The sequence below is a fragment of the Arthrobacter sp. Z4-13 genome (assembly GCF_054792705.1).
In genome coordinates, this window is sequence record NZ_CP096459.1 from 1,366,946 (window position 1) to 1,424,616 (window position 57,671).

Consider the following 57,671-nt stretch of genomic DNA (forward strand, 5'->3'; position numbering starts at 1 on the left):
GGCTCCTGAAGACCATTACCCCGGCCCTGGACCGGCCGGTGAAAGTAGCCTTGGTCAAAGGCCGGTCCAACTACGTCTGCGTCCATAAACTCGAAGGCGGGTTTCCCTCCGAAGAGCCCGCAGAGGGCCAGCTGTTTTCGCTCGGCGAGGACACCAGCGTCCCGCACTTTGCTGCGTCTGTGGGCGGCCCGGCCTCCCAGCTGGGCAAGGAAGTGGTCCGCCTGCGGGAATGGGCCGAAAAAACCACCACCGGGGACCGCGACGAGCTCCTGCCCGGCGTCACCGACCGGGCCTGGCGGCAGGTCTCCGTCACGTCGATGGAATGCTTGGGCGCCCAGAAGTGTCCCATGGCAGCGGAGTGCTTCAGTGAGCTTGCGCGGCAAGACGCCGCCGAAGCCGATGTTGTGGTGACCAACCACGCCATGCTCGCCGTCAGCGCCTTTGAGGGCCTGGCTGTGCTGCCGGAGTACGACGTCGTTGTGGTTGACGAGGCCCACGAACTGCAGGACAGGGTTACCGGCGCTGTCTCCGGACAGCTCTCGGTGGCCATGGTCCACGCTGCGGCCGCCGGCGCCCGCAAGCACACCGCCATCACCGTGGATGCGTTGAACGCGGCCGCTGCCAACCTTGAAATTGCCCTCGCGGGAGTTCCCAACGGGCTGCTCCCCAATGGACTCAACGATGAGCAGCTGGACTGCGTGGACCAGTTGCGTGAGGCCTGCCGGGCCGCGCTTTCAGACTCCAAGGGGGACAGCAGCACCACTGCCGACGGCGGGCGGCAACTCGCGCGCTCCCGGCTGATGCTCATCCTGGAACTTTGCGAACGGCTCCTCGCCGCCCGCGAGAACCGGGAAGTGGTGTGGTTCTCCCGCGCCAGTTCCTTTGACCCCCAGCAGGGGTACTCCCAGCCCGACGAGACAGCGCCCGCGCTGATCAATATTGCTCCGCTCTCGGTAGCGGGGCGATTGCGGGAGGGATTGTTCGCGGGACACACCGTGGTATTGACTTCCGCCACCCTGGCAATCGGGTCGGCCTTTGAGCCCGCCGCAGGCGGACTCGGGCTGGTGGGCGAGGGTGCGCCCAGCTGGACCGGTGTTGATGTCGGATCGCCCTTTGACTATCCCAAGCAGGGCATCCTGTACGTGGCCGGGCACCTTCCCAAGCCCGGCCGTGGAGTGTCCCCCGAATCACTGGCCGAACTGGAGGCCCTGGTCAGGGCTTCGAACGGCGGGGCACTGTGCCTGTTTTCGTCCCGGCGCGCGGCAGAAGAAGCGGCCGAGGCGCTGCGGCCAAAGCTGGGAATGACCATCCTGTGCCAGGGCGACTCCACCATGACGGCCCTGGTGAAGCAGTTCGCCGACGAACCGGACACCTGCCTGTTCGGCACGATGTCCCTGTGGCAGGGCGTGGACGTTCCCGGCGGGTCCTGCCGCCTGGTGGTGATCGACCGGATTCCTTTCCCCCGGCCCGACGATCCCCTGATGACCGCCCGGTCCCGGGCGGTGGCGCAGGCCGGAGGCAACGGCTTTATGTCAGTCTCGGCCACCCACGCTGCGATCCGGCTCGCACAGGGTGCGGGACGGCTGATCCGGTCAACCGGGGACAAAGGTGTGGTGGCGGTGCTGGATTCCCGGCTGGCCACCGAACGCTACGCCGGGTTCCTGCGCGGTGCCCTGCCGCCATTCTGGTCCACGACGGACAGGAAGACGGCCATCGCGGCGCTGGAGAGGCTGGCCAAGGAAAAGGTTTGAGCGTGCCGCTCCGGAAGGCCTGGGCGCGGACGCCAGGGCCCGGCCGCCAGGGCCCGGACGCTTGGGCTCGTCCTAGAGCGAGCGGAGCACCGACACAACTTTGCCCATGATGGTGGCGTGGTCGCCAAGGATGGGCTCGTACTGGGTGTTCTGGGGAAGCAGCCAGGTATGGCCGTCGCGCTGGCGGAAGGTTTTTACGGTGGCCTCATCATCCAGCAGCGCCGCAACGATATCTCCGTTGGCCGCGTCCGCCTGACGGCGGACCACCACCCAGTCGCCGTCACAAATAGCGGCGTCCACCATGGAATCACCGGCAACCTTGAGCATAAACAGTTCCCCCTGGCCCACCAGCTGGCGGGGGAGCGGCAGCACGTCCTCCACCACCTGATCAGCCAGGATGGGACCACCGGCAGCGATCCGGCCCACGAGGGGAACCATGGCAGTGTCCATAGCCGTGGGAAGCACGGTGACGCTGCCGCTGCCGCCCGGCAGGAGAGGAGCCGGCTCAACTGCCTGCTTGGGCGAACCGCCATCCAGGGTGAGCGGCATCAGCACCTCCATGGCACGCGGCCGCTTGGGGTCGCGCCGGAGGTAACCAAGCTTTTCCAGTTGCGAAAGCTGGTGGGTCACGCTGGACAGACTCGCCAGGCCGACGGTGTCCCCGATCTCCCGCATCGACGGAGGATACCCATTGTCAACGACCGAGCGCTGGATGGTCTCGAGGATTTTCTTCTGCCGTGGCGTCAGGCCCTTGGCGCTCTTCTTCGGTTGGGAGGTTGCCCTGCCCCCGGCGGCTGCTGCTGCCATATTCGCCCAATGCCTTTCGGTTGCCCCGGACTTTTGTAGCCCGGACCTGAAGTTCACGCCGTAATTGTCAGACCCTGCTGATCAACTTCCGAGTGGTTGTTCTTTTCTTCAAAGCTAGGCCAGCCGCATTGCTTTTTCAAACATTTGTTCTAGCGAGTCTCGACATTGTTCGTTGATAGGTGCTAAAACTGTAAAAGCAAAGTTCGAACATTTGTTCTACTCTGAGCGCAGGCATTCGAAGACCCGGACCAAGGGTTTTAGAAGCCGGCGGGTGTGGAGGTGGACATCGGGCAGCACAAAACGGTCCAGGAGGGCTACGTCATGTCAGCAACATCTGCTTCGCAGGATTCATTTTCGGTGCATCACCTCATGTCCGGGCCGGACCAGCGGCCGGCGGAGCGTCGTACGCCCCTCCCGCCCCTGCGTCTGACCCGGCGTGGGAAGATCGTCCTGATCGGAATTCCCCTGGTCCTGCTGGCGGCCCTGCTGCTCTCCCTGGCCGGTTTCTTCAACGCTCCGGCAAGGGCCTCCGATTCGGCAGCGGACTTGTCCTTTACGCCAGCCGTTACCGTTACCGTGCAGCCAGGGGAGTCCCTGTGGGCCATTGCCGGAAGCGTCGCCCCGGAGCGGGACGCACGGGACGTTGTGGCGGACATCGTCCAGCTCAACAACCTGACCGCCGGCTCGGTTCTGCCGGGGCAGCAGCTGTACGTTCCCACCCGGTAGCAGCCGGAGTCGCTGTTGAAACGCTCCCGCCGAAAATGCTGCTGGGAATGTCGGCGATGAAAACCCCGCCCGCGGGAAAAGCGGGCCGCGGGAGAGCCGCGCTGGAATCGGCTGCGAAACGACACCCACGAAAGTGTGCTGAAGGCCCGCAGGGGGACATGCTCAGCGCGAACAAGAGGCTGTCATATTTTCCGGTGCCCGGCCCGGGCACTAAACTGTTCAGGTGAATGACCAGCTAGAGCGCCTTAACCGGCTACCCCTCCGCAGCAACCTCCGTGGGCTCACCCCTTACGGCGCGCCCCAGCTGGATGTCCCCATCCTCCTTAACGTCAACGAGAACACTCACGGTGTCCCGGCAGATGTGCAGGCGGCCATCAGTGCGGCAGTGACAGAAGCCGCGGCCGGCCTTAACCGCTACCCGGACAGGGAATTCACCGAACTGCGGAAGGCGCTGGCGGAGTACCTGGGGCATGGGCTCGATGAGTCAAACGTGTGGGCGGCCAACGGCTCCAACGAAGTGCTCCAGCAGATTCTCCAGGCATTCGGCGGCCCTGGCCGTACGGCTCTCGGCTTTCCGCCCACCTACTCCATGTACCCGCTGCTGGCCAGCGGCACGGACACCGAATACATTGTGGGTGAACGGGCTGACGGCTACGGCCTGAGTGCAGAATCCGCGGCCCTGCAGGTGAAGAAGCTGCAGCCCAGCATCGTATTCCTCTGCTCGCCGAACAACCCCACCGGAACGGGCCTGGGCCTCGACGTAGTTGAAGCTGTGTATGAGGCCGGCGAAGCGAGCCAGACAATCGTCATTGTTGATGAGGCGTACCACGAGTTTGCGCATGACGGAACGCCCAGCGCCCTGACCCTCCTGCCCGGCAGGGAGCGCCTGATCGTCTCGCGGACCATGAGCAAGGCCTTTGCCCTGGCCGGAGCGCGCCTCGGTTATATGGCTGCGGCTCCGGAGGTTACGGATGCACTGCGGCTGGTGCGCCTGCCTTACCACCTGTCCGCCATAACGCAGGCCGCTGCCCTCGCCGCCCTCCAGCACCGTGAAGCGCTGATGGCCGATGTTGAAGACATCAAAAGGCAGCGCGACCGGATTGTGGCTGAGCTGATCCGGATGGGCCTCAAGCCCGCCGCCTCCGACTCCAACTATGTTTTCTTCGGCGGACTGGAAAATCCCCACCAGGTCTGGCAGGAACTCCTCGACACCGGTGTCCTGATCCGCGACGTCGGGATCCCCGGCCATCTTCGGGTGACCGCAGGCACTGAGACGGAAACCACAGCGTTCCTGACCTCCCTGGAAAGCATCCTTGCCGGCCAGTCCAGGCTTCCGGCCTAGACTTGAGGCAGCGGCGCTCGACGCCCTGAACCACTCCTTCTTCCCAAAGGACACTTGACCATGAGTTCCACCGGATCCAATGCGGCCGTGGCCCGGACTGCGCGCATGGAGCGTGCCACGAGCGAATCCTCCGTGCTCGTGGAGATCAACCTTGACGGTACCGGCATCTCGGACATCGACACCTCGGTGCCCTTTTACGACCACATGCTGACAGCGCTCTGCAAGCACTCGCTGATCGACCTGACGGTGAAAGCCACCGGGGACATCCACATCGATGTCCACCACACCGTGGAGGACGTTGCCATCACGTTCGGAGAGGTGCTGCGCACGGCCTTGGGAAACAAGGCAGGAATCCGCCGCTTCGGCGAAGCCACCGTACCCTTGGACGAGGCACTGGCCCACGCGGTGGTTGACGTGTCCGGCCGCCCTTACCTGGTCCACGGGGGCGAGCCCGCAGGTCAGGAGTACCACCTGATCGGCGGTCACTTCACCGGTTCGCTCACCCGCCACGTGTTTGAGGCGATAACCCTGCACGCCGGGATCTGCCTCCACATGAACGTCATCGCCGGACGGGACCCGCACCACATCGTCGAGGCCCAGTTCAAGGCGTTCGCACGGGCCCTTCGCGCCGCCGTCGAATCCGATCCGCGTGTTGAGGGCATTCCCTCCACCAAGGGTGCGCTGTGAGTGGCCAGGTGCTGCGGGACGGCGCCATCATCGATCCATCGGCTTCACAAAAGCTGCCGTCGCCCGAGGGGAAGCCCACGGTAACCGTCCTGGATTACGGCTCAGGTAACGTCCGCTCAGCAGTGCGTGCGCTCGAACGCGCAGGTGCGGAGGTGATCCTCAGCTCCAAGCCCGAGGACGTCCTGAACGCCGACGGCCTGGTGGTTCCGGGGGTTGGCGCTTTCGAAACCGTGATGCGTGAGCTAAAGGCCGTGGACGGCATCCGCCTCATCGGCCGCCGCATCGCCGGCGGCCGCCCCGTCCTGGGTATCTGCGTTGGCCTTCAGGTGCTTTTCGAGGCCGGAGTGGAACACGGCACGGAAGCTGAAGGCATCGGCGAATGGCCCGGCAAGGTTGAACTCCTTCCAGCGGAAGTTGTTCCGCACATGGGCTGGAACACCGTCAAGGTTCCCGAAGGGTCAAAGCTGTTCTCCGGGGTGGAAAACGAGCGGTTCTACTTTGTGCACTCCTACGGCGTGCAGGACTGGAACTTTGACGTGGTCCAGCCGCGGATGGCCGCACCCCTCGTCACCTGGTCCGAGCACGGTGCACCGTTCATCGCCGCCGTTGAGAACGGGCCGCTGTGCGCCACCCAGTTCCACCCGGAAAAGTCCGGCGATGCCGGTGCCCGGCTCCTGCGCAACTGGGTGGAAGCTCTGCGCAAACCTTCCGTGGAAGGTAAGCCGGGCGAAACCGGCCAAACGCCTCCAAACAGCGATTCCTGAATGTCGTCTTCCGTTATCCTGATGGCCCTCGCCGGCCTGTTGATTGGCGGCGCGCTGTCCTTCCGGCAGCAGCATAAGCCCCTCTGGACGCAGGTCTCGTTCTACGTCCTGGCGGGCATGGCGCTGCTGGCCGCCTACCTGCTGACACTGCCCGCCACCTAGCTGCTGAAATAACCAAAGGCCGGCCAGCTGTCCGCCGCACTTCCTGCCCCCTAACACTGAGGATTACGATGAACTCCGCTACCGACCTGCCGGTCCTTGAACTGCTTCCCGCCGTCGACGTCGTCAACGGCCAGGCCGTCCGCCTGGTCCAGGGTGAGGCAGGCAGTGAAACCAGTTACGGGACCCCGCTGGAGGCGGCCCTGAACTGGCAGCAGCAGGGTGCGGAGTGGGTCCACCTGGTGGACCTGGACGCGGCCTTTGGCCGTGGTTCCAACGCAGAGCTCCTCCAGGAAGTTGTTGGCCGGCTGGACATCAAGGTTGAACTTTCCGGCGGCCTCCGGGATGACGCCTCGCTCGAGGCAGCACTGGACCTGGGCGTGGCCCGTGTCAACCTCGGCACGGCAGCGCTCGAGAACCCGGAATGGACCCGCAGGGCCATCGAACGCTTCGGGGACAAAATCGCCGTCGGGCTCGATGTCCGCGGAACCACCCTGGCTGGCCGTGGTTGGACCAAGGAAGGCGGCGACCTCTGGGACGTCCTGGGCCGGCTCGAAGAGGCAGGCTGCGCGCGGTACGTGGTCACAGATGTGACCAAGGACGGCACCCTGCAGGGACCCAATGTGGAACTGCTCCGCCAGATGGTGGAAAAGACCGGCAAGCCCGTGGTGGCGTCGGGCGGCATTTCCAGCCTGGATGACCTCAAGGTGCTGCGTTCCCTGGTGCCCCTCGGTGTAGAGGGCGCCATCGTGGGCAAAGCTTTGTACGCCGGCGCCTTCACGTTGCCCGAAGCCCTCGACGTCGCCGGCCGCCGCTAGCAGCGGGCAGCCTACGTCCAGAAACGCCATGGCCAGCAACGAACCCGGTTCCCCTCAGCAGCGCCACCTCCCCGGCCACATCGCCGCTGCCCTGGCGGGGGCCGGTGGTGCCGCTGATTCTGCCGGGCAGCCGTGGGCCGGGCGAAGCCTTGCCGGGGACCATGCCAGGATCCATAACTTCGAGGATGACGACGGAACGGCCGACGCCGGCTACCTCGCCGCCGTCGCGGCCCTGCAGGCAGGGCACGGGGACGAAGCTGGTGTCATCAACTCGCTGGCCACCGCCCGCGTCTTCATCCCGATTGTTGCCCAGCTGGCCGAAGAAGCGGAAGGGCAGGGCGGCCTGCAGGCCGACAAGCAGGCGGATATGGCCCTTGTGACCCTCAAGGCAGCCGATGGCAGGACCGCCATGCCCGCCTTCACCTCTGCCGCAGCCCTGGCCGCCTGGCATCCGGAGGCGCGGCCGGTGGCCGTCTACGCTGCCCGGGCTGCCCTCTCCGCTGTGTCCGAAGGCGCCGAACTCCTGGTTCTGGACCCGGGGGCGGACGTGACATTTGTGGTGCGGAGGCCGGCCATGTGGGCGCTGGCCCAGCAGCACGACTGGATCCCGTCCTACGCCGACCACGAACTGGCAAACGCGATGAGCCAAGTGGCAGAACGCTTCCCGGCGGTCAGGAGCCTGGACCTCCTGCCGGGCAGGGGAGTGGCTGCCCGCACCGCTGACGGATCAGTCCTTTCCGGCGGCGGCGCCGGGCCTGAGCTGCAGGTGGTGCTGTATTTGGCGGACGGGCTCGACGCCGGAGGGGTGCAGCAGCTGGTTGCCGGACTGCAGGCAGAGTGGTCCCGGAATGTATTGTTTGGTGAGCGGGTCGACTCCATCGAAATCAAACTGCGGCGCGCTGTCCACTAGCTGCTGCCAGGAGGGGGATCCCCGGCCGGCTGCGGCAGACCGAAGGATCCTTTCGTGAATTTCGCTCTCTACCGGGAGTTGCTGGCCGTCCAGCCCATCAGGCGGTTGCTTGTGGTGGGCATGATTGCCCGTATCCCGCACTCGGCAGCCGGAGTGCTGCTGACCCTTCACATTGTGCTCTCCCTCGGCCAGGGGTACGCCGCTGCGGGTGCAGCTGCTGCCGTCATGACCATCGGGATTGCCCTGGGTGCTCCATGGCGCGGCCGGCGGGTGGACACGGTGGGCCTTCGCAAGGCGTTGATCCCCTCGGTGGTGTCCGAGACTGTGATCTGGTCGATCGTGCCGCACGTCTCCTACCAGTGGCTGCTTCCCCTGGTGTTTGTGGGCGGACTGCTTACGCTGCCCATCTTCAGCGTGGTGCGCCAGTCCCTCGGCGTGCTGGCCGACGGCGAACAGCGCCGCACCGCTTTCGCCCTGGACGCAATCACCACCGAAGTGGTCTTTATGATCGGCCCTGCGGCGGGCGCCATCGTGGCCACCAGCGGCTTCAGCGTGGCGGGGCTCACCACCGTGGGCGTCTGCACCTCCTTGGCCGGCCTGTTCCTGATGTGGTTCAACCCGCCCACGCGCACCGCGGCGTCCGCAGACGACGGCGACGGCGAGGCGGACCAGCAGCGTGCGGCCGAGGCGGCCGTGGTCTCGACAGCCCCGGCCCACCTGCAGGAAGCAGCCGCGGACCTGGCCCCGGCTGCGGCCCACAATGCCCGCCGCACCGGGCTGAAGGAGAAGGTTGCGGGCAGCTTCACCTGGTTCACCGCGACAGTGGCCGCACTCTTCGCCGTTGCCGCCGGCGCGGGAATGGTCCTCAGTGGGACCGACGTGGGGATTGTCGCGGCACTCGAAACGGGTGGCCGCCAGGCGGAAATTGGAATCGTCTTCCTCTTTTGGTGCGCAGCTTCCGTCGTGGGCGGGCTCATCTACGGTGCCATGCACCGGCCCGTCTCACCCATTGTTCTGCTCCTCGGCATGGCAGCCCTGACCATCCCCATGGGATTCGCCCATGACACCTGGACGCTGGCCCTGGTTGCCATCCTTCCCGGGCTCCTGTGCGCTCCGGTACTCTCGTCAGCCTCCGAGAAGGTTGCGGACCTGGTGGATGAGGCGAGGCGCGGCGAGGCGATGGGCTGGTACGGCTCCGCCCTCACCGCCGGTGTTGCATTCGGTGCGCCGCTGGCGGGAGTGTTCATCGACCAGGTGGGGCCGTCCGGGGGCTTTGTCTCAGTGGGCGCTGCAGGCGTAGCGCTGTGCCTCATCGGGCTGGTTCTGCAGCGGCGCCGCCGCAGGCTTGCGGCCTGACTGGCCGCTTGCCGCGGAGTTTTCGGACAGAGACAGATACGACGGCTTCAGGATCGTTCAGGTCCCCGTATCCCTCTGCCCAAAAACCCGGGGGAGGGGTGGGACAACTGCCTGGATTACGACGACGGCGGGCCGGCCTGGGGAGGTCGGCCCGCCGTCGCGAACTGCTCAGTTTGTCTTACAGCGTCAGTTGACCGCGCCGGTGTACTTCTCGCCCGGGCCCTTGCCCGGGGCGTCGGGGATCAGCGACTCCTCGCGGAAGGCCAGCTGAAGCGAACGCAGGCCGTCGCGCAATGGGCCTGCGTGCTGGGAACCGATCTCCGGGGCGGCTGCGGTAACCAGGCCGGCCAGGGCGGTGATCAGTTTCCGGGCCTCGTCCAGGTCCTTCAGCTCCTCGGCGTTGTCTTCCGCCGCGAGGCCAAGCTTGACCGCAGCGGCACTCATCAGGTGAACAGCTGCGGTGGTGATGACCTCGATAGCCGGCACTTCGGAAATGTCGCGGATCTGCTGGGAGACATCGGAACCGTCGTCCGCAGGCTCGAAAACGTATGAATTACTGTCTGGGGTGCTCATACTGGTAAGCTTGACACAGACCGACTGGATGTCGTTATTTCAGAGATTGTTCCCACGATCAAGGTTCCCACCGGCGCTTCACTGCGTTGACGGGAATTTTTTCTGTAAGATGGCATGCAGTTTGCAAGCGGAGTTCTCTCCCACCCGCGTCAGCCGCTGTTCCACAGAATTTTTGGAACGCAAGGTTGCCGGGTACTGGTTGGCATCGGAACCGGCACGTGCCGGAACCATGTGTGCAGTCCCTTGAGTGGGACGGGCACAGCCAATCTTCGAGGCCTTCGATTGCTCCGGCAATTGGGGGCCTTCTCTATTTGCCGGGATCCCACAACAACACAGGAGCTTTAACATTAGCGAGCCAAGAATCAATGAGCGTATCCGCGTCCCCGAGGTGCGGCTGGTCGGCCCTGCAGGTGAACAGGTAGGAATCGTCCGTATTGAGGATGCCCTGCGTCTGGCCGCCGAGTCCGACCTTGATCTCGTTGAAGTTGCACCTCAGGCGAAGCCTCCGGTGTGCAAGCTGATGGACTTTGGCAAGTACAAGTACGAGGCCGCGGTCAAGGCACGTGAAGCACGGAAGAACCAGACGAACACGGTTCTGAAGGAAATCCGCTTCCGCCTGAAGATCGACACCCACGACTACGAGACCAAGCGCGGGCATGCACTGCGCTTCCTCGGCGCCGGGGACAAGGTCAAAGCCATGATCCAGTTCCGCGGCCGCGAACAGCAGCGTCCGGAAATGGGCATCCGGCTTCTGCAGCGTTTTGCCGACGACGTTTCTGAAGTGGGTGTGGTTGAGTCCAGCCCGCGCATCGATGGCCGCAACATGGTCATGGTGGTTGGACCGCTGAAGAACAAGGCTGAGGCCAAAGCTGAAGCACGCCGCGCTACGCAGCGCGCTGAAGCCAAAGCGGAGAATGAAGCCAAGGCTTCCGGCCGCATCGACGTCTCCGGCGACGACCAGGCACCGCTGACGCAGTCCCTCGCGGACCTGCTTCCCGAGGGATTCACCGTCTCGACGGAACCCGAAGCAGAGGCTGCTGCTCCCGAGCAGGAGGCTCCCGCCGTCGAACCTGCCGCAGTAGTTGCACCTGCAAAGGAGGCCGCTCCCAAGCAGGAAGCCCCCAAGCAGGATGCTGCCCCGAAGCAGGAAGCCCCCAAGCAGGAAGCCCCCAAGCAGGCCGCCCCGAAGCAGGAAGCCCCCAAGGCTCCCGCGCCGAAGGTTGCTGCTCCTGCACCCAAGGCTGCTGCACCGGCCCCCAAGCCGGCTGCGGAGAAGCCCGAAGTTGCCAAGCCGGCAGCCGCCGCGCCGAAGCCCGCAGCAGTCCCGATGCCGAAGCCAGTGGCCCGGCCGGCTGCACCGAAGCCTGCTGCACGCCCTGCCCCCAAGGCAGTGCCGAAGCCGGCTGGCAAGAAGACCACTTAGTCCACAGCTGCCGGAGGTCGCCCTCCGGCAGTCAGCAACCAGCACGCCGCCCCCAGGGGCAGCTGCGCGATAGAACTGCAGGCCCAGCCTGCGGACACGTAAGGAGATCGGTTCCCATGCCGAAGATGAAAACCCACAGTGGTGCTAAGAAGCGCTTCAAGCTGACCGGCAGCGGCAAGCTGCGCCGCCAGCAGGCCAACCGCCGCCACTACCTCGAGCACAAGTCCTCCAGGCTGACCCGCCGCCTCGCCGGCGACAAGATCGTCTTCAAGGGCGACGCCAAGGTCATCCGGAAGATGCTCGGCATCTAGTTTCCAAGTTTTTTGACTGACCACCACCTGGTGTAAGTCACCTACCAAAAAGCCTTCTCAGGCCGCCGGGAATTCCGGCAGTAGATGCTTGGGAGCAGAATTTTCGAAGGAGTACGCACGTGGCACGTGTGAAGAGGGCGGTCAACGCCCACAAGAAGCGCCGGGTTATCCTTGAACGCGCAAAGGGCTACCGTGGACAGCGTTCACGCCTGTACCGCAAGGCAAAAGAGCAGCTGCTGCACTCGTTTGTGTACAGCTACGGCGACCGCAAGAAGAAGAAGGGCGACTTCCGCCGCCTGTGGATCCAGCGCATCAACGCTGCTTCCCGCGCCAACGGCCTCACCTACAACCGTCTCATCCAGGGCCTGAAGGCCGCTGAGGTTGAGGTTGACCGCCGTATGCTGGCCGAACTGGCCGTCTCCGACGCCAACGCCTTCGCCGCGCTGGTCCAGGTTGCCAAGGACTCGCTGCCTGCCGACACCTCCGCCAAGAAGGTTGTTGCCTAGCAACTGTCGGTTCCCCACTGGGGCAGTTCAGGAACTCGTGGCCCTAGCCACTAAAGTTTCCTATATGAACGAAACCGGGCGCCCGCAGGATTTTCCACTCTCCAACCCCCGAGCAGATCGGGTAAGGGATGTGGCAAAACTTGCAGGGCGCCCGGCCCGTTTAAAGCGCGGCCAGTTCCTGGCTGAGGGTCCACAGGCAGTCCGCGAAGCGCTAAAGCTCCACCAGCAGCGCCTCGCCGCCGGGGTCCCCGGATTGGTCACTGAAGTGTTCGCAAGCGCTGCCTGCCTGGACCGGTATCCGGAGTTCGAGGAGCTGTCCGAAGGGACGAACGCCCGGCTTGCCACCGACGACGTTTTGGCCGCCATGGCAGATACCGTCAACCCCCAGGGCATCATCGCCGTGTGCCGCTTCCTGGACGTCACGCTCGAAGAAGTGCTCGACGCCGGTCCCCGCCTGATCGCCGTCCTGTGCCAGGTCCGTGATCCAGGCAATGCCGGAACCGTACTGCGCGCGGCAGACTCCGCCGGAGCCGACGCAGTGGTGCTCACTGGCTCCAGCGTTGACATTTATAATCCCAAGGCCGTCCGCTCCACAGCGGGATCCCTGTTCCACCTTCCCGTTGTACTGGGGGCGGACGTCAGCGACCTCGCTGCGGCATGCCGCACCCGCGGCATTGGCATCTTGGCGGCGGATGGCTACGGCACCCTCAACCTTGATGCTTTGCAGGACGAGAACGCCCGGCGCCGGCTAACGGGTGATGGCACTGCCTCAGAGTACGACCTGGAAAATCCGACCGCCTGGCTGTTCGGCAATGAAGCCCAGGGGCTGTCCCAGGAGGAGCTCGACCTGGCTGACCACAGAGTGGCGGTGCCGGTTTACGGTGCTGCCGAAAGCCTCAACCTTGGAACTGCAGCCACGGTCTGCCTTTACGCCAGTGCCCGTTCGCAACACCTGCCGGCCAACCTTTCGTCATAGCGATCCCTGGAATACGTGCAGCGGGGGCTTGGAGTCTGTCGCAACCAGATCCTGCTGCTGGTAGGCGGCAAGAAGGCACAACGGGCCGCCAGTGAGGAGCATCCTTTCGGTTACGGCCGGGAGCGCTCCGCTCGTCGACGGGGGAGCAGATCGCCAGGGAGATCGACAGCGCCGAAGCGCGCATCCGCGCCGCAGTCCCCATAGCCCGTGTCATCTACTGGAGCCCGACCTGCACCGGGCCGCTGCCGGTGACGCCGACGCGGCCGGCAGCTGTGGCGCTGCAGCACTGAGATAACCACAAGCCGGGAAGCCGTTGGCGCCCTCCCGAACAGGGATCAGGCCGCCAGCGGTTTTTTGCGTTCCAGTACTCCGCTGGCTACCGCAACGCCCAGTCCCAGGACTGCCAGGCATGCGCCCACCAGGGCGGGGGCCACGTAACCCCATCCCCAGGCGATGACCAGGCCGCCCAGGAAAGCGCCCAGGGCGTTGGCCACGTTCAGGGCGGCGTGGTTCAACGATGACGCCAGGGACGGCGCATCGGGGGAGGCGTCCAGCAGGCGGGTTTGCAGCGCCGGTATAAGCATGGACCCGGCGGCGCCCACCACGAAGACCATCACCAGCGCTGACCAGGGCCAATGAGCGGCGATGGCGTACACCACCAGGGCTACCGCGATGGCAGGCAGCACGCTGTATAGGGTGCCCATGACGGATCTGTCGGCGATCCTGCCGCCTATGACGTTGCCGGCCACCATGCCCAGGCCGTAGAGGGCAACCACCAGTGGAATCAGCGTGGACGGAAGGCCAGCCACCTGCGTCATGGTGTGGGAGATATATGTGTACGTGGCAAAGAAACCGCCAAAGCCCACGATGCCGATCAGGATGGCAAGCCACACCTGGAGCCGTTTCAGCGCCCCGAGCTCGCGACGGATGCTCGCGTCCGGATGGGCCTCGTGGAAGGGAACAAACCGCCAGATCAGCATCAGGGTCAGGACTCCGAGGAAGCCGACAAGGATAAAGAGCAACCGCCAGCCGTAGGCCTGTCCCACCCAGGTTGCCGCCGGTACGCCAATGACGTTTGAAATGCTCAGGCCTGCCATCACCATGGAGATGGCCCAGCCACGGCGGGTAGGCGGAACAAGTGACGCGGCGATGACCGCGGCAACGCCAAAGAATGCTCCGTGCGGCAGCCCGGCCGCGAAGCGTGAAACCAGCATGGATCCGTAGTCGGGGGCCAGGAAGGACGCGAGGTTGGCGATGGTAAAGAACAGCATGAGGCCGAGCGCCAGGTTCTTGCGGGGAAGCTTGGCGCCGACGGCGGCAAGCAACGGTGCGCCGACCACCACTCCCAGCGCGTAGGCGGAAATGAGGTGCCCGGCTTCGGGGGTGCTGATGCCAAGGCCCTGCTCCACTTCCTTGAGCAGGCCCATCATGGTGAACTCGGTGACCCCAATTCCCACCCCGCCCATGGCGAGGGCGACGATGGCCATGGCGACGTTGGGGAAGGGAGTGCTTTTTGCCGTGGGTGACTGTAGGACGCTGCTCATGTGCCTGCTTTTCGAAGTGCTGGAGAGTCAAGGTAGGGCTGCAGCCACGGCAGTGGGGCTGGATTAAGCCTGGACCACCGGGAAAACCCCTGGCGGGACGCAGGTATTCCCGCGACGTGTAAAGAGTGCCGGGGTCCTTCCATTGTCCCCCATAGAATGGGGCGGTGACTGGACTGATACAGGTGGTGGGCGGTGCCTTGGTTGACCGCATCCACGAACCTTCCATGCTGCTCGTGGCCCGCCGCAGTGCGCCGGAAAAGCTCGCCGGCCTCTGGGAGTTCCCGGGCGGCAAAGTGGAACCTGACGAGGAACCGGAGGCTGCGCTCTGCCGCGAGCTGACCGAGGAACTGGGAATCAGCGTTCGGCTGGGTGCAGAAATTCCAGCGGACGCCCCGAACGGCTGGCCCCTGAATGACCGGGCCAGTATGCGGGTGTGGTTCGCGGAAATCGCCGAGGGTGAGCCGCAGCCCCTCGAGGACCACGATGAAATCCGGTGGGTATCACTGGACAACCACCACGAGGTCCTTGGCCTGCCGTGGATTCCAGCCGATTTCCCCATTGTGCGGGCTCTGCTGGCGGCACTGGCCTTACCGGCAGAAGGAGCCCGCTCCTAGAAGAGCGTCGCTTGTCCCGCTGGCCCTGACGGGCTGGACGCCGGGCTGAATTCCGTGTGGCCCAATGCTGGCTGCAGCGTTCCCGCAGGTGACAGAGCAGGGATGACGCCGGCCGGGTACTCTGCTTCCTCACCGCGGGGATCGTCCAGGTCGCGGTGGCTGAAGCCGGACGAGTGGGAAAAACCGTGCCTTGCCTTGAAGTAGCGGACTTTCCCGGCGAGCCAGGTGCGGTATTCCTTTGACGCGTAGGAGCCGGTTCCGTAAAGGCGCCGGTAGCGCCCCGCGAGGCCGGGATGGTTTGCGGCGATCCACTTCATGAACCATTCCCTGGTCCCGGGCTTCAGGTACAGCGCACCGGCGGTTACCCCCGTGGCTCCGGCGGAAGCGAGCGAGGCAAAGAGCGAATCCAGGGCTTCATCGCTGTCCGAAAGCCACGGCAGGATGGGCATGGCCATCACCCCGCAGGGGAGCCCGGCCTCACGAAGCCTGGACACAAGCTTAAGCCGTGCCCGCGGCCCGGGCGTGCCCGGCTCCACGGACTCGGACAGCGCTTCGTCGGTCATGGCAAGTGAGATGCCGAGGCCAACCGGCACCTGGCTGGCTGCGCTCTTCAGCAGGGGGATGTCCCTGGCCAGCAGTGTTCCCTTGGTGAGGATGGACAGGGGAGTGCCGGACTCAGCAAGGGCATTGATGATCCCGGGCATGAGCTGGTAACGGCCCTCGGCGCGCTGGTAGGGGTCCGTGTTGGTGCCCAGGGCCACCTGCTGGCGGGTCCAGGACGGTTTGGCCAGCTCCTTCCGAAGGACCTCGGCCGCGTTGACTTTCACCACCACCTGGCTGTCGAAATCCAGCCCGGCGTCGAAATCAAGGTAGGTGTGGGTCTTCCTCGCGAAGCAGTACACACAGGCGTGGCTGCAGCCCCGGTAGGGGTTGATGGTCCACTCAAAAGGCATCCGTGAACCGGCTGGAACCTTGTTGAGCACAGATTTGGAGTTGACCTCGTGGAAGGTGATTCCAGCGAAATCGGGTGTGGTCACAGACCTGACCAGGCCGGCGAGCGGAAGCAGTGCGGGCGGTGCGCCGGCCGCATCAGTTTCTGCCGGCGGCGGCATCAGTGCTTGGGCATCCCATCTCATAGCTCCTATTCGAATCTATGTTCGAATCGAAGTCAAGCATGCACGGCCGAAAGGGCCCGGATTTGCTGGCCTACGCGCCGGCCCGGAGCTCCCAGACCACGCTGATTGCCGCGGTCACCACTGAATCTCCTGCCTCCACGGCGACGGATTCCACAGACGCCGCCCGCTGCATCCGGGCCACCGGCACCGGATTGTTGACCGGGATGTTGTCCGCTAGGGAAAGCACCCGCCCCAAACGGGCCGAGGCAAGCTGGGCGTACTGCTGTGCTGTACGCAATGCGTCCAGCCAGGCAGCCTCCCGTGCACGCGCCCGTACCGCGGCATCGTCGCTGAAGGTGAGCTCCAGGCCGTTCAGCCGGACGTCGTTGCCGCCCGCATCAACGGCGTCAGAAATTGCGGCGGAGGCGGAACCGAGGGCCCGCAACCTTACGGTGAGAGTGCTGGCTGCAACGTACCCGGTGACACGTTGTCCTTCGCCTTCCCTCCACACGAGGTCCGCCCGCACGTTGAGGCCAGTGGTGCGGATGTCGGCTCCCTCTACTCCCTGCCGGCGGAACGCCGACGCAACGGCTTCGGAGCTGGTGCCCGCCCGGGAGTAGGCAGCCTCCACGGAGTCGGCCCGGCACTCCACGCCGATCGACACCACCAAGAGGTCAGGGGCAGCCTCCGCCGAACCGGTAGCGGTGACACTGACAGTGCCGGACCCATTGCCACCGGACCCAGCGCCAATGGACCCAGTGCCGCCGGGGTTATCCCCGCCAGGCCCGACGCCGGCGCCTGCTTCATCACGCCCGGGTTCCGTGTCCATGGGTCACGCCTCCACTTCAGATGGGCGCCGAGGCCGGCGGCGGTCCAGGGGCGCAGGATATCCGCCGGCTGCCAGCCCCGCGCTGCGTTCAAAGACATTGCCGGTGCCCGGATTGCCGGTACGGATCAAGGACCAGCCTGCGGCGAGAAAGTAAAGCGGGAGGAAAGGAATGCCGAGGCACCAGGCGTATTGGGAACAGTGTTTTTCCTCGTGTCCCAGCAGCGCCGGGCGGGAGAGCAGGTCAGCGGCAGTGCAGCGGCACAGGACCACGTTTCCGAGGGTGAACGCGCCGGCGAACGGCAGGCGCCACCGGTATCCCGCTGCGATAATCAGGCCCCGCGGGCCCCTGCTGACTTTCGTCCGCGCCGCGGCGGCCACGGCGAGGCCCAGGACTGTGCTGCCGTTGATTGCATTGGCGGCCAGCCGCAACCGCTGGTGGACAGTCAGGTGCAGGCGGGGTGCCGAAACCAGCCGTGGTGTCATGAGGACATGGTAGCCGGGGGGTTCAATTAGACTGGAAGGCAGTGGCCGCCGGATTTCCCGGTATGCCCTGACCTGGTCATTGAATGAACCGATATTCGCACGTGAATTAAGGTCCTTCATCCATGACCTGCCAGTGACGGACGCGCCGCCGGGAAACCGTGCAGGCTGCCCTGTTCACCGGCAGCCACGACTCGTAGCTAAGAACAGTAGATGACTGAAACTTTGCCGGGCGCCGCCATTCCGAACCCCACGGATGAAGCCGCCATCACTGCCGCTGTAGACCAGGCCGTCGCCGCCATCGCCGACGCCGCCACCCTTGATGAGCTGAAGGCGGTGAGGCTCGCCCATACCGGCGAGAAGTCGCCGCTCAGCCTCGCCAACCGCGAAATCGGGAAGCTGCCCAAGGACCAGAAGGCCGTTGCCGGGAAGCTGATGGGCGCGTCCCGCGGACGCGTCAACAAGGCGCTCGCGGACCGCACGGCAGAGCTGGAAGCGGAAAACGACGCCCGGATCCTCCTCGAGGAGACCGTTGACGTCACGGCCGCCCCCCGCCGTCGTCGTGCCGGTGCCCGGCACCCCCTATCCACCCTCCAGGACCGCGTGGCGGATATCTTCGTAGGCATGGGCTGGGAGATCGCGGAGGGGCCGGAAGTCGAATCGGAATGGTTCAACTTCGATGCCCTGAACTTCAAGCCGGACCACCCGGCCCGCGAGATGCAGGACACCTTCTTTGTGGAACCGCCTGAGGCCCACCTCCTGATGCGCACCCACACCTCCCCGGTGCAGGTCCGCTCCATGCTGGAACGTGAGCTGCCCATCTACGTCCTTTGCCCCGGCAAGGTGTTCCGCACGGACGAGCTGGACGCCACGCACACTCCGGTGTTCCACCAGTTCGAGGGCCTGGCCATCGACAGGAACCTCAGCATGGCTGACTTGCGCGGCACGCTTGAGCACTTTGCCCGGCAGATGTTCGGCGACGAAGCCCAGATCCGGCTGCGCCCCAACTACTTCCCGTTCACCGAGCCGTCCGCCGAGCTGGACATCTTCCACCCCGGCGCCAAGGGTGGCCCGCGGTGGATCGAATGGGGAGGCTGCGGCATGGTCAACCCCAACGTGCTCCGCGCCGCAGGCATCGACCCGGACATTTATTCAGGTTTTGCCTTTGGCATGGGCATCGAGCGCACCCTGATGTTCCGCAATGAGGTGGGGGACATGCGCGACATGATCGAAGGCGATGTACGTTTCAGCGAGCACTTCGGGATGGAGATCTAACAGTGCGTATCCCAATTTCCTGGCTGCGTGAATTCGCAGAGGTACCGGCCGGAGCAACGGCCGAAGACGTTATGGCTGAACTGGTCAAGGTGGGTTTTGAAGAAGAGGACGTCCACCGCCCCACGGACACCCTCCAGGGCCCTATCGTGGTGGGCCAGGTCCTGAGCCTGGTCAAGGAACCGCAGACCAACGGCAAAACCATCAACTGGTGCCAGGTCCGTGTTGTCCCCGAGGGCCAGGAGCAGACCCTCACGGGCAAGGGCATCGACCCGTCCGGCGTGCAGGGCATCATCTGCGGGGCCCACAACTTCGTTGAGGGCGACAAGGTGGTGGTCACGCTTCCGGGCGCAGTACTGCCGGGGGATTTCCACATCTCCGCCCGCAAGACCTATGGCCACCTCTCTGCCGGCATGATCGCCTCAGTCCGCGAACTTGGCATTGGCGAGGACCACGACGGCATCCTGGTCCTGTCCCGCATCGGGCTGGACCCCGAAATCGGCACCGACGCCATGGAGCTCCTGGGCCTCTACGACCAGGCGGCGGAAATCAACGTCACCCCGGACCGCGGCTACGCCTTCTCCATCCGCGGTGTGGCACGCGAGTATGCGCACGCCACCGGGACCGCCTTCACCGATCCCGCTTCCCGCGTTAAGGCTCCCGCCGCGCCCGCTGGCGGCTACGGCGTCAAAATCAACGACGACGCCCCGATCTACGGCAAGCCGGGCTGCGACCGGTTCGTGGCCCGCACCGTCCGGGGCGTGGATGCCGCCAGGCCCACTCCGCCGTGGATGTCCTCCCGGCTACGGCTGGCCGGCATCCGCTCCATCTCCCTGCCGGTGGACATCTCCAACTACGTGATGCTGGAACTTGGCCAGCCCACCCACTGCTACGACCTGGACAAACTGTCCGGGGACATCGTGGTGCGCCGGGCCCTGGCGGGCGAGAAGATCATCACCCTTGATGACAAGGAACGGGCGCTCGACGCCGAGGACCTCCTGATCACCGACGCCTCCGGGCCGATTGGCATCGCAGGCGTCATGGGCGGGGCGGCCACTGAGGTGGGCGATTCGACGTCGAACATCCTGGTTGAAGCCGCGCACTTCGATGAGGTTTCCATCGGCCGCTCCCGCCGCCGGCACAAGCTGCCGTCCGAAGCTTCCAAGCGCTTTGAGCGCGGCGTGGACTGGCAGGTGGCCGGCATCGCTGCCCAGCGGGTGGTCGATCTCCTGGTGGAGCTGGCAGGCGGCACGGCCGACGAAGCAGGAACCGACGTCGGAACCGCCCCGGACTCCGTCACGATCGAGCTGCCGGCAGCCTTTGCTGCAGCCCGGATCGGCATTGATTTCACCGAAGAGCAGATCGTTACCTCCCTTGAGGACCTTGGCGCTGCCGTGGTGAAGAACGACGGCGGGTGGAGCGTTACTGCCCCGAGCTGGCGGCATGACCTGGAGACCAAGGAGGATCTCTCCGAGGAGGTCGCGCGCCTGGTGGGTTACGACCAGATTCCCGCCACGTTGCCGGTGGCGCCTCCGGGGCGCGGCCTGACACGCGTGCAGCAGCAGCGCCGCCGCCTGATCCAGGCACTGGCTGACGCGGGGCTCACCGAAGTGCTGTCTTACCCCTTCGTGTCCAAGGCCGCCAATGACACCTTCGGGGTGGCAGAACAGGGAGCAGGCCGGACCGCGGTCAAGTTGGCAAACCCAATCAGCGAGGAACAGGGCTTCCTGCGGACCTCGATCCTGCCGGGGCTCATTGAGGTGGCTAAACGCAACCACTCACGCGGCTTCCGCGACCTGGCACTCTTCGAGTCGGGCCTGGTGTTCCTGCCGGCTGAGCGGATGGGCACGGACTCGATCCCGCCCCTCGGCATCAAGCCAACCGATGAGGTGCTGGACGGACTGTACGACGGCGTCCCCGCCCAACCTTTCCACCTTGGTGTGGTCCTTACCGGTCACGATTCCCCTGCCGCGGCGGCACATGCGCCACGGGTGTGGGACTGGGCGGACGCCTTGGACATTGCCCGGCTTGCCGGGGACGTCCTGGGCGTGGAAGTAGTGGTCAGCCAAGGCAGCCACCAGGCATTCCATCCGGGCCGCGCGGCGCAGTTGTCCCTGCGCTCGGGGGAGGTGGTGGGTTACGCCGGAGAGCTGCACCCCAAGCTCCTTGCCGCTTCGGACATGCCCGCCCGCTCGGTTGCCCTGGAGCTCAACGCGGACGCGCTGTTCAGCGCTGCTGCGGACGTCATTGTGGCGCGCCCCATCTCCGGGTTCCCGGTGGCCACCCAGGACGTGGCCCTTGTGGTTCCTGCCGGCGTTCCCGCAGATGAGGTCCTGGCCGCACTCCGCGAAGGTGCCGGCGAATTGCTGGAGGATGTAGCGCTGTTCGATGTCTACGCCGGCAAGGGAATCGAAGAGGGCAAGAAGTCCCTGGCCTTCGGACTCCGGTTCCGTGCCGCCGACCGTACCCTCACGGCCGACGAAGCATCAGCTGCCCGCGAAGGGGCAGTTGCCCTGGCGGCCGCGCGCTTCGGCGCGGTCCAGCGCTAGGCCGGCAGTAGCCCGGTCCCATGGAGTCCAGGCTGGTCCTGCGGGCAGTGGATATTTCTGCCGATATTCACTGTCTGCAGGCAGGCCGCGGTGTCGACGGGCGGCCCGCGCCCGGGCACGCAGAGGCGCTTCGGGCAGCAGCGATGGAGCGGGGTGTAGCCGCACGCTTCCTGGCCGGCAGGGCAGCCCTGCGCAGTTTTGCCGGCAGCCTCCTCGGCATCCCGGCCGCCCAGCTGCAGGCGGCATACTCCTGTCCGCAATGCGGGTCCGGACCCGACGTTTCCCACGGCCGCCCCGGCTTCACGTATCACGGCCAACCGCTGCCCCTGCTGCTGAGCATGTCCCGGGCCGGAGACTGGGTTCTTCTGGCGGGGCTCACATCCCCCATGGCAGGGGAGCGGCTGGGTGTTGACGTGGAAAATCCCGAACGGCTTGGCTTCGAGGACTTTGATGATGTGGCACTGGCTGCGGCGGAAAAGCCCGCCGTTGCCGGACTCCAGGGAGCCGCGCTGCTCCGCGAACGGGCGCGGCTGTGGACCCGGAAAGAAGCCTGGCTCAAAATGACCGGCGATGGACTCCGGACGGACCCCCGGGAAGTGGCGGTCCTGGAGAGGCCGGGGTTGACGGACCTACCGCCTTCCGCCACCGGACTGCCGGCGTCGCTCGTTGCTGCCGTAGCGGTGGGCCGGCTGCGTTAGCCTGGCCGGGTTCGGCTAGGCAGGCAGCGGCGGAAGCGCCAGTTCAAAGAGCCAGGGGTGGAGCACCGCCTCGGCGTCGATGCCCGCCACGCGGTTCGCCAGCAGCACGAAGTCTGCCGTTGAGACCGATCCGTGGCGGTGGGTCCTGGTCCATTCCTGCAGCAGCGTGAAGAAGGCAAGATCCCCGCACTGCAGTCGGAGCGCATGCAGTGCCAGCGCGCCGCGCTTGTAGACGCGGTCGTCAAACATCAGCGCCGGCCCTGGATCCCCGATCAGCAGGTCCTGTTCCGCAGCGGACAACCCCCGCCAGGCTGACGCCGCCCGCTGGTGGGCGCCCATGACGCCGGCTTCCTCTGACCAGATCCACTCCGCGTAGCAGGCGAAGCCCTCGTGAAGCCAGATGTCGTGCCAGGCTGCCACGGTCAGGGAGTTGCCAAACCACTGGTGCGAGAGCTCATGGGCGATAAGCCGCTGGGACTCCCATTCCGGGCCGAGGTGGTTCCTGCCCAGGATCGACAGCGATTGGGCCTCCAACGGGATCTCCAGAACGTCATCAGTGACCACCACGGTGTAACCCGGGAAGGGGTAGGGGCCGAAGCGCCGCACGAACGCCGCCATCATGTCATGCTGCCGGTCCAGCCCGGCTTCCGCCGCATGAGCCAAGGCCGGGGGGACGGCAACGGTCTGCACCACGCCGCCGGCAGAACCGTCGTCGAGTACCAGGACGTCATACCTGCCGATCTGTACAGTTGCCAGGTACGTGGCCATCGGCTCTTGTTGCTCGTAGGTCCAGGTCTCCCTGCTGGACCCGCGCGTATGGGCGACCAGCACCCCGTTGCAGACGGCCCGGTAGTCCGCGTCTGTGGTGACCGAGATGCGGTAGCCGGCCTTGTCCCGGGGGTGGTCGTTGCAGGGGAACCAGGACGGGGCGCCGTTGGGCTGTCCTGCCACAAGCACGCCGTCGGTCAGTTCTTCCCAGCCCACTTCGCCCCACAGGCCGCGGTGGGGAGCAGGATTGCCCCCATAACGGACATCCACGGTGAAACCCTCGCCGGGAACCAGGGCTGTTTCCAGATGCACCACCAGTTGCTCTGCCCGCTGGGAAAAGCGGCGCACGCGGCGGCCGTTAAACTGCACTTTGACTGCCCGAAGCCCCACCAGGTCAAGCACCACAGCGGAAGCCGCGCGGTTGGCCACCGCGTGGAGCAGCGCCCTGCCGTTCAGCCGGTTGCTTGCAAGCCTGTAATCCAGCTCCAGTTCGTAGCGGGACACGCTGTAGGCGTCGGTGCCGTGGTGCGCCACATAGGGGTCAGACCACGGGGCGGGTCCGGGCTCGCGGGTGGAGGTTCCGCGGACTGATTCTGGCGAGCTCATAAGGGGAGTGGCCTTAACTAACTACTGTTGGTGGACGGCGGCGGTGTTGCTGAAGGTGTTGCCAGGGCGCTTCATTTCACCCGCGGCAGGGCCGGCCCGGCCCAGGGGCTGACGGGGTTGCCCATCCAGTAGGTCGCAGCCGGTACTGTTTCCCCGCGCATCACCAGCGACGCGGGGCCAACTGTTCCACCGGAGCCGATCCGTGCCTGCGGGAGGATGACACCATGCGGCCCCATCGTTGCGCCGTCTTCGAGCGTAACAGGGCCGATGCTCATGATGCGGTCGTGGAACAGGTGGGTCTGCACCACGCAGCCCCGGTTGACGGTGGAGTTCGCGCCCAGGGAAACGAGATCGGCCTCCGGCAGCCAGTAGCTTTCGCACCACGTCCCGGGTCCGATTTTGGCACCGAGGGCACGCAGCCACCAGACAAGGGCGGGCGTGCCGGTGGCGGCGCGGGCGAACCAGGGTGCGCTGACCATCTCAATGAAGGTGTCCACCACTTCGTTGCGCCAGATGAATGAACTCCACAGGGGGTGTTCACCGGCCTTGATCCGGCCTATGAGCAGCCATTTGGCCGCCACGGCACTGCCTGCTGCCACTGCCCCTGCCAGGAGCATCACCAAACCGCCGAGCACAGCAGCCACGGCATAACCGTTGGCCGAGGCCAGCCAGTCAAAGGCCAGCAGGACGCCGGCGGCCAGTCCAACCGTCAGCACCACGGGAATGAACCGGCAGGCTTCCCACAGCGCCCGGACGATTTTGAGCCGGCGCGGCGGCTGGTAGGTGAGTGAGTTGTCTGACGCGATAGCAGTGCGGCGCAACCGGACGGGAGGGCTTCCCAGCCAGGACGTTCCGGACTTGGCTTTCGACGGCGTTGCCGAGAGCACGGCCACCAGTGAGTTCTTCGGAACGTTGCGGCCCGCTCCGGTCATTCCCGAGTTGCCGAGGAATGACCGCTTGCCGATCTTGGCCGGTGCGATCCGCAGCCAGCCTCCCCCGAGCTCGTAGGAGGCCACCATCGTGTCATCGGCGAGGAATGCACCCTCGCCCACTGTGGTCATCTTGGGCAGCAGCAACACGGTGGATGCTTCTACGTTCTTGCCGATCTTTGCTCCCAGCAGGCGGAGCCAGACAGGTGTGAAGAGGCTGGCATAGATGGGAAACAGCAGGTCCCGGGCCAGGTCCAGGACGCGTTCCGTAGCCCAGACCTGCCAACCGATCCGGCTCCGGACACGGTAGTAGCCTTCGCGCAGGCCCAGCCCCAGCAGGCGGGTGGTTCCCAGGATCAGGAGCAGGTTGGCGGCGAACCAGGCGAGGGCGGCGAGAGGCAAGGAAGCCAGCAGGGGAAGCCAGGCCGCCGACAGGGAACTGTTGCCCCTGATGAACAGGAAAACCACCAGGCAGGCAGCTCCTGCGGAAAGGTAGGGAATCATGGCCAGCAGGGTGCTGGCGGCGGCGAAGGCCGTAAACCAGAGCCTGGCCAGTAACGAACTGGTGACGGGCTGGGCCGGCCAGTGATGTTTCGCTTTTCCGCGGCGTTCTGCCGGGGAGCCGGCCACAACCTGGCCTGTCTTGACCTTGCCGAGGACTGCCGAACCGGGCTCCACCTGCCCGCCGGCTCCGATGCTGGCACCGGGCATCAGGGTGCTTCGGGCGCCCACCGTTGCCCCTGCGCCGATGCGGATGGCTCCAATGTGCACGTTGTCACCGTCAATCCACCACCCCGAAAGGTCCACTTCGGGCTCCACGTTCGCTCCGGCGCCCAGCGAGAGAAAGCCGGTGACCGGCGGCAGCGAGTGCAGGTGCACGTTACTGCCGATTTTCGCGCCCAGGGCCCGCGCGTAGTAGGGAACCCAGGGTGCGCTGGCCAGGCTTACCGCTCCCGCAAGGTCCTGGATCTGCTCAGCCAGCCACAGCCGCAGATGGACTTTCCCGGACCTGGGGTAGGTTCCCGACTCAACCTTCCGGAGCAGGAGACGGGCCGCGGCAACCGACAGGCCCATGCGTCCGGCAGGACTGACGAACACCAGCCAGGACGCAGCCACCCACCACCAGGAAACCGTTACCGCGCCGCTGAAACCGGCCAGCCCGGCAAGGAGGTTATTGCCTGCCATCAGGTAGGTCAGCCACCGCATGCCGACGAGAATGTGCAGCGGTATGCCCATCAGCGTTTGGAATACCTGGGACTTGCGGGCGGTGGGCCGGACGTCGCGCGCCTTGGCGGGACCGGCCACGCTTCCTTCCGGCACGGACTGGCGGGCCGTATCGATCAGGGCCCCGACGCGCGGCGTGGCGTAGATGTCCGCCACAGTGATGGTGGGGTAGCGGACCCGGAGCGCGGAAACGAGTTGGGCTGCGGCAAGGGAGCCACCGCCGGCGGCGAAAAAGTCTGCGTCGAGGCTGGTTGCCTTGATCCCGAGGACGGCGCCCCACTGTTCGACGATCCACTGTGCCCCCTCGGGGAGGTTCAGCGGGGCTTTGTCTGCGTCACCGGCGCCGGCGCCGGCAAGGGGCCACGGCAGGGCGTGCCGGTCCACTTTGCCGCTGGTCTTGGTTGGCAAGGAGTCGACGACGGCCAGTAGCGGAACCAGAGCCGCGGGAAGGCTGGCAGCAAGGAGATGGCGCGCAGCGGTCAGGTCCGGCTTCACAGCCCCGGCGGGCGCAAGGTACCCCACCAGGATATGGTTCCCGGCCGCCGTCGTCCGGACGGCGGCCGCAGCGCCGGCGATGCCGGGCAGCGCCTGCAGCGCTGCATCCACTTCACCGAGTTCAATGCGGCGTCCACCCAGCTTGACCTGCTCGTCGGCGCGGCCCATAAAGACGAGTCCCTCGGCTTCATAGCGGACAAGGTCGCCCGAGCGGTAGGCGCGCTGCCAACCGAGAGTCGGAAAGGGCGCATACTTTTCGGCATCCTTGGCCTCGTCCAGGTAACGGGCCAGCCCTACCCCGCCGATGATGAGTTCGCCAACAGCTCCTTCCGGGACCGGAACGCCGTCGCCGTCCACCACCGCCAAATCCCAGCCGTCCAGGGGAAGCCCGATCCGCACCGGCCCGGGACCGCCCAGGGGTGCAGCACAGGCCACCACGGTGGCCTCGGTGGGGCCGTAGGTATTCCAGACTTCCCGGCCGTCAACGGCCAGCCGCTCAGCAAGTTCCGGCGGGCAGGCCTCTCCGCCGAAAATCAGCAGCCGGACGTTTTCGAGTGCTTCGGCGGGCCAGAGGGCGGCAAGGGTGGGGACTGTGGACACAACAGTGATGCCGTGGCTGATGAGCCAGGGGCCGAGGTCCATGCCGGTGCGTACCAGGGCCCGCGGAGCGGGAACCAGGCAGGCGCCGTGGCGCCAGGCCAGCCACATCTCCTCGCAGGAGGCGTCAAAGGCAACTGACAGCCCTGCCAGCACCCGGTCCGAAGTTCCGATGGGCTCCGCCGCCAGGAATATCCGGGCTTCGGCATCCACGAAGGCGGCCGCAGAGCGGTGCTGCACTGCAACGCCCTTGGGGGTTCCCGTGGAGCCGGAGGTGAAGATGACCCAGGCGTCGTCATCTGCCTCCGCTGTCCGGGGTTCCGGGAACGGCGAGGGCCTGGTGCCGTTCAACGTCACTCCGCTTTCCGTGACGACGGCGGCGACGCCGGCTTCACCGAAAACCAGCCGGGCCCGTTCCTCGGGATCATCCGCGTCCACAGGAACATAGGCAGCCCCAATGAGCATGATGGCCAGGATGGAGATGTACAGCCTGTTGGTGCCGGAGGGGATGCGGACGCCGATCTTGTCCCCGGCGCCGAGCCCGGCCAGGTGCATCTCCCGGCCGGCCGAGCGGACGGCCGCCAGCAGTTGGGCATAGCTCAAGGACTCCCGGCCATCATCGAGGGCGGAGGCATCCGGGTGACGTTCCGCCGTGTCCTGGAGGATGTCAACCAGCGTCCTTGCCGGGGGAGTGGCGGCAGACCCGGCCAGCTGCGGCTGGTAGCGGGGCCCGGGTCCGGGGAAGCCGTCGGTTGCAAGGATGCTGCTTTGTTGCTCGGTCACCAATGCAGTGTGCTGGGAGAAGGTGAACGGAAAGTGTCTTGGTTTGCCGGCTGTCCATCCGTTATTCGGAAGCTGTTCAATGCGTGTTGGGCAAACGTGTCCCGGAACTGCGCCTGCATCCCTGGACTGCTCCTATGGAATCAGGACAACCTTGCCGGTGGTGCGGCGCCCTTCAAGGTCGCGGTGCGCCTGGGCGGCCTCCGCCAGCGGATACTGGGCGCCAATCCGGACTTTGAGGCTGCCGCCGGCCGCGGCGGCGAAAATCTCGTCCGACCGCCAGCGCCGTTCCTCCACATCCTGCAGGTAGTGGGCCATGGTGGGTCTGGTCAGGAAAAGCGAGCCGCCTGCGTTCAGGCGCTGCGGGTCCACCGGCGGGACGGGGCCTGAAGCTGCGCCGAAGAGGGCCAGCATGCCCCGAACGTGCAGGGCGCTGAGGGAACCGTCAAAAGTGTCCTTGCCCACGCCGTCATACACAACGTCAACGCCCTTGCCGTCGGTGAGGTCCCGCACGGCCTCGCCAAAGCCGTCGTACCGCAGGACGTGATCCGCCCCGGCGCCGAGCGCGAGGGCTTCCTTCTCGTCCGTGGATACCGTGGTGATGACCCGCGCGCCCTTGGCCTTGAGGAGCTGAATGAGCAGCAGTCCCACCCCGCCTGCGCCGGCGTGCAGCAGGACGTTGTGGCCGGCTTCAACCTTGAAGGTGGAATTCACGAGGTAATGGGCGGTCAGGCCCTGCAGGGGGAGGGCGGCTGCGGTGGCATCGTCCAGTCCTTCCGGCACGGGCAAGGCTTTATCCTGGTCCACCAGGGCGTAGCCGGCGTAGCAGTCGGCGCCCTCAGCAGTGGCTATCCTGTCCCCCTCCGCGAATTCGGTGACCCCTGCCCCAAGACCCACCACCGTTCCCGCTGCTTCAGAGCCCGGGGTGAAGGGATACTGGACCTTGTACACGCCGCTGCGCTTGTAGGTGTCGATGAAGTTCACGCCGGCTGCCGCTACCTGGATCAGCAGTTGCCCGGGGCCGGGAACGGGCAGCTCAACCGGAACGTAGGACAGGACTTCGGGTCCACCGGCTTGCCTGGCGACAATGGCGTGCGTCATGGGTTTCCTTCCGCGGGCGGGACTCTCCCGGCCCGGTTCACCCATCCTAGGCGTCAGGGTTGGAGGGCGGGCGGCGGTAGTTTGCGCGTCGTGCACCGGAAAGGTGTCTCTGTGCATAAATATCGGAGATAGTGAATACTTTTACTGTAAGGTGGAAACCATGACTATTACTGTTGCAGTCTCAGGCGCCAGCGGTTACGCCGGCGGAGAGGTGCTCCGCCTCCTTGCGGGTCACCCGGATGTGACCATTGGAGCAATCACGGCGCACAGTAACGCGGGTTCGCGCCTGGGCGCGCTGCAGCCCCACCTGCACGGACTTGCCGGCCGGATCCTTGAGGACACCACCGTGGACAACCTCTCCGGCCACGACGTCGTCTTCCTCGCGCTGCCGCACGGCGCCTCCGCCGACATTGCCGCCCAGCTTCCGGAAGGAACGGTGGTGATCGACGCCGGCGCCGACCACCGCCTGCAGGACCCGGCAGCGTGGGAGAAATTTTACGGCTCAGCCCACGCCGGCACCTGGCCCTACGGCCTGCCCGAACTGCCGGGACAGCGTGAAGCCCTCAAGGGCGCAAGCCGCATCGCCGTGCCCGGCTGCTACCCGACGTCGGCCCTGCTCGCCCTGGCGCCCGGGTTCGCCGCCCAGCTCCTCCAGCCCGACGACGTCGTGATCGTTTCCGCCTCCGGCACCTCAGGTGCGGGCAAGGCAGCGAAGGTCAACCTGATCGGCGCCGAGGTCATGGGCTCCATGAGCCCCTACGGCGTTGGCGGCGGCCACCGCCACACCCCCGAGATTGAGCAGGGTCTGTCCAATGCGGCAGGGGAGCAGGTAACAGTTTCCTTCACGCCCACCCTTGCACCCATGAGCCGGGGGATCCTCACCACGGCCACGGCAAAAGTGAAGCCGGGAACCACTGCCGAACAGCTGCGCCAGGCGTGGGCCGAGGCCTACGACGACGAGCCGTTTGTGCACCTCCTCCCGGAGGGCCAGTGGCCGGCCACCAAGTCCGTCCAGGGATCCAACCACGCCGCCATGCAGCTGGCCTTTGACCCCCACACCGGCCGGGTGATTGTGACCTGCGCCATCGACAACCTCACCAAGGGGACCGCCGGCGGCGCCGTCCAGTCCATGAACATCGCACTCGGCCTGGCGGAAACCGCCGGCCTTGACCTGCAGGGAGTAGCCCCGTGACCATTACCGCACCCCGCGGCTTTCGCGCCGCCGGCGTTACCGCCGGGCTTAAGGCCTCCGGCAACCCGGACCTTGCCCTGGTGGTTAACGATGGGCCCACCAAGTCTGCAGCCGCCGTATTCACCAGCAACCGGGTGGCTGCCGCCCCTGTCCATTGGTCCCGCCAGGTGGTTTCGGACGGCCGGGTGGACGCCGTGGTCCTGAACTCCGGCGGAGCGAATGCCTGCACCGGACCCACCGGCTTCCAGAACACCCACAGCACCGCCGAAAAAGTGGCCGAAGTGCTCGGCATCTCGGCCGCCGATGTTTTTGTCTGCTCCACGGGCCTGATCGGCGAGCAGTTGCCCATGGACAAGATCCTTCCGGGCGTGGAGGCCGCCGCCGCTGCCCTCAGCACTGATGGCGGACCTGCCGCCGGCACCGCCATCATGACCACCGACTCGATTCCCAAGGCGGCGCTGTTTATCGGCACCGACGCAGACGGCCAGGAATTCACCATCGGCGGCATCGCCAAGGGCGCCGGCATGCTGGCGCCCGGCCTCGCCACCATGCTGGTGGTCCTCACCACGGACGCCACCGTGGAAACGGAAATGCTCGACCTAGTCCTCCGCGACTCCACCCGCGTCACCTTTGACCGGGCGGACTCCGACGGCTGCATGTCCACCAATGACACGGTGGTCCTGCTGGCCTCCGGTGCCTCCGGCGCCGTGCCCTCCGCCGAAGCCTTCGGGGCCGGCCTCACCCAGGTGTGCGCCGAACTCGCCCGCAAGCTGATCGGTGACGCAGAAGGTGCCAGCCACGACATCGCCATCCGCACCTTCAATGCCGCCAGCGAGGCCGACGCCGAAACCGTCAGCCGCTCCGTTGCCCGCTCCAACCTCTTCAAGGCAGCCATCTTCGGCAAGGACCCGAACTGGGGCCGGGTGCTCTCCGCCGTCGGCACCACCGACGCGGCGTTCGAGCCGGACCAGCTCAACGTGGCCATCAACGGAATCCAGATCTGCCGCAACGGCAGCATCGGTGATGACCGCAGCCTGGTGGACCTGGAGCCTCGCGAGGTTCTGGTGGAGATCGACCTGCAGGCCGGTGACGCAGAGGCCACCATCTGGACGAACGATCTTACCCACGACTACGTGCACGAGAACAGCGCCTACTCCAGCTAGGAGCCCCCGCGCCCCGGCAAAAACCGTTGTGGAAAGTGACAGCATGAACACCCAGACGCGTGAAACCACCAGCATGTCCGACGCCCAGGACAAGGCAGCCACCCTGATTGAGGCCCTGCCTTGGATCCAGCGGTTCGCGGGCACCATCATGGTGATCAAATACGGCGGGAACGCCATGGTCAACGACGACCTCCGGCGCGCCTTCGCGGAGGACATCGTGTTCCTCCACCACGTAGGCATCCACCCGGTGGTGGTCCACGGCGGCGGCCCGCAGATCAACTCGATGCTGGGCCGGCTTGGCATCGAGTCCGAATTCAAGGGCGGCCTCCGCGTTACCACCCCTGAAGCCATGGACGTGGTCCGGATGGTCCTCACCGGCCAGGTGGGACGCGAACTGGTGGGACTGATCAATTCCCACGGTCCCTACGCGGTGGGCATGTCCGGAGAAGATGGCGGCCTGCTGCGCGCGGTCCGGACGGGGACCGTGGTGGACGGCCAAGAAGTGGACCTTGGGCTGGTAGGCGAGGTGGTGGGCGTCGACCCCGCCGGCATCGTGGACATCCTTGAGGCCGGCCGGATCCCCGTGATCTCCACGGTTGCCCCGGAGATCGTGGACGGCGGAGACGGCGTGCCCGGCACGGCGCGTTTCCAGCCCACCGGCCAGGTCCTCAACGTCAACGCGGATACCGCGGCGGCAGCGGTCGCCTCGGCACTGGGCGCCTCAAAGCTGGTCATCCTGACCGACGTCGAAGGCCTGTATGCGAACTGGCCGGACAAGTCCTCGCTGATCTCCTCCGTCACGGCCTCGGAGCTTCGGGACATGCTGCCCAGCCTCGAATCGGGCATGATCCCCAAGATGGCCGCCTGCCTCAAGGCCATTGATGAGGGAGTGGAGCGGGCGCACATTGTGGACGGGCGCCTGCCCCACTCCATGCTGCTGGAAACATTCACGACGGCGGGCATCGGCACCCAGGTAGTCCCGGACGAGGAGATCAACGGATGAACACCATGGAGAATCTCGACAAGCTCGATCACCGGAGCCCGGTGACAGAACTGGTGGAGACCACAGGCCACGCCGGATCCGAATGGCTGGCCCGCTACTCCACCTCACTGATGGGCGTGTTCGGCACTCCGCAGCGGGTCCTGGTCCGCGGCGCCGGCTGCCTTGTGTGGGATGCTGACGGGAAGGAATACCTCGACCTGCTCGGCGGCATCGCCGTGAACGCGCTGGGGCACGCCCACCCGTTTGTCACGTCCGTGATCTCCAGCCAGCTCGCCACGCTGGGCCACGTCTCCAACTTCTTCACCAGTCCCACCCAGATTGCGCTGGCCGAAAAGCTCCTGGCCCTCACCAGCGCGCCTGCCGGTTCCAAGGTGTTCTTCACCAACTCCGGCACCGAGGCCAACGAAGCCGCTTTTAAGCTGGCCCGCCGCAATGGTGATCCTGCCGGCACGGGCCCCCGGACCAAAATCATCGCCCTCGAAGGTGCCTTCCACGGCCGGACCATGGGTGCGCTGGCACTGACTGCCAAGGAGGCGTACCGCGCACCGTTTGAACCCTTGCCCGGCGGCGTGGTGCACATTCCGTTCGGCGACATCGCGGCCCTCGAAGCCGCAGTGGACGAAACGGTTGCGGCAGTCTTCCTCGAGCCCATCCAGGGTGAAGCCGGCGTCCGTCCTCTGCCGGCCGGGTACCTCCGGGCAGCACGGGAACTGACCACCAAAGCGGGCGCCCTGCTGATCCTCGACGAGGTGCAAACCGGCATCGGCCGCACAGGCAAATGGCTGGCCAGCGAGGACGCAGGCATCGTGCCGGACGCTGTCACCCTGGCAAAGGGCCTGGGCGGCGGCTTCCCGATCGGCGCGCTCATCACCTTCGGTGGCGAAACGTCGTCGTTGCTGTCCGCCGGCCAGCACGGCACCACCTTCGGCGGCAACCCGGTGGCGACAGCGGCTGCCCTTGCTACGATCCATGCCATCGAAAGCCAGGACGTCCTGGCCAACGTGGCAAAAGTCGGGGAACATCTGCGCTCCGCACTGGCGGCCATCCCGGGCGTCACCGAAGTCCGTGGCGAGGGCCTGCTCATCGGCTGTGACCTGGACGCGGACGTCGCCCCGGCAGTGGTGCAGGCGGGCCTCGACGCCGGCTTCATCGTCAACAGCCCGGGGCCCCGCACCATCCGCCTGGCGCCGCCGCTGGTCCTCAGCATCGCCCAGGCAGACTCCTTTCTCGCCGCCTTTCCGGCCATTCTCCAGACAGCTAAGGACGCCCAGTGACAACAGCCACCAGCGCTACCCGGCACTTCCTCAAGGACACGGACCTCAGCCCAGCCGAACAGGCCGAGGTCCTGGACCTCGCCGTCCGCATGAAGGCCGCGCCCTACAGCGTCCAGCCCTTTGCCGCGGACGGCAACGGCCGCAAGACCGTGGCCGTCATTTTCGACAAGACCTCTACCCGGACCCGGGTCTCGTTCGCAACGGGCATCGCCGATATGGGCGGCAACGCCCTCATCATCAACCCGGGTGAGGCCCAAATCGGCCACAAGGAATCCGTGGAGGACACCGCCAAGGTCCTGGAGCGCATGGTGTCCACCATCGTGTGGCGCACGGGTCCGCATGCAGGCCTGGTGGCCATGGCGGAAAACTCCAGCGTTCCCGTGATCAATGCGTTGTGCGACGACTACCACCCGTGCCAGTTGCTTGCTGACCTGCTGGCGGTGAAGGAGCACAAGGGCGACCTCAAGGGCCTCACCATGACCTACCTTGGGGACGCGGCCAACAACATGGCCAATTCCTACCTGCTGGCAGGCGTGACGGCCGGCATGCACGTCCGCATCGCCGGTCCCGAGGGCTACCTTCCTGCCGAGGCAATCGTGGCTGAAGCCGAGGAGCGCGCTGCCCAGACCGGCGGCTCGGTACTGGTCACCACCGACGCCGGGGCCGCACTGAAGGGTGCCGATGTGGTCGCAACAGACACCTGGGTGTCCATGGGCCAGGAAGCCGAGAAGGAAGCCCGGCTGCGGCTGTTCCGCGAGTACACGGTGGACGAGGCGGCCATGGCGCACGCGGCGGAAGACGCCGTCGTGCTTCACTGCCTGCCCGCCTACCGCGGCTATGAGATTTCGGCGGGCGTCATTGACGGGCCGCAGTCCATCGTCTGGGACGAGGCCGAAAACAGGCTGCACGCTCAGAAAGCCTTGATGGCCTGGCTGATGCACCGCTCGGGCCTGGCATTCGTCGATGGCCTTTCCCCCATTGAAGGCACCGGGGAGAGCACTTTCTAGTGTCCGTCCAGCCGGCGTCGCCGGGCTCCAGCCCCGCCACCAAAACAGCCCGCCAGGCGCGCATCATTGCCATCCTGACGGGGGAGTCCGTGCGTTCGCAGGCGGAGCTGGCAGCTTTGCTGGCGGACGACGGCGTCCAGGTCACCCAGGCGACGCTGTCCCGGGACCTCGTGGAACTCGGCGCGGTCCGGGTCCGCGGCAGGGAGGGCGTGCTGGTGTACGCCGTTCCCGGCGAGGGCGGCGAGCGGGCCGCCAAAAGCGGGATGAGCCAGGAGATCCTGGACGCCCGGCTGGCGCGGCTGTGCAGCGAACTCCTGGTCACGGCGGAGGCCTCGGCAAACATCGCCGTGCTCCGCACCCCGCCGGGCGCGGCCAACTTCCTGGCGCTGGCGATCGACCACTCGGTGATGCCGTCCATCCTGGGGACCATCGCCGGGGACGACACCGTGCTGCTGGTCTCCCGCGACCCGAACGGCGGCCAGGACCTCGCGGCCAGGTTCCTGCAACTGGCTGAAGAAGCCGGGCAATAAGCTTGAAGACAACATCTACAACCCCAATCACAAGGAGCATTTCAAGTGACTGAACGTATTGTGCTCGCCTACTCGGGCGGCCTGGACACCTCAGTAGCCATTGGCTGGATCGGTGAAGCTACCGGTGCCGAGGTCATCGCCGTGGCGGTTGACGTCGGACAGGGCGGCGAGTCCCTGGAAACCATCCGCCAGCGTGCCCTGGGCTGCGGCGCGGTCGAAGCCTACGTGGCAGACGCCTCCGACGAGTTCGCCAACGAGTACTGCATGCCCACGCTGAAGGCCAATGGCCTCTACCAGGGCCACTACCCGCTGGTTTCCGCCATCTCCCGCCCGGTCATCGTCAAGCACCTGGTTAAGGCCGCCCGCGAATTCGGCGCCACCACTGTTGCGCACGGCTGCACCGGCAAGGGCAACGACCAGGTCCGCTTCGAAGTTGGCATCCAGACCCTCGGCCCGGACCTGAAGTGCATCGCCCCCGTCCGCGACCTCGCCCTCACCCGCGACAAGGCCATCGCCTTCGCCGAGGAAAAGGGCCTGCCGATCGAGACCACCAAGAAGAACCCGTACTCCATCGACCAGAACGTCTGGGGCCGCGCGGTGGAAACCGGCTACCTTGAGGACATTTGGAACGCCCCCACCAAGGACATCTACGACTACACGGCCACCCCGGAGTTCCCGCCGGCGCCGGACGAGGTCACCATCAGCTTCGAGGCCGGCGTTCCGGTAGCGATCGACGGCGTGAAGGTCACCCCGCTGCAGGCCATCAAGGAACTCAACCGCCGTGCCGGTGCGCAGGGTGTGGGCCGGATCGACGTCGTCGAAGACCGCCTGGTGGGCATCAAATCCCGCGAAATTTACGAAGCCCCGGGTGCCATGGCCCTGATCACCGCCCACAAGCACCTCGAGGACATCACTGTTGAGCGCGAGCAGGCCCGCTTCAAGGCCACTGTTGGCCAGCGCTGGGCAGAGCTCGTGTACGACGGACAGTGGTTCTCCCCGCTCAAGCGCTCCCTGGACGCCTTCATCGAGGACACCCAGAAGTACGTCTCCGGCGACATCCGGATGACCCTGCACGGTGGCCAGGCGATCGTCAACGGCCGCCGCTCCGACACCTCGCTCTACGACTTCTCGCTGGCCACCTACGACACCGGCGACACGTTCGACCAGTCCCAGGCCAAGGGCTTCATCGAGCTCTGGGGCATGTCCGCCAAGGTTGCCTCCGGCCGCGACATCCGGGTCGCAGGAAAGTAAGAACCGGTGGTTGAGCAAAAAGCTGAAATGGGCCCGCGCGCGCAGGGGTCCCCGGCCGAGCGCAGCGAGGTTGGGGTCCGCTCGGGGACGAACACAGGCGCACTGTGGGGCGGCCGGTTCGCCGGCGGCCCCGCGGATGCCCTGGCGGCGCTGAGCAAGTCCACACACTTCGACTGGCGGCTGGCCCGTTATGACATTGCCGGTTCCAAGGCCCACGCCCGGGTGCTGCACAAGGCCGGGCTGCTGGACGACGCCGAGCTGGAAGGCATGCTGGCGGCCCTCACCCGGCTTGATGAGGACGTTGCTTCCGGGGCCTACGTGCCGGCCGAATCCGACGAGGACGTGCACGGCTCGCTTGAGCGGGGCCTGATCGAGCGTGCCGGAACGCAGCTGGGCGGCAAGCTCCGCGCGGGCCGTTCCCGCAACGACCAGGTGGCCACACTGGGGCGCATGTTTCTGCGCGACCACGCCAGGATCATCGCCCGCGGCGTGCTCGCCACGGTGGATGCCCTCGTTGAGCAGGCGAAGGCCCACCACGGTGTGGCCATGCCGGGCCGGACCCACCTGCAGCATGCCCAGCCGGTACTGCTCAGCCACCATTTGCTGGCGCACGCCTGGGCCCTGCTGCGCGACGTTCAGCGGCTCCAGGACTGGGACAAGCGCGCCGGCGTCTCGCCTTACGGTTCGGGTGCCCTCGCCGGATCCTCGCTGGGGCTGGACCCCGAAGCCGTTGCCGCGGACCTGGGTTTCTTCTCCGCGTCCCACAACTCGATCGACGGCACCGCTTCCCGCGATGTTTTCGCCGAATTCGCCTGGGTGTGCTCGATGATAGGCGTGGACCTTTCGCGGATCTCCGAGGAAGTCATCCTGTGGGCCACCAAGGAGTTCTCCTTCGTCACGCTGCACGACTCCTACTCCACGGGATCGTCCATCATGCCGCAGAAGAAGAACCCGGACGTGGCGGAGTTGGCCCGCGGCAAGGCAGGCCGCCTAATCGGCAACCTGACCGGGCTCCTGGCCACACTCAAGGGCCTGCCGCTGGCGTACAACCGGGACCTGCAGGAGGACAAGGAACCGGTGTTCGACGCCGCCGACACCCTGGAGCTCCTGCTCCCGGCCGTCTCCGGCATGATCGCCACCCTGACGTTCAACACCGGGCGGATGGAATCGCTGGCACCGCAGGGCTTCGCGCTGGCTACTGACATCGCTGAGTGGTTGGTCCGCCAGGGCGTTCCGTTCCGCGAGGCGCACGAGCTCTCCGGTGCGGCCGTCAAGCAGGCGGAGTCCCGCGGCGTGGAGCTTTGGGACCTTACGGACGAGGAATACGCCGCCATCTCCGGGCACCTGACGCCGGAGGTCCGCACGGTCCTGTCCACGGAGGGTTCGCTCAACAGCCGCAACTCCCAGGGCGGAACCGCACCCGCCGCCGTCGAACGCCAGATGGTTGCGCTGCAAGCCGAGCTGGCCGGCGTACGCGAATACGCAGCGTAGAACCCCCGCGAGATGGCACTTCGCAGCATTGTTCTCTTTGAGAACTGCCGCGAAGTGCCATCTCGCGGCGTTTAAAGTGGTCTCATGAGCGACTCCTTCCGCAGGCAACTCCGTGCGCTTCCCGACTTCCCGGCCAACCTGCCCCGTTTCGACCCGGCCACCGCCCCCGCGGATCCCGCAGACCTTTTTCGGCAGTGGCTGGACGAGGCCCTCGCCGCGGGAGAGCGCCAGCCGCATGCTTGCAGCCTGGCCACGGTTGACGGCGCCGGGCAGCCGTCGTCGAGGATGCTGATCCTGAAGAACATTGACGACGACGGCTGGCACTTCGCCACGGCCCGCACCTCGCGCAAAGGCAGGGAGCTCAGCGCCAACCCCCAAGCCGCCCTCAACTTCTACTGGCCGTCGCTCGGCAGGCAGGTCCGGGTGGCCGGGTCCGTGGTGGAGCTGTCCGCCGATGCGTCCGCGCAGGACTGGGCCGAGCGGCCCCGGGCGGACGGCAGCGAGAACCCCGACTGGCAGCTGTACGCCATCCAGCCTTCTGAGATCGAGTTTTGGCAGGCGAGCCACGACCGCTCCCATATCCGCCATAGGTTTGGCCCGAACGGCGTTCTTCCCGGCTAGGATGAGCGCCATGACAGCTCCCGCACCCGAAGTCCTGCTCGCCGGGCTCCATAAAGCCGCCAAAGACGTTGCCTCCGATGTTGCCAAGCTCGATGATGAGGACTTACGGACTCCGTCCGCCCTGCCCGGCTGGACGCGGGGCCATGTCCTGGCACACCTGACCGGGATCTCCAACGCGATGGCCCGGCAGCTCGAGTACGCCGCCCGTGGCGACGCCGTCGAGCTGTACGACGGCGGCATGGACGGCCGGAACAGGGCGATAGACATGGCTGCCGGCCACGACGCCGCCACACACCGGGCCGACCTCACGGCAGCACTGCAGCGCGCGGTCAAAACCTTCGATGCGCTGCCCGGCATCAAGGATTCGTCGGCCAACCGCACCGGCTGGTACGCACCCATCACCTACCGCGGTGGAGTGGTCCTGGACGGAGGCCTGGCGCTGTGGCGGGAACTCGTCATCCATAACTCGGACCTGCTGACGGGCAGGGGACCGGAAACGTGGAGCAGGGAGTTCTGCGGCCACCTGTTCGATTTCCTCGCAGCCCGCGTCCCGCCCGACGACAAACTGGTGCTGCAGCCCCTCGGCCTCCCGCCGCTGAGTATCGGCAGCGGCAACAGGTCCACCGTGGTCGGCGGGATGATCACGGATATTGCGGCCTGGCTGGCCGGGCGTGAACCTACCTTGGGCAGCCTGAGGGCATCAGCCGCGGCCGATGGTGTGGACTTGCCGGCCCTGCTGCCGTGGCCTGCGGGAACGCCGGCCCCCAGCTAGCCGTTCCGGCCCCGGCACCTTCCGCGAAGTGGCAGTTCAGGGCGATCCTGTTTCGCAACATCACCATGAGCTGCCATCTCGCGGAGGATTATGGCAGCGTGCTCAGGCGGCTTCGCGCGCCAGCAGGCTCTGCTTGATGGGCAGTCCCCAGCGAAATCCGCCCAGTGAACCGTCGGTCCGGATGACGCGGTGGCAGGGGACGAACAGGGCTGCCGCATTGAAGGCGCAGGCGCTGGCCGCCGCCCGGACAGCCTTTGGATTGCCAGCAAGCCCGGCGTACTCGGTGTACGTCACGGGAGAGCCCGGCCGGACCAGCCGCAGCACGTCCCAGGCGTGGACCCGGAACGGCCCGGACATCTGCCGCACTGGGACCTGCATCGCCGGTGCCGGATCCCCGGCGTAGAACGCTTCGACTGCAGCCGAAATCCCACCCAGGTCGCTGACCAGTTCAAGGGTGGCGGGCCGCAGGGACGGATGGATCTGCCCGGTCAGGTCGCCGGGCTTTTCGGTCCAGCCGCTGGAGAGGACCACGCCATCCTGGGCAAGGATGGTAAACGGGCCGTCCGGAGTGGACATCTGAAGCAACTGGGCCTTCATCGGTTCGCTTTCTCTACTGTGCTGGTGCCTGCTGTGGCAAGGTCCCTTGATGTGCCCTTACGTGAACCGGCTGCGGAGTGGGCGGCTGCCCGCCACAGGTGCATGGTTGCGTAAGAGCGCCAGGGGCTGACTTCGCGGAAGTCCGGGCTCGCGGTCCCTGCGGCCGAAACATCCGGGCCGGGATCCGCCGGGCGGTCCAGGGCCTTTATGCCGTTCCGCACTGCGGCGTCATTGGCCAGGAATACGTCCGGGGCGCCAAGGATACGCATCGCGAGATAGCCGACAGTCCAGGGTCCCACACCGGCCAGCGGGAGCAACTTCCCACCCAGGCTGGCCAGGTTGTCGCCATAGCCGAAGTCGAGAGTACCCTCCGCCAGCGCAGAAGCCGCCGCACGGAGGGCATCGCTGCGTTTCCGGGGGCCGCGCAGGAGGGCGCAGCCGTCCGCGGCAATTTCCCCAGGAGTGGGAAACATCCGGTCGAGACCCTCGCCGGGGCTACGGCTTGAACTTCCGACGGCGGCCAGCTGGGTGAGGGCTGTCCGCGCCGCAGCCACGGTGATCTGCTGGCCGATCATGGCCCTGATCAGCATTTCGGTGGGGTCGAGCGCCCCGGGCATCCTGATTCCCGGGGTGCCGGCCACGGCGGCCGCCAACCTGCTGTCCGCCGTGAGGGCGCTGTCGATTGCCACCGGGTCCGCATCCAGGTCGAATAACCGCCGGACGCGGCTTAGCAGCGCCGGCAGGTCACGAAGGTCCACCGCGCCGATGGTGAGGGTCAGTGGCCGGCCGGGCGCGCCGGCGTCGTACTCAATTTTGAAGCGCGCATCCCCATGGGAAAGCCGAAGCGTGCGGGCGTAGGAGGTTGCTGTTCCTGCTTCGATCCCCGGAATGGCCCGCACCGCCAGGAAAGTGAAGACGCCGGGGTCGAACGGCTTCCGGTAGGGGAGGCTGAGGGTCAGGGCGGTAGAGCCGGCGGCGGCTTTTGGATGCCTGGCGGAGCGGAGGGCGGTAGGGGTCATATCGAAGACTTCCACCATGGTTTCGTTGAACTGGCGCACGCTGCTGAAGCCGGCCGCGAAGGCGACGTCAGCGAGCTTCATCGACGTGGAGACCAGCAGCGTGCGCGCCGTCTGTGCCCGGCCGGCACGCGCAAGCGAGAGGGGACCGGCGCCCAGCTCCTGGCTGAGGATGCGGTTCAGTTGGCGGGAGGAATAGCCCAGGCGGGCGGCCAGGCCATCGACGCCGTCCCGGTTCACCACCCCGTCATTGATCAGGCGCATGGCGCGCCCCGCAATGTCCTGGCGCACGTTCCAGGCAGGCGTCCCCGGAACCGCCTCGGGGAGGCAGCGCTTGCAGGCCCGGTAACCGGCGTCATGGGCTGCGGCTGATGTCTCATAGAAGGTGACATTCGCCGCCTTCGGAGTCCTGGCGGGGCATGACGGGCGGCAATAAATGCCCGTGGTCCGGACAGCGGTGAAGAACTGCCCGTCGAACCGGGTGTCCCGGGCGTCTATCGCCCGGTAGCGCTGCCAGAAGTCCATTCCCCCATCCTGCCAGCAGCGCAGGCGCCGAGCTAGCGGAAATCGGACATGGCCGTCCGCCCTTCGAGGCGTTGCGGCCCGGCTCCTTCGCAGTAGTTGGATAGAGTCTGGCCATGAGCAGAAGTCCCTTTCCGGCCCGGGAACCGCTGCGTGAATTCCTGTCCGGCGATGCCCGCGAACTCGCACCGATGCTGTTGGGAGCTGTCCTCACGCATGATTCGCGGGAGGGCCGGGTGTCCGTCCGGCTTACCGAAGTTGAGGCCTACCTTGGGCCTGAGGATTCCCTGCATCCCGATCCGGGATCGCACACGTATCGCGGCCCCACTCCCCGGAATGCACCCATGTTCGGCCCCGCCGGGCACCTGTACGTCTACTTCACCTATGGGATGCACCACTGCACGAACATCGTGTGCGGTCCGGCCGGCGTCGCCTCCGCCCTGCTGCTGCGCGCGGGGGAGATCGTGGAGGGCCTCGAGCTTGCACAGCACCGCCGGCCTACCTCAAAAAATCCGGCTGACCTCGCAAGCGGCCCCGCCCGGCTCGCCAAAGCCCTGGGCCTGACAACCGCCTACAGCGGCCGTGACGCCTTGGTGCCTCCCTTTGGGCTGGTACTCCCGGACCGGCCGGTTGCGGAGGTCAGCTCAGGTCCAAGAGTGGGGGTTTCCGGCGTGGGCGGATCCGGGCAGTACGCCTGGCGGTTCTGGGCCACGGGGGATCCCACGGTCTCGACGTACAAGGCGGCTAAACCAAGAACGTCCCAGTTTCGCAAGCGTTAACGGAAATGGTTGTAGAATGGTAGGTCTGTCTTTTGCGATAGGGGAACGTTAGATGCTCGACGCCGATTTGGCCCACGAACGGGACTATGTTGCCGGCCTGTATGCCCGGCTGGAGGAGTTGCGCGAGGAAAAGCGCAAGCAGCTCGCGCAGGTCCGCCGGGCAGGGGGCGTGGGCACCATGCAGAACGTTTCCGAGCGTGACGCTTTCGCCGCTCTGTACGAGGACCGCCTGGCGCAGCTGGATGCCGTTGACGACCGGCTGGTCTTCGGCCGCCTGGACCTGGACTCCGGGGAAGCGCAGTACATCGGCCGTATCGGCCTCACCACCGAGGACCTGCAACGGCTCATGGTTGACTGGCGCGCGCCCGAAGCCGGGCACTTTTACCAGGCCACCGCCTTTGACCGGCAGGGCGTACGGCGCCGCCGCCACCTGATCCTGCAGGGCCGCGAGGTCAAGGCCATCGAGGACGATGTGCTGGACGCGGACATGCTGGCAGACGACGAATCCCTGCAGGGTGAGGGCGCCCTGCTCGCCGCCCTCAACTCCAAGCGCACCGGCCGGATGTCGGACATCGTCAGCACCATCCAGTCCGAACAGGACCGCATCATCCGGTCCTCCATCTCCGGCGCCGTGGTGGTCCAGGGCGGGCCGGGTACCGGCAAGACCGCCGTGGCACTGCACCGCGCCGCCTACCTGCTGTACACCCACCGCGACCGCCTCAAGTCCGCCGGCGTGCTGCTGGTAGGCCCGTCGTCGTCGTTTATGAAATACATCGAAAGGGTGTTGCCCTCCTTGGGCGAGACCGGCGTCGTTATGGCCAGCGTGGGCCGCCTGATGCCCGGCATCAATGCCGTGCCGGAACCGCACGCCGATGTAGCGGCCATCAAGGGCCGCCTCGACATGGCCACCGTGGTGGCCAACGCCGTCTCCAACCGCCAGCGGATTCCTGCCGAAGACCGGATCCTGGAAGTGGACGGCCGCAAGCTAGTGCTGACGCCCCGCCAGGTGCGCCGCGCCCGTGAACGCGCCCGTTCCACCGGCAAGCCGCACAATGAGGCGAGGGTAACGTTCGTCAAGATCCTGCTGCGCGAACTGACCGAACAGATGACCGAGCTCGTGGAAGCCGGCAATATCGGCAACAACGCGGACCGCTCCTACTTGGCGGAGGATGTCCGCACTGCGCGTGACGTGCGGATTGCCCTCAACTTGTGCTGGATGCCCATGACACCCGAAAAGCTGATCTCGGAGCTCTTCAGCAAGCCGGCTGTGCTGGAATTCTGCACCCCCCACCTGTCTCCGGCTGAGCGCGCCCTGTTGCAGCGCCCGGCCGATGCCCCCTGGACCGAATCCGATGTACCGCTGTTGGATGAGGCCGCTGAGCTGCTGGGCGAACTGGACCCGGCCGCAGGGCGTGGACTGGCGCAGCAGGAGCACGACCGCGCCCGTGACCTTGCCAACGCCAAGCAGACCCTGGTCAACATGGAGGCCGCAGGGGTGGATCCGTTGATGTCCGCCGAGGAGTTGGCCGAGCAGAACCAGGAACAGGAAGCGCGGCTGACCGCTGCCGAGCGCGCCACGAGCGACCGCACGTGGGCCTTTGGCCACATCGTGGTGGACGAGGCGCAGGAGCTGTCGCCCATGCAGTGGCGCCTGCTGGTCCGCCGTTGCCCGCTGAAGTCCTTCACAATTGTTGGAGACATCGCGCAGACGAGCTCAGTGGCCGGCGCCAATTCATGGCAGGGCGCGCTGGCCCCGATGTTCGGTGACCGCTGGCAGCTGGAGGAGCTGACGGTCAACTACCGCACACCGTCCCAGATCGCCGAGGCGGCGGTCCGGATGGCCAATGCCGCAGGACTCGTCGTCTCCGCCCCCAAGGCCGTCCGGGAGGGACGCTGGTCGCCCGTCATTGACGAAGTGGACCAGGGCCAGGTGGTCAGCCGTCTGGTGGAGGTCCTGCCGGAGGAACTGGAAGCGCTCGACGGCGGCCTGCTGGCTGTCATCGCGGACGGTCACCTTTTGCCGGAGGCCATGGCCGCCCTGCGCGCGGCGTACGGCCGCCGCATCGGCACCGGCGCCGGCGGTTATGAACAGGACATCGTGGTGATCAGCCCCCGCGAGGCCAAGGGCCTGGAGTTCGACGGCGTGGTGGTGCTGGAGCCCGGCATGATGCTCAACCATGAGCACGGCAAAGTGGGGGACCTCTACGTAGCCATGACGCGCGCAACGCAGCGGCTGCGGCTGATTGCCGCCGAGGCTGTGCCTGCGGGCATCAAGCGCTGAGCTTCTTCGGTTCAGGCCGTCCGTTCCGGTCAGGCGCCGGTGGCGTTATCCGGCGCCTGAGCGGGGTAATACTGCTAACTTAGAAGGCGTGTCAGAACTCAACAGCCTCGAATCGCAGCAGAACGACCCCTCTTTTGCCAACGTCTGGCAGGAACTGAAGTGGCGTGGCCTGGTCCACGTCTCCACCGACGAAGCAGAGCTGGAAAAGCTCCTCGCCGGCGGACCGGTCACGTACTATTGCGGCTTCGATCCCACTGCGCCGAGCCTCCACCTGGGCAACCTGGTCCAGTTGCTCGTCATGCGGCGGCTGCAGCTGGCCGGTCACAAGCCCCTCGGGCTCGTGGGCGGTTCCACCGGCATGATCGGTGATCCCCGCCCCACGGCCGAACGTACCCTGAACACCAAGGACACGGTTGCCGAATGGGTGGGATACCTCCAGGCGCAGGTCCGCAGGTTCCTTAGCTTCGAGGGCGGCAACGCAGCTCAGATGGTCAACAACCTGGACTGGACGGCGCCGCTGAGCGCGATTGACTTCCTGCGGGAGGTGGGCAAGCACTTCCGCGTGGGGACCATGCTGCGCAAGGACGCTGTCGCGTCGCGGCTGAACTCCGACGAAGGCATCAGCTACACCGAGTTCAGCTACCAGATCCTGCAGGGTATGGACTACCTCCAGCTGTTCCGAGACTACGGCTGCATGCTCCAGACGGGCGGCTCGGACCAGTGGGGAAACCTCACCAGCGGAACCGAGCTGATCCGTAAGGTGGAAGGCAAGAGTGTCCATGCCCTGGGTACACCGCTGATTACCAATTCGGACGGCACCAAGTTCGGTAAGAGCGAGGGCAACGCCATTTGGCTGGACGCCGGCATGTGCAGCCCGTACGCCTTTTACCAGTTCTGGCTCAACACTGCAGATGCTGACGTTGTGGACCGGTTGAAGGTGTTCACCTTCCTGACCCGCGCCGAGATCGAAGAGATTGCCAAGGCAGTGGCCGAGCGTCCGTTTGCCCGTGAGGGCCAGCGGAAGCTTGCTTTCGAAGTGACGTCCCTTGTCCACGGGGTGGAGGCCACCGAAAAAGTGATCGCTGCTTCGGCGGCGCTCTTTGGGAACGGCGACTTGTCCGCGTTGGACAAGCCCACGCTTCAGGCAGCCACGTCCGAGCTTCCTTCAGCCACGGTGCAGGTGGACGCACTGGGAATTGTGGACCTGCTGGTTGCCTCGGGGCTATCGGAAAGCAAATCGGCTGCCCGCCGCACTGTTGGCGAAGGCGGCGCTTACGTCAACAACGAGAAGGTATCCGATCCGGAAGCGGTGATTTCGGAGTCCGAACTGCTGCACGGGCAGTACCTGCTCCTGCGCCGCGGCAAGAAGAACCTGGCCACGGTGGAAGTACTGGTTCCCTAGCCTCTTCCGGTCCTGCTCCAGACCCCTTACACGCTCCTCCGCAGCCGATTTGCACGGCCGCAGGGGGGCGTGTATTGTTTTCTGAGTCGCCGCCGCTGAAGCGGAAAAATAGCGACCGACCCCCCAACAAAAACTGAAGCAACTTCACCATGTGCGAGAGCACCGGTCGAAGAAATGCTGCAATTAATGCTGGGCGGATTCATTCACCGAGTGAATTCCGGGAAAACAACCGGATTTGCAAAGTGAAAATGAATGAAATAAGATTGAAACATCGCAGCGAAGAAATACGAAATAGCAATTCACTAAATGAATTGTTTCGGGAATATTCGAATGTGTCTGTTGTTTGAGAACTCAATAGTGTGCCAAGTTTGTTGATACCGATTTGTTTTATGAATTGGTTGGATTTGCCGGGCTGCCCGCCCCTGTGGGTGGTCTGGTTTTTACAGCTGGTTTCAAATTTTGTGCAGCTTTTTGGTCCCGTTTTCCCGGGGCTGGGGGTTGTGTCTGTTTTTGTTTTACTTCAACGGAGAGTTTGATCCTGGCTCAGGATGAACGCTGGCGGCGTGCTTAACACATGCAAGTCGAACGATGAAGCCAGCTTGCTGGTGGATTAGTGGCGAACGGGTGAGTAACACGTGAGTAACCTGCCCTTAACTCTGGGATAAGCCTGGGAAACTGGGTCTAATACCGGATATGACTCCTCATCGCATGGTGGGGGGTGGAAAGCTTTTTGTGGTTTTGGATGGACTCGCGGCCTATCAGCTTGTTGGTGAGGTAATGGCTCACCAAGGCGACGACGGGTAGCCGGCCTGAGAGGGTGACCGGCCACACTGGGACTGAGACACGGCCCAGACTCCTACGGGAGGCAGCAGTGGGGAATATTGCACAATGGGCGCAAGCCTGATGCAGCGACGCCGCGTGAGGGATGACGGCCTTCGGGTTGTAAACCTCTTTCAGTAGGGAAGAAGCGAAAGTGACGGTACCTGCAGAAGAAGCGCCGGCTAACTACGTGCCAGCAGCCGCGGTAATACGTAGGGCGCAAGCGTTATCCGGAATTATTGGGCGTAAAGAGCTCGTAGGCGGTTTGTCGCGTCTGCCGTGAAAGTCCGGGGCTCAACTCCGGATCTGCGGTGGGTACGGGCAGACTAGAGTGATGTAGGGGAGACTGGAATTCCTGGTGTAGCGGTGAAATGCGCAGATATCAGGAGGAACACCGATGGCGAAGGCAGGTCTCTGGGCATTAACTGACGCTGAGGAGCGAAAGCATGGGGAGCGAACAGGATTAGATACCCTGGTAGTCCATGCCGTAAACGTTGGGCACTAGGTGTGGGGGACATTCCACGTTTTCCGCGCCGTAGCTAACGCATTAAGTGCCCCGCCTGGGGAGTACGGCCGCAAGGCTAAAACTCAAAGGAATTGACGGGGGCCCGCACAAGCGGCGGAGCATGCGGATTAATTCGATGCAACGCGAAGAACCTTACCAAGGCTTGACATGAACCGGAAAGACCTGGAAACAGGTGCCCCGCTTGCGGTCGGTTTACAGGTGGTGCATGGTTGTCGTCAGCTCGTGTCGTGAGATGTTGGGTTAAGTCCCGCAACGAGCGCAACCCTCGTTCTATGTTGCCAGCACGTGATGGTGGGGACTCATAGGAGACTGCCGGGGTCAACTCGGAGGAAGGTGGGGACGACGTCAAATCATCATGCCCCTTATGTCTTGGGCTTCACGCATGCTACAATGGCCGGTACAAAGGGTTGCGATACTGTGAGGTGGAGCTAATCCCAAAAAGCCGGTCTCAGTTCGGATTGGGGTCTGCAACTCGACCCCATGAAGTCGGAGTCGCTAGTAATCGCAGATCAGCAACGCTGCGGTGAATACGTTCCCGGGCCTTGTACACACCGCCCGTCAAGTCACGAAAGTTGGTAACACCCGAAGCCGGTGGCCTAACCCCTTGTGGGAGGGAGCTGTCGAAGGTGGGACTGGCGATTGGGACTAAGTCGTAACAAGGTAGCCGTACCGGAAGGTGCGGCTGGATCACCTCCTTTCTAAGGAGCACCTACAGGCTTCTGCTGCGTGTATGCGTTGGTGGGGGTTTGTCAGGAGTATATGCCCGTTGCGCAGACGTTTGTTCTGCGGCGGGTGCTCATGGGTGGAATATCAATGAATAGGTGCCTGGTGGCACGGACCGTTTGTTAGTACGGGCTGATCTCCTTGTGGGGTTGGTTCGGGAACGCTGGTGGTTTGTGGTGTTGGGTAGTGTTTGGCACACTGTTGGGTCCTGAGGCAACAGGGCCGGGGGTTTTGTTCCCGGGTTTGTTTGTTTCTGGTTTTCCTGGCTGCACCGATCATGCATGTAGATGTGTGGGGTGTGTGGTTTGGGGTTGTTGTTTGAGAACTACATAGTGGACGCGAGCATCTTTTATAAGAAGCAATTTCCAAGAATATGAACCTGGATCTGGTTGCAGCCCTTTTGTGGTTGTGGCTGGTTTTCATGGTTCTCTCGAAAATTACTGATTGATCTTTTGTGGTCAAGTTTTTAAGAGCACACGGTGGATGCCTTGGCATTAGGAGCCGAAGAAGGACGTAGGAATCTGCGATAAGCCTGGGGGAGTCGATAACCGGACTGTGATCCCAGGGTGTCCGAATGGGGAAACCCCGCCAGGGGCGCGAGTCGCCTGGTGACCCGCATCTGAACACATAGGGTGCGTGGAGGGAACGCGGGGAAGTGAAACATCTCAGTACCCGCAGGAAGAGAAAACAATAGTGATTCCGTTAGTAGTGGCGAGCGAACGCGGATCAGGCTAAACCGTTCCATGTGTGATAGCCGGCGGGCGTTGCATGGTCGGGGTTGTGGGACTTTCCGTACTGTCTCTGCCGGGGCAGTGGGGTGTGATGTGCAGGCATAGGTGAGCGGTCTTGAAAGGCCGGCCAGAGAGGGTGTGAGCCCCGTAACCGAAATGTTGTGTACCGCCTGGATGAGTATCCCAAGTAGCACGGGGCCCGAGAAATCCCGTGTGAATCTGTCAGGACCACCTGATAAGCCTAAATACTCCCTAATGACCGATAGCGGACCAGTACCGTGAGGGAAAGGTGAAAAGTACCCCGGGAGGGGAGTGAAACAGTACCTGAAACCGTGTGCTTACAATCCGTCGGAGCAGCCTTGTAGTTGTGACGGCGTGCCTTTTGAAGAATGAGCCTGCGAGTTAGTGTTACGTCGCGAGGTTAACCCGTGTGGGGAAGCCGTAGCGAAAGCGAGTCTGAATAGGGCGTTGCAGTGGCGTGATCTAGACCCGAAGCGAAGTGATCTACCCATGGCCAGGTTGAAGCGACGGTAAGACGTCGTGGAGGACCGAACCCACTTCAGTTGAAAATGGAGGGGATGAGCTGTGGGTAGGGGTGAAAGGCCAATCAAACTTCGTGATAGCTGGTTCTCCCCGAAATGCATTTAGGTGCAGCGTTGCGTGTTTCTTACCGGAGGTAGAGCTACTGGATGGCTAATGGGCCCTACAAGGTTACTGACGTCAGCCAAACTCCGAATGCCGGTAAGTGAGAGCGCAGCAGTGAGACTGTGGGGGATAAGCTTCATAGTCGAGAGGGAAACAGCCCAGACCACCAACTAAGGCCCCTAAGCGTGTGCTAAGTGGGAAAGGATGTGGAGTTGCGAAGACAACCAGGAGGTTGGCTTAGAAGCAGCCATCCTTAAAAGAGTGCGTAATAGCTCACTGGTCAAGTGATTCCGCGCCGACAATGTAGCGGGGCTCAAGTACACCGCCGAAGTTGTGGCATTCAGATATTAGCTAAGCCCTTGTGGTTCAGGCGTCTGGATGGGTAGGGGAGCGTCGTGTGGGCAGTGAAGTCGCGGTGTAAACCAGCGGTGGAGCCTACACGAGTGAGAATGCAGGCATGAGTAGCGAAAGACGGGTGAGAAACCCGTCCGCCGAATGATCAAGGGTTCCAGGGTCAAGCTAATCTGCCCTGGGTAAGTCGGGACCTAAGGCGAGGCCGACAGGCGTAGTCGATGGACAACGGGTTGATATTCCCGTACCGGCGAAAAACCGCCCATGCTGAACAGGGGATACTAACTGCCCGAGACCTGCCTGACACCCCTTGTGGGTGAAGGGTTTTGGTGGAGCGCAGGACCTGATCCTGGGAGGCAAGCGTATTAACAGGTGTGACGCAGGAAGGTAGCCAAGCCGGGCGATGGTTGTCCCGGTCTAAGGATGTAGGGCGAACGGTAGGCAAATCCGCTGTTCATGATGCCTGAGATCTGATGGGACCCCCGTTTGGGGGGATTTGGTGATCCTATGCTGCCGAGAAAAGCATCGACGCGAGGTTTTAGCCGCCCGTACCCCAAACCGACACAGGTGATCAGGTAGAGAATACTAAGGCGATCGAGAGAATTATGGTTAAGGAACTCGGCAAAATGCCCCCGTAACTTCGGGAGAAGGGGGGCCCCAACCTTGATGGACACTTGCTGTCCGGAGGGGATCGGGGCCGCAGAGACCAGGGGGAAGCGACTGTTTACTAAAAACACAGGTCCGTGCGAAGTCGCAAGACGATGTATACGGACTGACTCCTGCCCGGTGCTGGAAGGTTAAGAGGACCGGTTAGCCGCAAGGCGAAGCTGAGAATTTAAGCCCCAGTAAACGGCGGTGGTAACTATAACCATCCTAAGGTAGCGAAATTCCTTGTCGGGTAAGTTCCGACCTGCACGAATGGAGTAACGACTTCCCCGCTGTCTCAACCATAAACTCGGCGAAATTGCAGTACGAGTAAAGATGCTCGTTACGCGCAGCAGGACGGAAAGACCCCGAGACCTTTACTATAGTTTGGTATTGGTGTTCGGAGTGGCTTGTGTAGGATAGGTGGGAGACGTTGAAGCCCGGACGCCAGTTCGGGTGGAGTCATCGTTGAAATACCACTCTGGTCACTTTGGACATCTAACTTCGGCCCGTAATCCGGGTCAGGGACAGTGCCTGATGGGTAGTTTAACTGGGGCGGTTGCCTCCTAAAAAGTAACGGAGGCGCCCAAAGGTTCCCTCAGCCTGGTTGGCAATCAGGTGTCGAGTGTAAGTGCACAAGGGAGCTTGACTGTGAGAGAGACATCTCGAGCAGGGACGAAAGTCGGGACTAGTGATCCGGCGGTACATTGTGGAATGGCCGTCGCTCAACGGATAAAAGGTACCTCGGGGATAACAGGCTGATCTTGCCCAAGAGTCCATATCGACGGCATGGTTTGGCACCTCGATGTCGGCTCGTCGCATCCTGGGGCTGGAGTAGGTCCCAAGGGTTGGGCTGTTCGCCCATTAAAGCGGTACGCGAGCTGGGTTTAGAACGTCGTGAGACAGTTCGGTCCCTATCCGCTGCGCGCGCAGGAAATTTGAGAAGGGCTGTCCTTAGTACGAGAGGACCGGGACGGACGAACCTCTGGTGTGTCAGTTGTACTGCCAAGTGCACCGCTGATTAGCTACGTTCGGATGGGATAACCGCTGAAAGCATCTAAGCGGGAAGCTCGCTTCGAGATGAGATTTCCATACACCTTGTGTGTGAGAGGCCCCCAGCCAGACCACTGGGTTGATAGGCCGGATGTGGAAGCGAGGACTAACGACTCGTGAAGCTGACCGGTACTAATAGGCCGATAACTTACACCACACACCACCCCGGCAAACGTTCCTTCAAAAGCGTTTGCAACCACGGGTTGGTAAAAAGATAAACAAGACTGCTTGCGTCCACTATGTGGTTCCCGAACAACAAACCAAACTGTTGTCCAGGGAACAAAACCACAACTGAATAACAACACCACAGCTGCATCACTGCAGCACCTGTTGTAACCACAAAAGTTTTCCCACACCACCCCGAAAGGGGTTGGTGCCGGGTACAAGGGTTACGGCGGTCATAGCGTGGGGGAAACGCCCGGTCCCATTCCGAACCCGGAAGCTAAGACCCACAGCGCCGATGGTACTGCACCCGGGAGGGTGTGGGAGAGTAGGTCACCGCCGGACAACCATTAGGTCGAGGCCCCAACCACAACGGTTGGGGCCTCCCACATTTAACACACCCCGCACGGGCCGGGCAACGCCCCAACAGCTCCCGCACCAGGCTGGGCGACGCCCCATCACTTCCCGCCCCAGGTTGGGCGACGCCCCATCAGCTCCCGCACCAGGCTGGGCGACGCCCCATCAGCTCCCGCCCCAGATTCAGGGAACGCCCCATCAGCTCCCGCCCCAGGCCGGGGAACGCCCCATCAGCTCCCGCCCCAGGTTGGGCGACGCGGCATCAGCTTCCGCGGCAGCACCGCCGTCGTACTCCAGGACATGATGGAGGGATCCCTGGAAACCCGCAGGACATGATGGGGCGTTGGGCCCGAAAGCTGCGGGAGGTGATGGGGCGTCGGTGTGAATATTGCCACGATGGGGTTGGCCGCGTTGGCTCTGTCCCGCCCGGTGGGGCGACTCCACTAGAATTGATGCAGATGTACGGACTTCGAAGCGCTGGATTTCGGGTTGCGTAGGAAAACGAAACACGGATACGAGCGGCTGCAGTTGCGCCAGTGGTCGGCTCACAACAGGAGGAATCCACATGGCTGAGCACAACGGCGGCAACCGCGGCGGAAATGACCGTGGCGGGTTCCGCGGTAATAACAATTCCGGCGGCGACCCCCGCGGATTCCGTTCGCGAACCAACCGGGACAACAGCGATTCTTCGGGCCGGTCAGCCGGGGGTGGAGAGCGCAAGCCCTTCGGTGACCGTGACAAGAAGCCGTTCGGTGATCGTCCGCGCCGTGACGGTGATCGTCCGCGCCGTGACGGTGATCGTCCGCGCCGTGACGGTGAGGGCGACCGCCGCGGTTTCGGTGGTGGAGAGCGCAAGCCTTTCGGTGACCGTGACAAGAAGCCGTTCGGTGATCGTCCGCGCCGGGATGGCGAGGGAGAGCGCCGTAGTTTTGGTGGCGGGGAGCGCAAGCCGTTTGGTGATCGTCCGCGCCGGGATGGCGAGGGCGAGCGCCGTAGTTTTGGTGGCGGGGAGCGGAAGCCATTTGCGGACCGTGACCGCAAGCCTTACGGCGACAGGGACAGGTCCTTTGGGGACCGTCCGCGCCGCGATGGTGACGGTGATCGTCCGCGCCGGGATGGCGAGGGGGACCGCCGTAGTTTTGGTGGCGGGGAGCGGAAGCCGTTCGGGGACCGTGACCGCAAGCCTTATGGCGACAGGGACAGGTCCTTCGGTGACCGTCCGCGCCGTGACGGCGAGGGCGACCGCCGGAGTTTCGGAGGGGGAGAGAACCGCAAGCCCTTCGGCGAGCGAAGCGACCGCCCCAACCGCGTTGACCGCCAGGACCGTGCTCCCCGCAGCTTTGACCGCGACTCTAACCGCGACGCCGGTCCCCGCACCTTTGGACGCGACCGCCAGGAAGAGCGTCCTGCCCGCGTTCCCAACATGCGCGACCTCCGCAGCGCCAACCGCCCGGACCGCGAACGGTCCCCCCAGATCGATGAGGATGTCACCGGCAAAGAGCTGGACCGGGCCACACAGCACCAGATCAAGACGCTCGAGGATAACAGCGCCGAGTGGGTGGCCCGCCACCTGGTGATGGCCGGACGCTTGATTGACGATGAACCTGAGCTGGCCTTCCAGCACGCCCTGGCTGCCAGCCGGCGCGGGGGCAGGCTAGCCGCTGTCCGCGAAGCTGTCGGGCTCACGGCCTATGCTGCCGGCCACTACGGCGAAGCCCTGAGGGAATTCCGGACGTACCGCCGGATCAGCGGCTCCAACGTGCACCTGCCCGTAATGGCTGACTGCGAACGAGGACTCGGCCGTCCCGACCGTGCCCTCGACGTGGTCCGGTCCGAGGAAGCCCAGGACCTGGACGCTCCGGGCAAAGCTGAGCTTGCCATCGTGGCTGCCGGCGCCCGCGCGGACCTCGGCCAGCTCGACGCCGCCGTCGCCGAACTGGAGATCCCGCAGCTGGACATCAACCGTGCATTCTCCTACAGCCCCCGGCTCTTCCGCGCCTACGCGGATGCCCTCGCCGGCGTGGGGCGTACCGCGGAGGCTGAAAAATGGCAAAAGCAGGCAGTGGTGGCGGAAAAGGCTCTTGGCCTCGGCGTTGACGAAGAACCCGACATCATTGACCTGGGCTGGGATGAACAGGAGGAAGCCCGCGAGGAAGCAGAACGCCGCCGCCTGCTGGACCGCGCCTCCACCGCGTCGGGTTCGGCTGCTGCCGGCGAAACGCACGGAACAACCGGTGCACCTGCCACTTCTCCCGCTGCCGTCGAAGAGACACCCGACGCCGGAGCAGGCGAAGCGCGCCACGCTGTTGATGCCAGCATCGATGACCAGGAAGCGGACTACTTCGTTTCCGACGACGCTGAGTCTGACGAGGACTCGGTTGAAACCGACGAACTGGACCACGACGGAGCGGGCTTGCCCGATGGCAACGCTCCGGAGGATAACCAGGATCGCCGGGAAGACTAAAGCGGATGACTGAAGCAACCCTGATATCCCGGTTCGATGCTTTGCTCGCCGATCTGGATGGCGTGGTCTACGCAGGCGCGCACGCCATCCCGGCTGCGGTGGAATCACTCCAGCAGTTGGCAGGCCTGGGCGTGGGCCTCGGCTACGTGACGAACAATGCATCACGCAGCCCTGCCGACGTCGCAGCCCACCTCCGGGAGCTCGGCGCACCCGCCGATGACAACCAGGTGGTCAGCTCCTCGCAGGCCGCAGCGGAGTTGCTCGCCGCTGAACTCCCCCCAGGTTCTAAAGTGCTCATCACCGGAAGTCCGGCGCTGGCCCAGGAAATCGAACTGGTGGGCCTGGTACCCGTGTACGGCCAGGACGAGGACCCCGTGGCGGTGGTCCAGGGCTTCAACCCGGCCATCGGCTGGAAGGAACTCGCCGAGGCAGCCTACGTGGTGTCAGCCGGAGCCGTGTGGGTGGCCACCAACACGGACATGTCCATCCCGCAGGCGCGCGGCATCGCACCGGGCAACGGAACCCTTGTCGCTGCGGTCAATGCTGCCACCGGCCAAACACCGCGTGTCGCCGGCAAGCCGGAAGCGCCGCTCTTCCATTCCGCCGCCAAGCGGCTCGCCGCTGAGCGTCCCCTGGTAGTGGGGGACCGGCTGGACACAGACATCCTGGGCGGCAACAACGCAGGCTTTGCCACGGTTGCGGTACTGACCGGCGTCGACACGCGGCAGACCATCCTCGCTGCCCGCGCCGACGAACGGCCTGACTACATCATCAGTTCCCTGGCTGATTTGCACCGCCCGTACCCGGCCGTCACAGAAAGCGACGGTACCTACACATGTGGCGAGGCAACAGCCCGCGTGGCCAACGGAGCTGTGGGCATCATTGGCAGCCAGGACAACCTCGATTCCTGGCGGGCGGCGTGCGCCGCGTGGTGGGCGGCCACCCCGGACGCGTCCTCGCCCCTGGCGCCGCAGCTCGTATGGATGGATCACTAGACTGGTTGGATGACTGAGCTGAGCCACCCTGACGAATCCGCAGCAGCCCAGCCCTCCCCGGACTGGCCGCGGACAAGCCATGCCGAGGTGACGGATCACCTGGTGCAACAGTCATTGGGACGACTGGACGCCCTGCGCCGGCTACCGGTGGCAGAGCACGAAGCGGCCTACAGTCAACTCCACGATGAGCTGCGCGCCGCCCTGGACACCGATCCGGCGCAGCATCACCGCGCCCGGATACAAAATTCGGACGGTGGCGCCTGATGCCGGTGCGCCTTGATCAGGCATTGGTGGCGCGCGGCCTTGCCCGGTCCCGCACCCACGCCGCCACGCTGATAGCTGAAGGAAAAGTAAGTTCGGGTGGCCACGTGCTCGGTAAGGCATCAATCCAGGTTTCCGAGGACAGGGACCTCGTGGTCGAGCATGACGCTCAGGACGCCTATGTGAGCCGCGCCGGGCACAAACTGGCCGGCGCCCTGGATGCCTTTCCAGACGTTTCGCCGGCCGGGCAAAGGTGCCTTGACGCCGGGGCCTCCACCGGCGGCTTTACTGATGTGCTGCTCCGGCGCGGCGCCGCGCATGTGGTGGCGGTCGACGTCGGCCACGGCCAGCTGGTGCCCCAGTTGCGGGAGGATCCGCGCGTGGAAGTCCACGAAGGACTGAACGTACGGTACATGAAGCCCGACGACCTGGGCGGTCCGGCAGCGCTCACCGTGGCTGACCTTTCCTTCATTTCCCTGACCCTGGTGGTCCAGCCGCTGGCGGAGTGCACCGAGCCGGGCGGCGACCTGGTGCTAATGGTGAAGCCGCAATTCGAGATCGGCAAGGACCGGCTGGGGCGCACCGGTGTGGTCACGTCCGAGCGGGAGCGGAGAATGGCGGTGGAAAAAGTGGCCCGGGCAGCGCAGGACGCGGGGCTGGAGCTCCGCGGCCTGGCACAGAGCCCGCTGCCGGGCCAGGACGGAAACGTCGAATACTTCCTGTGGATAAAGCGCAGGATCAGCCAAGAGTTGCCTAAGATCGAAGAGCGAGACGCAGCCACCGCTGCCTTGCTCGGACGTATCTGGCACAACCACTAGAGAGCGGAACCTGATGAGCAGGCGCGTACTGGTCCTCGCCCACACCGGCCGCGAGGAATCCTTGAAGGCCGCCTGGGAGGCCTGCGCCCAATTGCACGCCTCCGGCATCGTCCCGGTGATGCAGGAGTCCGAGCTGGATGACATGGAACGGTTTTTTGGCCACCTTGCCCAGCCGGTGGAAGTGCTCCACGACCACGTCCAGCTCCCGGACGTTGAACTGGTGATGGTCCTCGGCGGCGACGGGACCATCCTGCGCGCGGCCGAGCTGGTGCGGGAAGTGGATGTGCCGCTGCTGGGTGTGAACCTGGGCCATGTGGGCTTCCTCGCCGAGAGCGAGCGGGCGGACCTGACCCAGACCGTTGAATGGATAGCCAGCCGCGAATACACGGTGGAAGAGCGCATGACCATCGACGTGCAGGTGTGGGTCCGCGGCCAGAAGATCTGGCACACCTGGGCGCTTAACGAGGCTGCGATCGAGAAGGCCAACCGGGAACGCATGCTCGAGGTGGTCACCGAGGTGGACGAACGTCCGCTGACGTCCTTCGGCTGTGACGGCATTGTGGTGGCCACCCCTACGGGGTCCACGGCCTACGCGTTTTCCGCAGGCGGTCCCGTGGTCTGGCCGGAGGTGGAGGCACTCGTCATTGTTCCTATCAGTGCCCACGCACTCTTCGCCAAGCCGCTGGTGGTGTCGCCCCGCTCACGGCTCGCCGTCGAAGTCCTGGGCCGCACGGATGCCCAGGGCGTCCTCTGGTGTGATGGCCGGCGCTCCGTGGACCTGCCGCCGGGTGCCAGGGTGGAGGTCACGAAGTCAGCCACTCCTGTCCGGCTGGCGCGGACCCATCAGACCCCGTTCTCGGCCCGGCTGGTACGGAAGTTCGAACTGCCCATCCACGGCTGGCGTGGACCTGTCCCCAAGGCCGAAGCCATCCACACCGGGCCCCTTCCCATCGTCCGGACGCCGCGGCCCATGCCGCCGCTTCAGCTGCCGCACGGCGGGCAGCCGGACATCGATCCTGATCCCTCAACCGCAAAGTGAACCATGCTTGAAGAACTGAGAATCCGCGATCTGGGCGTCATCACCGACGCAACCCTTCCGCTTGGCCCCGGGCTGAGCGTGGTGACTGGCGAGACCGGCGCCGGCAAGACCATGGTGGTCACCGCCGTCGGACTCCTCCTGGGAGCCCGGTCGGATGCCGGTGCCGTCCGCAGCGGCGCCAAGAGCGCAACTGCCGAGGCGGTGCTCAAGCTCGACGCCGGCCACCCGGCCGTCGCGCGGGCCCTCGAGGCCGGCGCGGAGGCGGAAGAGTTCGACGGCGGCGCGGAGCTGATCCTCGCCCGCCGGCTCGGCTCGGACGGCCGCAGCCGGGCTTTCCTGGGTGGACGGGCCGCCCCCGTGGGTGTGCTCGCCGAGATCGGCGAAACGCTTGTTGTGGTCCATGGGCAGTCGGACCAGATTCGGCTCAAGGGGGCCGCAGCCCAGCGCGGCGCCCTTGATAAGTTTGCCGGC

The 57,671-nt window shown here is 65.1% G+C and carries 48 protein-coding genes and 3 rRNA genes (2 of these 51 running past the window's edge); 39 read left to right on the forward strand and 12 right to left on the reverse strand.

Annotated features, from left to right (window positions below; all coding sequences use genetic code 11):
- Positions 1-1,751, forward strand: the 3' portion of a protein-coding gene (locus tag M1E07_RS08090; protein ID WP_461189730.1) for an ATP-dependent DNA helicase. 307 nt of this gene lie to the left of the window's left edge; the window shows 1,751 of its 2,058 coding nt (coding positions 308-2,058); its start codon lies off the left edge, out of view; its stop codon occupies positions 1,749-1,751.
- A gap of 72 nt (positions 1,752-1,823) precedes the next feature.
- On the opposite strand, the gene lexA is transcribed toward M1E07_RS08090, so the two are convergent.
- Positions 1,824-2,558, reverse strand: coding sequence for a transcriptional repressor LexA (gene lexA, locus M1E07_RS08095; protein ID WP_461189731.1), 735 nt, complete (start codon positions 2,556-2,558; stop codon positions 1,824-1,826).
- Between the two features lie 369 nt (positions 2,559-2,927).
- Here lexA and M1E07_RS08100 point away from each other — a divergent pair, with 369 nt between their 5' ends.
- The 8 genes from M1E07_RS08100 to M1E07_RS08135 all read left to right on the forward strand — a co-directional run bounded on the left by M1E07_RS08100 (position 2,928) and on the right by M1E07_RS08135 (position 9,320).
- A complete protein-coding gene (locus tag M1E07_RS08100; protein ID WP_461190356.1) occupies positions 2,928-3,284 on the forward strand; it encodes a LysM peptidoglycan-binding domain-containing protein in 357 nt (118 codons plus the stop codon).
- 223 nt (positions 3,285-3,507) lie between these two features.
- Entirely contained in the window at positions 3,508-4,626 is a 1,119-nt protein-coding gene (locus M1E07_RS08105; protein WP_461189732.1) for a histidinol-phosphate transaminase, read from the forward strand.
- Between the two features lie 60 nt (positions 4,627-4,686).
- A complete protein-coding gene (gene hisB / locus M1E07_RS08110) occupies positions 4,687-5,313 on the forward strand; it encodes an imidazoleglycerol-phosphate dehydratase HisB (protein ID WP_458778959.1) in 627 nt (208 codons plus the stop codon).
- The gene (hisH, locus tag M1E07_RS08115) at positions 5,310-6,077 is read left to right on the forward strand and encodes an imidazole glycerol phosphate synthase subunit HisH (RefSeq protein WP_461189733.1); all 768 of its coding nucleotides are present in this window, start codon (positions 5,310-5,312) and stop codon (positions 6,075-6,077) included. Before hisB ends, hisH begins: the two co-directional genes overlap by 4 nt.
- Complete coding sequence (locus M1E07_RS08120) at positions 6,078-6,239, forward strand: hypothetical protein (protein ID WP_461189734.1); 162 nt, start codon at positions 6,078-6,080, stop codon at positions 6,237-6,239.
- Positions 6,240-6,307: 68 nt separating this feature from the next.
- Positions 6,308-7,054 (forward strand): bifunctional 1-(5-phosphoribosyl)-5-((5-phosphoribosylamino)methylideneamino)imidazole-4-carboxamide isomerase/phosphoribosylanthranilate isomerase PriA, encoded by a 747-nt coding sequence (gene priA / locus M1E07_RS08125; RefSeq protein WP_461189735.1) that lies wholly within the window; start codon positions 6,308-6,310, stop codon positions 7,052-7,054.
- A gap of 28 nt (positions 7,055-7,082) precedes the next feature.
- Positions 7,083-7,964 (forward strand): SseB family protein, encoded by an 882-nt coding sequence (locus M1E07_RS08130; protein WP_461189736.1) that lies wholly within the window; start codon positions 7,083-7,085, stop codon positions 7,962-7,964.
- Between the two features lie 54 nt (positions 7,965-8,018).
- A complete protein-coding gene (locus M1E07_RS08135) occupies positions 8,019-9,320 on the forward strand; it encodes an MFS transporter (protein ID WP_461189737.1) in 1,302 nt (433 codons plus the stop codon).
- 186 nt (positions 9,321-9,506) lie between these two features.
- Here M1E07_RS08135 and M1E07_RS08140 read toward each other — a convergent pair whose 3' ends face one another.
- Positions 9,507-9,893: a DUF1844 domain-containing protein gene (locus M1E07_RS08140; protein ID WP_461189738.1), complete on the reverse strand. Its 387-nt coding sequence runs from the start codon at positions 9,891-9,893 to the stop codon at positions 9,507-9,509.
- A 388-nt stretch (positions 9,894-10,281) separates the two neighbouring features.
- Here M1E07_RS08140 and infC point away from each other — a divergent pair, with 388 nt between their 5' ends.
- From infC to M1E07_RS08160, 4 genes are all read left to right on the forward strand, one after another.
- Positions 10,282-11,316, forward strand: a complete 1,035-nt coding sequence (gene infC / locus M1E07_RS08145; RefSeq protein WP_461189739.1) for a translation initiation factor IF-3 — start codon at positions 10,282-10,284, stop codon at positions 11,314-11,316.
- Positions 11,317-11,432: 116 nt separating this feature from the next.
- A complete protein-coding gene (gene rpmI, locus M1E07_RS08150) occupies positions 11,433-11,627 on the forward strand; it encodes a 50S ribosomal protein L35 (protein ID WP_009358635.1) in 195 nt (64 codons plus the stop codon).
- Between the two features lie 119 nt (positions 11,628-11,746).
- Positions 11,747-12,133 (forward strand): 50S ribosomal protein L20, encoded by a 387-nt coding sequence (gene rplT / locus M1E07_RS08155; protein WP_050055645.1) that lies wholly within the window; start codon positions 11,747-11,749, stop codon positions 12,131-12,133.
- A 64-nt stretch (positions 12,134-12,197) separates the two neighbouring features.
- A complete protein-coding gene (locus M1E07_RS08160; RefSeq protein WP_461189740.1) occupies positions 12,198-13,109 on the forward strand; it encodes a TrmH family RNA methyltransferase in 912 nt (303 codons plus the stop codon).
- Positions 13,110-13,444: 335 nt separating this feature from the next.
- Here the strand turns inward: M1E07_RS08160 and M1E07_RS08165 are convergent, their stop codons facing one another.
- Positions 13,445-14,653, reverse strand: a complete 1,209-nt coding sequence (locus M1E07_RS08165; protein ID WP_461189741.1) for an MFS transporter — start codon at positions 14,651-14,653, stop codon at positions 13,445-13,447.
- A 164-nt stretch (positions 14,654-14,817) separates the two neighbouring features.
- On the opposite strand from M1E07_RS08165, the gene M1E07_RS08170 reads away from it, so the two are divergent.
- Positions 14,818-15,267, forward strand: coding sequence for a (deoxy)nucleoside triphosphate pyrophosphohydrolase (locus tag M1E07_RS08170; protein ID WP_461189742.1), 450 nt, complete (start codon positions 14,818-14,820; stop codon positions 15,265-15,267).
- Here the strand turns inward: M1E07_RS08170 and M1E07_RS08175 are convergent.
- The 3 genes from M1E07_RS08175 to M1E07_RS08185 all read right to left on the reverse strand — a co-directional run bounded on the left by M1E07_RS08175 (position 15,264) and on the right by M1E07_RS08185 (position 17,694).
- On the reverse strand, positions 15,264-16,403 hold the full coding sequence (locus M1E07_RS08175) for an Rv2578c family radical SAM protein (protein WP_461189743.1): 1,140 nt from the start codon (positions 16,401-16,403) through the stop codon (positions 15,264-15,266). The two genes, M1E07_RS08170 and M1E07_RS08175, sit on opposite strands and share 4 nt — an antisense overlap.
- A gap of 70 nt (positions 16,404-16,473) precedes the next feature.
- Positions 16,474-17,211, reverse strand: a complete 738-nt coding sequence (locus M1E07_RS08180) for an SIMPL domain-containing protein (protein ID WP_461189744.1) — start codon at positions 17,209-17,211, stop codon at positions 16,474-16,476.
- Positions 17,212-17,214: 3 nt separating this feature from the next.
- Complete coding sequence (locus M1E07_RS08185; protein ID WP_461189745.1) at positions 17,215-17,694, reverse strand: hypothetical protein; 480 nt, start codon at positions 17,692-17,694, stop codon at positions 17,215-17,217.
- Positions 17,695-17,904: 210 nt separating this feature from the next.
- On the opposite strand from M1E07_RS08185, the gene pheS reads away from it, so the two are divergent.
- The 3 genes from pheS to M1E07_RS08200 are packed head-to-tail and all read left to right on the forward strand — an operon-like array spanning position 17,905 to position 22,210.
- The gene (pheS, locus tag M1E07_RS08190) at positions 17,905-18,966 is read left to right on the forward strand and encodes a phenylalanine--tRNA ligase subunit alpha (RefSeq protein ID WP_461189746.1); all 1,062 of its coding nucleotides are present in this window, start codon (positions 17,905-17,907) and stop codon (positions 18,964-18,966) included.
- A gap of 2 nt (positions 18,967-18,968) precedes the next feature.
- Positions 18,969-21,512 carry a phenylalanine--tRNA ligase subunit beta gene (gene pheT / locus M1E07_RS08195; protein ID WP_461189747.1) on the forward strand — a complete coding sequence of 848 codons (2,544 nt, stop codon included), beginning with the start codon at positions 18,969-18,971 and terminating at the stop codon, positions 21,510-21,512.
- A 20-nt stretch (positions 21,513-21,532) separates the two neighbouring features.
- Positions 21,533-22,210, forward strand: a complete 678-nt coding sequence (locus M1E07_RS08200; protein ID WP_461189748.1) for a 4'-phosphopantetheinyl transferase family protein — start codon at positions 21,533-21,535, stop codon at positions 22,208-22,210.
- A 15-nt stretch (positions 22,211-22,225) separates the two neighbouring features.
- Here the strand turns inward: M1E07_RS08200 and M1E07_RS08205 are convergent, their stop codons facing one another.
- From M1E07_RS08205 to M1E07_RS08215, 3 genes are all read right to left on the reverse strand, one after another.
- Positions 22,226-23,584 (reverse strand): M1 family metallopeptidase, encoded by a 1,359-nt coding sequence (locus M1E07_RS08205; protein ID WP_461189749.1) that lies wholly within the window; start codon positions 23,582-23,584, stop codon positions 22,226-22,228.
- Positions 23,585-23,655: 71 nt separating this feature from the next.
- Positions 23,656-27,612, reverse strand: a complete 3,957-nt coding sequence (locus M1E07_RS08210; protein WP_461189750.1) for a Pls/PosA family non-ribosomal peptide synthetase — start codon at positions 27,610-27,612, stop codon at positions 23,656-23,658.
- A 132-nt stretch (positions 27,613-27,744) separates the two neighbouring features.
- Positions 27,745-28,710: a quinone oxidoreductase family protein gene (locus M1E07_RS08215; RefSeq protein ID WP_461189751.1), complete on the reverse strand. Its 966-nt coding sequence runs from the start codon at positions 28,708-28,710 to the stop codon at positions 27,745-27,747.
- Positions 28,711-28,870: 160 nt separating this feature from the next.
- On the opposite strand from M1E07_RS08215, the gene argC reads away from it, so the two are divergent.
- From argC to M1E07_RS08265, 10 genes are all read left to right on the forward strand, one after another.
- Positions 28,871-29,902 carry an N-acetyl-gamma-glutamyl-phosphate reductase gene (gene argC, locus M1E07_RS08220; RefSeq protein WP_461189752.1) on the forward strand — a complete coding sequence of 344 codons (1,032 nt, stop codon included), beginning with the start codon at positions 28,871-28,873 and terminating at the stop codon, positions 29,900-29,902.
- Entirely contained in the window at positions 29,899-31,065 is a 1,167-nt protein-coding gene (argJ, locus tag M1E07_RS08225) for a bifunctional glutamate N-acetyltransferase/amino-acid acetyltransferase ArgJ (protein WP_461189753.1), read from the forward strand. Before argC ends, argJ begins: the two co-directional genes overlap by 4 nt.
- 43 nt (positions 31,066-31,108) lie before the next feature.
- The gene (gene argB, locus M1E07_RS08230) at positions 31,109-32,068 is read left to right on the forward strand and encodes an acetylglutamate kinase (RefSeq protein WP_461189754.1); all 960 of its coding nucleotides are present in this window, start codon (positions 31,109-31,111) and stop codon (positions 32,066-32,068) included.
- A complete protein-coding gene (locus tag M1E07_RS08235) occupies positions 32,065-33,342 on the forward strand; it encodes an acetylornithine transaminase (RefSeq protein ID WP_461189755.1) in 1,278 nt (425 codons plus the stop codon). Before argB ends, M1E07_RS08235 begins: the two co-directional genes overlap by 4 nt.
- Entirely contained in the window at positions 33,339-34,349 is a 1,011-nt protein-coding gene (argF, locus tag M1E07_RS08240; protein ID WP_461189756.1) for an ornithine carbamoyltransferase, read from the forward strand. Before M1E07_RS08235 ends, argF begins: the two co-directional genes overlap by 4 nt.
- The gene (locus M1E07_RS08245) at positions 34,349-34,879 is read left to right on the forward strand and encodes an arginine repressor (RefSeq protein ID WP_461189757.1); all 531 of its coding nucleotides are present in this window, start codon (positions 34,349-34,351) and stop codon (positions 34,877-34,879) included. Before argF ends, M1E07_RS08245 begins: the two co-directional genes overlap by 1 nt.
- 45 nt (positions 34,880-34,924) lie before the next feature.
- Positions 34,925-36,130: an argininosuccinate synthase gene (locus tag M1E07_RS08250; RefSeq protein ID WP_461189758.1), complete on the forward strand. Its 1,206-nt coding sequence runs from the start codon at positions 34,925-34,927 to the stop codon at positions 36,128-36,130.
- A gap of 27 nt (positions 36,131-36,157) precedes the next feature.
- Positions 36,158-37,621 (forward strand): argininosuccinate lyase, encoded by a 1,464-nt coding sequence (gene argH / locus M1E07_RS08255; RefSeq protein WP_461189759.1) that lies wholly within the window; start codon positions 36,158-36,160, stop codon positions 37,619-37,621.
- Between the two features lie 84 nt (positions 37,622-37,705).
- Positions 37,706-38,242 (forward strand): pyridoxine/pyridoxamine 5'-phosphate oxidase, encoded by a 537-nt coding sequence (locus M1E07_RS08260; protein ID WP_461189760.1) that lies wholly within the window; start codon positions 37,706-37,708, stop codon positions 38,240-38,242.
- Positions 38,243-38,252: 10 nt separating this feature from the next.
- Positions 38,253-39,014 (forward strand): maleylpyruvate isomerase family mycothiol-dependent enzyme, encoded by a 762-nt coding sequence (locus M1E07_RS08265; protein ID WP_461189761.1) that lies wholly within the window; start codon positions 38,253-38,255, stop codon positions 39,012-39,014.
- Positions 39,015-39,116: 102 nt separating this feature from the next.
- Here M1E07_RS08265 and M1E07_RS08270 read toward each other — a convergent pair whose 3' ends face one another.
- Together M1E07_RS08270 and M1E07_RS08275 are read right to left on the reverse strand one after the other, a co-directional pair.
- Positions 39,117-39,611 (reverse strand): methylated-DNA--[protein]-cysteine S-methyltransferase, encoded by a 495-nt coding sequence (locus M1E07_RS08270; protein ID WP_461189762.1) that lies wholly within the window; start codon positions 39,609-39,611, stop codon positions 39,117-39,119.
- Positions 39,608-41,152, reverse strand: a complete 1,545-nt coding sequence (locus M1E07_RS08275) for a DNA-3-methyladenine glycosylase 2 family protein (protein ID WP_461189763.1) — start codon at positions 41,150-41,152, stop codon at positions 39,608-39,610. The genes M1E07_RS08270 and M1E07_RS08275 overlap by 4 nt, the downstream gene beginning before the upstream one ends.
- 113 nt (positions 41,153-41,265) lie before the next feature.
- Between M1E07_RS08275 and M1E07_RS08280 the strand changes: the two genes are divergently transcribed.
- From M1E07_RS08280 to rrf, 6 genes are all read left to right on the forward strand, one after another.
- Positions 41,266-41,928, forward strand: coding sequence for a DNA-3-methyladenine glycosylase (locus M1E07_RS08280; RefSeq protein ID WP_461189764.1), 663 nt, complete (start codon positions 41,266-41,268; stop codon positions 41,926-41,928).
- Positions 41,929-41,980: 52 nt separating this feature from the next.
- On the forward strand, positions 41,981-44,209 hold the full coding sequence (locus M1E07_RS08285) for a HelD family protein (RefSeq protein WP_461189765.1): 2,229 nt from the start codon (positions 41,981-41,983) through the stop codon (positions 44,207-44,209).
- A gap of 88 nt (positions 44,210-44,297) precedes the next feature.
- Complete coding sequence (tyrS, locus tag M1E07_RS08290) at positions 44,298-45,611, forward strand: tyrosine--tRNA ligase (protein ID WP_461189766.1); 1,314 nt, start codon at positions 44,298-44,300, stop codon at positions 45,609-45,611.
- Between the two features lie 520 nt (positions 45,612-46,131).
- Positions 46,132-47,654 (forward strand): 16S ribosomal RNA (locus M1E07_RS08295).
- A gap of 481 nt (positions 47,655-48,135) precedes the next feature.
- Positions 48,136-51,261, forward strand: a 23S ribosomal RNA gene (locus tag M1E07_RS08300).
- Positions 51,262-51,494: 233 nt separating this feature from the next.
- Positions 51,495-51,611: ribosomal RNA gene (rrf, locus tag M1E07_RS08305) — 5S ribosomal RNA — on the forward strand.
- Together the 16S, 23S and 5S rRNA genes form the textbook arrangement of a ribosomal RNA operon.
- A gap of 709 nt (positions 51,612-52,320) precedes the next feature.
- Here the strand turns inward: rrf and M1E07_RS08310 are convergent.
- Positions 52,321-53,193, reverse strand: coding sequence for a hypothetical protein (locus tag M1E07_RS08310; protein ID WP_461189767.1), 873 nt, complete (start codon positions 53,191-53,193; stop codon positions 52,321-52,323).
- 18 nt (positions 53,194-53,211) lie between these two features.
- Between M1E07_RS08310 and M1E07_RS08315 the strand changes: the two genes are divergently transcribed.
- The 6 genes in view from M1E07_RS08315 to recN are tightly spaced (at most 13 nt apart) and all read left to right on the forward strand, a layout consistent with a single transcriptional unit that may run on beyond the window.
- Entirely contained in the window at positions 53,212-54,087 is an 876-nt protein-coding gene (locus M1E07_RS08315) for a hypothetical protein (RefSeq protein ID WP_461189768.1), read from the forward strand.
- A 5-nt stretch (positions 54,088-54,092) separates the two neighbouring features.
- Complete coding sequence (locus M1E07_RS08320) at positions 54,093-55,082, forward strand: HAD-IIA family hydrolase (protein WP_461189769.1); 990 nt, start codon at positions 54,093-54,095, stop codon at positions 55,080-55,082.
- A 9-nt stretch (positions 55,083-55,091) separates the two neighbouring features.
- A complete protein-coding gene (locus M1E07_RS08325) occupies positions 55,092-55,346 on the forward strand; it encodes a hypothetical protein (RefSeq protein WP_461189770.1) in 255 nt (84 codons plus the stop codon).
- Positions 55,346-56,161 (forward strand): TlyA family RNA methyltransferase, encoded by an 816-nt coding sequence (locus M1E07_RS08330; RefSeq protein ID WP_461189771.1) that lies wholly within the window; start codon positions 55,346-55,348, stop codon positions 56,159-56,161. The genes M1E07_RS08325 and M1E07_RS08330 overlap by 1 nt, the downstream gene beginning before the upstream one ends.
- Before the next feature lie 13 nt (positions 56,162-56,174).
- Positions 56,175-57,200, forward strand: coding sequence for an NAD kinase (locus tag M1E07_RS08335; protein ID WP_461189772.1), 1,026 nt, complete (start codon positions 56,175-56,177; stop codon positions 57,198-57,200).
- Between the two features lie 3 nt (positions 57,201-57,203).
- Positions 57,204-57,671, forward strand: partial view of a DNA repair protein RecN gene (gene recN, locus M1E07_RS08340; protein ID WP_461189773.1) — the 5' end (the start) only. Its footprint extends 1,272 nt past the window's final position; only the first 468 of its 1,740 coding nucleotides appear in the window; it begins with the start codon at positions 57,204-57,206; its stop codon lies off the right edge, out of view.

What these genes read in the sequence shown, in the direction of transcription:
- M1E07_RS08330 (WP_461189771.1), top strand. Translation starts at nt 55,346, where the DNA reads ATGCCGGTGCGCCTTGATCAGGCATTGGTGGCGCGCGGCCTTGCCCGG.
- M1E07_RS08285 (WP_461189765.1), top strand. Translation starts at nt 41,981, where the DNA reads ATGCTCGACGCCGATTTGGCCCACGAACGGGACTATGTTGCCGGCCTG.
- M1E07_RS08275 (WP_461189763.1), bottom strand. Translation starts at nt 41,152, where the DNA reads ATGGACTTCTGGCAGCGCTACCGGGCGATAGACGCCCGGGACACCCGG.
- rpmI (WP_009358635.1), top strand. Translation starts at nt 11,433, where the DNA reads ATGCCGAAGATGAAAACCCACAGTGGTGCTAAGAAGCGCTTCAAGCTG.
- hisB (WP_458778959.1), top strand. Translation starts at nt 4,687, where the DNA reads ATGAGTTCCACCGGATCCAATGCGGCCGTGGCCCGGACTGCGCGCATG.
- priA (WP_461189735.1), top strand. Translation starts at nt 6,308, where the DNA reads ATGAACTCCGCTACCGACCTGCCGGTCCTTGAACTGCTTCCCGCCGTC.
- M1E07_RS08325 (WP_461189770.1), top strand. Translation starts at nt 55,092, where the DNA reads ATGACTGAGCTGAGCCACCCTGACGAATCCGCAGCAGCCCAGCCCTCC.
- M1E07_RS08175 (WP_461189743.1), bottom strand. Translation starts at nt 16,403, where the DNA reads ATGAGATGGGATGCCCAAGCACTGATGCCGCCGCCGGCAGAAACTGAT.
- M1E07_RS08265 (WP_461189761.1), top strand. Translation starts at nt 38,253, where the DNA reads ATGACAGCTCCCGCACCCGAAGTCCTGCTCGCCGGGCTCCATAAAGCC.
- M1E07_RS08160 (WP_461189740.1), top strand. Translation starts at nt 12,198, where the DNA reads ATGAACGAAACCGGGCGCCCGCAGGATTTTCCACTCTCCAACCCCCGA.
- M1E07_RS08100 (WP_461190356.1), top strand. Translation starts at nt 2,928, where the DNA reads ATGTCCGGGCCGGACCAGCGGCCGGCGGAGCGTCGTACGCCCCTCCCG.
- M1E07_RS08335 (WP_461189772.1), top strand. Translation starts at nt 56,175, where the DNA reads ATGAGCAGGCGCGTACTGGTCCTCGCCCACACCGGCCGCGAGGAATCC.
- M1E07_RS08165 (WP_461189741.1), bottom strand. Translation starts at nt 14,653, where the DNA reads ATGAGCAGCGTCCTACAGTCACCCACGGCAAAAAGCACTCCCTTCCCC.
- M1E07_RS08260 (WP_461189760.1), top strand. Translation starts at nt 37,706, where the DNA reads ATGAGCGACTCCTTCCGCAGGCAACTCCGTGCGCTTCCCGACTTCCCG.
- M1E07_RS08270 (WP_461189762.1), bottom strand. Translation starts at nt 39,611, where the DNA reads ATGAAGGCCCAGTTGCTTCAGATGTCCACTCCGGACGGCCCGTTTACC.
- M1E07_RS08120 (WP_461189734.1), top strand. Translation starts at nt 6,078, where the DNA reads ATGTCGTCTTCCGTTATCCTGATGGCCCTCGCCGGCCTGTTGATTGGC.
- lexA (WP_461189731.1), bottom strand. Translation starts at nt 2,558, where the DNA reads ATGGCAGCAGCAGCCGCCGGGGGCAGGGCAACCTCCCAACCGAAGAAG.
- M1E07_RS08200 (WP_461189748.1), top strand. Translation starts at nt 21,533, where the DNA reads ATGGAGTCCAGGCTGGTCCTGCGGGCAGTGGATATTTCTGCCGATATT.
- M1E07_RS08180 (WP_461189744.1), bottom strand. Translation starts at nt 17,211, where the DNA reads ATGGACACGGAACCCGGGCGTGATGAAGCAGGCGCCGGCGTCGGGCCT.
- M1E07_RS08235 (WP_461189755.1), top strand. Translation starts at nt 32,065, where the DNA reads ATGAACACCATGGAGAATCTCGACAAGCTCGATCACCGGAGCCCGGTG.
- pheS (WP_461189746.1), top strand. Translation starts at nt 17,905, where the DNA reads ATGACTGAAACTTTGCCGGGCGCCGCCATTCCGAACCCCACGGATGAA.
- M1E07_RS08140 (WP_461189738.1), bottom strand. Translation starts at nt 9,893, where the DNA reads ATGAGCACCCCAGACAGTAATTCATACGTTTTCGAGCCTGCGGACGAC.
- M1E07_RS08320 (WP_461189769.1), top strand. Translation starts at nt 54,093, where the DNA reads ATGACTGAAGCAACCCTGATATCCCGGTTCGATGCTTTGCTCGCCGAT.
- M1E07_RS08215 (WP_461189751.1), bottom strand. Translation starts at nt 28,710, where the DNA reads ATGACGCACGCCATTGTCGCCAGGCAAGCCGGTGGACCCGAAGTCCTG.
- argH (WP_461189759.1), top strand. Translation starts at nt 36,158, where the DNA reads ATGGGCCCGCGCGCGCAGGGGTCCCCGGCCGAGCGCAGCGAGGTTGGG.
- M1E07_RS08130 (WP_461189736.1), top strand. Translation starts at nt 7,083, where the DNA reads ATGGCCAGCAACGAACCCGGTTCCCCTCAGCAGCGCCACCTCCCCGGC.
- argC (WP_461189752.1), top strand. Translation starts at nt 28,871, where the DNA reads ATGACTATTACTGTTGCAGTCTCAGGCGCCAGCGGTTACGCCGGCGGA.
- M1E07_RS08185 (WP_461189745.1), bottom strand. Translation starts at nt 17,694, where the DNA reads ATGACACCACGGCTGGTTTCGGCACCCCGCCTGCACCTGACTGTCCAC.
- argB (WP_461189754.1), top strand. Translation starts at nt 31,109, where the DNA reads ATGAACACCCAGACGCGTGAAACCACCAGCATGTCCGACGCCCAGGAC.
- M1E07_RS08205 (WP_461189749.1), bottom strand. Translation starts at nt 23,584, where the DNA reads ATGAGCTCGCCAGAATCAGTCCGCGGAACCTCCACCCGCGAGCCCGGA.
- M1E07_RS08280 (WP_461189764.1), top strand. Translation starts at nt 41,266, where the DNA reads ATGAGCAGAAGTCCCTTTCCGGCCCGGGAACCGCTGCGTGAATTCCTG.